The organism is Arenibacter nanhaiticus, assembly GCF_900141935.1.
GTDB classification, from domain to species: domain Bacteria; phylum Bacteroidota; class Bacteroidia; order Flavobacteriales; family Flavobacteriaceae; genus Arenibacter; species Arenibacter nanhaiticus.
On record NZ_FQYX01000001.1, the window covers coordinates 177496 to 235166 of the forward strand.

51 protein-coding genes (2 of these 51 only partly in view) are annotated in these 57671 nt (G+C 40.7%); 32 read left to right on the forward strand and 19 right to left on the reverse strand.

The genetic code is table 11. The features are described 5' to 3' along the window. The 3 genes in view from BUA16_RS00770 to hemA are tightly spaced (at most 28 nt apart) and all read right to left on the reverse strand, a layout consistent with a single transcriptional unit that may run on beyond the window. Window positions 1-353 carry the 5' portion of a uroporphyrinogen-III synthase gene (locus BUA16_RS00770; RefSeq protein ID WP_178338826.1) on the reverse strand. It extends 325 nt beyond the left edge of the window, so 353 of the gene's 678 nt are visible here — the first part of the coding sequence; its start codon is at window positions 351-353; the stop codon falls past the left edge of the window. A gap of 28 nt (window positions 354-381) precedes the next feature. Continuing rightward, window positions 382-1305, reverse strand: a complete 924-nt coding sequence (hemC, locus tag BUA16_RS00775; protein ID WP_072762733.1) for a hydroxymethylbilane synthase — start codon at window positions 1303-1305, stop codon at window positions 382-384. Continuing rightward, window positions 1302-2558, reverse strand: a complete 1257-nt coding sequence (gene hemA / locus BUA16_RS00780; RefSeq protein ID WP_072762734.1) for a glutamyl-tRNA reductase — start codon at window positions 2556-2558, stop codon at window positions 1302-1304. Before hemA ends, hemC begins: the two co-directional genes overlap by 4 nt. Window positions 2559-2762: 204 nt before the next feature. Here hemA and BUA16_RS00785 point away from each other — a divergent pair, with 204 nt between their 5' ends. The 9 genes from BUA16_RS00785 (at window position 2763) to BUA16_RS00825 (ending at window position 11260) form a co-directional block, all read left to right on the forward strand. After that, on the forward strand, window positions 2763-3653 hold the full coding sequence (locus BUA16_RS00785; RefSeq protein ID WP_072762735.1) for a helix-turn-helix transcriptional regulator: 891 nt from the start codon (window positions 2763-2765) through the stop codon (window positions 3651-3653). A 247-nt stretch (window positions 3654-3900) separates the two neighbouring features. Beyond that, a complete protein-coding gene (locus tag BUA16_RS00790; protein WP_072762736.1) occupies window positions 3901-4692 on the forward strand; it encodes a ThuA domain-containing protein in 792 nt (263 codons plus the stop codon). Between the two features lie 249 nt (window positions 4693-4941). Next, complete coding sequence (locus tag BUA16_RS00795) at window positions 4942-5631, forward strand: HupE/UreJ family protein (protein ID WP_072762737.1); 690 nt, start codon at window positions 4942-4944, stop codon at window positions 5629-5631. 6 nt (window positions 5632-5637) lie between these two features. Beyond that, the gene (locus BUA16_RS00800; protein ID WP_072762738.1) at window positions 5638-6285 is read left to right on the forward strand and encodes a hypothetical protein; all 648 of its coding nucleotides are present in this window, start codon (window positions 5638-5640) and stop codon (window positions 6283-6285) included. Between the two features lie 158 nt (window positions 6286-6443). After that, window positions 6444-6866, forward strand: coding sequence for a GNAT family N-acetyltransferase (locus BUA16_RS00805; RefSeq protein WP_072762739.1), 423 nt, complete (start codon window positions 6444-6446; stop codon window positions 6864-6866). Between the two features lie 139 nt (window positions 6867-7005). Further along, the gene (locus BUA16_RS00810) at window positions 7006-7950 is read left to right on the forward strand and encodes a tRNA dihydrouridine synthase (protein ID WP_072762740.1); all 945 of its coding nucleotides are present in this window, start codon (window positions 7006-7008) and stop codon (window positions 7948-7950) included. A 275-nt stretch (window positions 7951-8225) separates the two neighbouring features. Then, window positions 8226-8786 (forward strand): LemA family protein, encoded by a 561-nt coding sequence (locus BUA16_RS00815; protein WP_072762741.1) that lies wholly within the window; start codon window positions 8226-8228, stop codon window positions 8784-8786. A 90-nt stretch (window positions 8787-8876) separates the two neighbouring features. After that, window positions 8877-10697 (forward strand): DUF2207 domain-containing protein, encoded by a 1821-nt coding sequence (locus BUA16_RS00820; RefSeq protein ID WP_084668378.1) that lies wholly within the window; start codon window positions 8877-8879, stop codon window positions 10695-10697. Window positions 10698-10798: 101 nt separating this feature from the next. After that, window positions 10799-11260, forward strand: coding sequence for a hypothetical protein (locus BUA16_RS00825; protein ID WP_072762742.1), 462 nt, complete (start codon window positions 10799-10801; stop codon window positions 11258-11260). A gap of 92 nt (window positions 11261-11352) precedes the next feature. On the opposite strand, the gene BUA16_RS00830 is transcribed toward BUA16_RS00825, so the two are convergent. Together BUA16_RS00830 and BUA16_RS00835 are read right to left on the reverse strand one after the other, a co-directional pair. Further along, on the reverse strand, window positions 11353-12198 hold the full coding sequence (locus BUA16_RS00830; protein WP_072762743.1) for an N-acetylmuramoyl-L-alanine amidase-like domain-containing protein: 846 nt from the start codon (window positions 12196-12198) through the stop codon (window positions 11353-11355). Between the two features lie 36 nt (window positions 12199-12234). Further along, window positions 12235-15834 carry a TraB/GumN family protein gene (locus BUA16_RS00835; RefSeq protein ID WP_245795492.1) on the reverse strand — a complete coding sequence of 1200 codons (3600 nt, stop codon included), beginning with the start codon at window positions 15832-15834 and terminating at the stop codon, window positions 12235-12237. A 254-nt stretch (window positions 15835-16088) separates the two neighbouring features. On the opposite strand from BUA16_RS00835, the gene hemH reads away from it, so the two are divergent. From hemH to BUA16_RS00875, 9 genes are all read left to right on the forward strand, one after another. Beyond that, on the forward strand, window positions 16089-17120 hold the full coding sequence (gene hemH / locus BUA16_RS00840) for a ferrochelatase (RefSeq protein ID WP_072762744.1): 1032 nt from the start codon (window positions 16089-16091) through the stop codon (window positions 17118-17120). After that, the gene (locus BUA16_RS00845) at window positions 17120-18511 is read left to right on the forward strand and encodes an MATE family efflux transporter (RefSeq protein WP_072762745.1); all 1392 of its coding nucleotides are present in this window, start codon (window positions 17120-17122) and stop codon (window positions 18509-18511) included. The genes hemH and BUA16_RS00845 overlap by 1 nt, the downstream gene beginning before the upstream one ends. 429 nt (window positions 18512-18940) lie before the next feature. Continuing rightward, window positions 18941-19492, forward strand: a complete 552-nt coding sequence (locus tag BUA16_RS00850) for a CopD family protein (protein ID WP_072762746.1) — start codon at window positions 18941-18943, stop codon at window positions 19490-19492. 351 nt (window positions 19493-19843) lie between these two features. Beyond that, window positions 19844-21280 (forward strand): sensor histidine kinase, encoded by a 1437-nt coding sequence (locus BUA16_RS00855; protein ID WP_072762747.1) that lies wholly within the window; start codon window positions 19844-19846, stop codon window positions 21278-21280. Window positions 21281-21347: 67 nt separating this feature from the next. Continuing rightward, window positions 21348-22130 carry an enoyl-CoA hydratase/isomerase family protein gene (locus BUA16_RS00860; RefSeq protein ID WP_072762748.1) on the forward strand — a complete coding sequence of 261 codons (783 nt, stop codon included), beginning with the start codon at window positions 21348-21350 and terminating at the stop codon, window positions 22128-22130. A 22-nt stretch (window positions 22131-22152) separates the two neighbouring features. After that, window positions 22153-23271 (forward strand): hypothetical protein, encoded by a 1119-nt coding sequence (locus tag BUA16_RS00865; RefSeq protein WP_317045377.1) that lies wholly within the window; start codon window positions 22153-22155, stop codon window positions 23269-23271. Window positions 23272-23346: 75 nt separating this feature from the next. Further along, window positions 23347-23742: a hypothetical protein gene (locus BUA16_RS19115; protein ID WP_317045378.1), complete on the forward strand. Its 396-nt coding sequence runs from the start codon at window positions 23347-23349 to the stop codon at window positions 23740-23742. Window positions 23743-23865: 123 nt separating this feature from the next. Further along, window positions 23866-24957, forward strand: a complete 1092-nt coding sequence (locus BUA16_RS00870) for a PA0069 family radical SAM protein (RefSeq protein WP_072762749.1) — start codon at window positions 23866-23868, stop codon at window positions 24955-24957. 247 nt (window positions 24958-25204) lie between these two features. Further along, window positions 25205-25906 (forward strand): DsbA family oxidoreductase, encoded by a 702-nt coding sequence (locus tag BUA16_RS00875; RefSeq protein WP_072762750.1) that lies wholly within the window; start codon window positions 25205-25207, stop codon window positions 25904-25906. A 75-nt stretch (window positions 25907-25981) separates the two neighbouring features. Here BUA16_RS00875 and BUA16_RS00880 read toward each other — a convergent pair whose 3' ends face one another. The 4 genes from BUA16_RS00880 to BUA16_RS00895 all read right to left on the reverse strand — a co-directional run bounded on the left by BUA16_RS00880 (window position 25982) and on the right by BUA16_RS00895 (window position 29408). Further along, a complete protein-coding gene (locus tag BUA16_RS00880; protein ID WP_072762837.1) occupies window positions 25982-27406 on the reverse strand; it encodes a Gfo/Idh/MocA family protein in 1425 nt (474 codons plus the stop codon). Between the two features lie 92 nt (window positions 27407-27498). Next, window positions 27499-28155 (reverse strand): HD domain-containing protein, encoded by a 657-nt coding sequence (locus tag BUA16_RS00885; protein WP_072762751.1) that lies wholly within the window; start codon window positions 28153-28155, stop codon window positions 27499-27501. 19 nt (window positions 28156-28174) lie between these two features. Further along, window positions 28175-28915, reverse strand: coding sequence for a lysophospholipid acyltransferase family protein (locus BUA16_RS00890; protein WP_072762752.1), 741 nt, complete (start codon window positions 28913-28915; stop codon window positions 28175-28177). An 82-nt stretch (window positions 28916-28997) separates the two neighbouring features. Next, window positions 28998-29408 carry a BrxA/BrxB family bacilliredoxin gene (locus BUA16_RS00895; RefSeq protein WP_072762753.1) on the reverse strand — a complete coding sequence of 137 codons (411 nt, stop codon included), beginning with the start codon at window positions 29406-29408 and terminating at the stop codon, window positions 28998-29000. A gap of 138 nt (window positions 29409-29546) precedes the next feature. On the opposite strand from BUA16_RS00895, the gene BUA16_RS00900 reads away from it, so the two are divergent. Further along, complete coding sequence (locus BUA16_RS00900; protein ID WP_072762754.1) at window positions 29547-30296, forward strand: TerB family tellurite resistance protein; 750 nt, start codon at window positions 29547-29549, stop codon at window positions 30294-30296. Window positions 30297-30630: 334 nt separating this feature from the next. On the opposite strand, the gene BUA16_RS00905 is transcribed toward BUA16_RS00900, so the two are convergent. Continuing rightward, the gene (locus BUA16_RS00905; protein WP_072762755.1) at window positions 30631-31794 is read right to left on the reverse strand and encodes a PepSY-associated TM helix domain-containing protein; all 1164 of its coding nucleotides are present in this window, start codon (window positions 31792-31794) and stop codon (window positions 30631-30633) included. Between the two features lie 76 nt (window positions 31795-31870). After that, a complete protein-coding gene (locus tag BUA16_RS00910; protein ID WP_072762756.1) occupies window positions 31871-34255 on the reverse strand; it encodes a TonB-dependent receptor in 2385 nt (794 codons plus the stop codon). 216 nt (window positions 34256-34471) lie between these two features. On the opposite strand from BUA16_RS00910, the gene BUA16_RS00915 reads away from it, so the two are divergent. The 3 genes from BUA16_RS00915 (at window position 34472) to BUA16_RS00925 (ending at window position 37437) form a co-directional block, all read left to right on the forward strand. Beyond that, the gene (locus tag BUA16_RS00915) at window positions 34472-35056 is read left to right on the forward strand and encodes a HupE/UreJ family protein (RefSeq protein ID WP_072762757.1); all 585 of its coding nucleotides are present in this window, start codon (window positions 34472-34474) and stop codon (window positions 35054-35056) included. Window positions 35057-35263: 207 nt separating this feature from the next. After that, window positions 35264-35698 carry a deoxycytidylate deaminase gene (locus BUA16_RS00920; protein ID WP_072762758.1) on the forward strand — a complete coding sequence of 145 codons (435 nt, stop codon included), beginning with the start codon at window positions 35264-35266 and terminating at the stop codon, window positions 35696-35698. A gap of 128 nt (window positions 35699-35826) precedes the next feature. Next, on the forward strand, window positions 35827-37437 hold the full coding sequence (locus tag BUA16_RS00925) for a S41 family peptidase (RefSeq protein ID WP_072762759.1): 1611 nt from the start codon (window positions 35827-35829) through the stop codon (window positions 37435-37437). A 7-nt stretch (window positions 37438-37444) separates the two neighbouring features. On the opposite strand, the gene BUA16_RS00930 is transcribed toward BUA16_RS00925, so the two are convergent. Further along, window positions 37445-37648 (reverse strand): DUF7536 family protein, encoded by a 204-nt coding sequence (locus tag BUA16_RS00930; protein ID WP_072762760.1) that lies wholly within the window; start codon window positions 37646-37648, stop codon window positions 37445-37447. A gap of 60 nt (window positions 37649-37708) precedes the next feature. Next, on the reverse strand, window positions 37709-38287 hold the full coding sequence (locus BUA16_RS00935; protein WP_072762761.1) for a MarC family protein: 579 nt from the start codon (window positions 38285-38287) through the stop codon (window positions 37709-37711). 145 nt (window positions 38288-38432) lie between these two features. Between BUA16_RS00935 and BUA16_RS00940 the strand changes: the two genes are divergently transcribed. Beyond that, window positions 38433-39005, forward strand: a complete 573-nt coding sequence (locus tag BUA16_RS00940; RefSeq protein ID WP_072762762.1) for a DUF3109 family protein — start codon at window positions 38433-38435, stop codon at window positions 39003-39005. Here BUA16_RS00940 and BUA16_RS00945 read toward each other — a convergent pair. Then, window positions 38995-40995 (reverse strand): tetratricopeptide repeat-containing sensor histidine kinase, encoded by a 2001-nt coding sequence (locus tag BUA16_RS00945; protein ID WP_084668379.1) that lies wholly within the window; start codon window positions 40993-40995, stop codon window positions 38995-38997. The genes BUA16_RS00940 and BUA16_RS00945 overlap by 11 nt on opposite strands. A gap of 7 nt (window positions 40996-41002) precedes the next feature. Continuing rightward, on the reverse strand, window positions 41003-41737 hold the full coding sequence (locus tag BUA16_RS00950; protein ID WP_072762763.1) for a LytR/AlgR family response regulator transcription factor: 735 nt from the start codon (window positions 41735-41737) through the stop codon (window positions 41003-41005). A 279-nt stretch (window positions 41738-42016) separates the two neighbouring features. On the opposite strand from BUA16_RS00950, the gene BUA16_RS18550 reads away from it, so the two are divergent. The 3 genes from BUA16_RS18550 (at window position 42017) to BUA16_RS00960 (ending at window position 46417) form a co-directional block, all read left to right on the forward strand. After that, window positions 42017-42184, forward strand: a complete 168-nt coding sequence (locus BUA16_RS18550) for a hypothetical protein (protein ID WP_178338827.1) — start codon at window positions 42017-42019, stop codon at window positions 42182-42184. Window positions 42185-42842: 658 nt separating this feature from the next. After that, window positions 42843-43829 (forward strand): ribonucleotide-diphosphate reductase subunit beta, encoded by a 987-nt coding sequence (locus BUA16_RS00955; protein ID WP_072762764.1) that lies wholly within the window; start codon window positions 42843-42845, stop codon window positions 43827-43829. Window positions 43830-43969: 140 nt separating this feature from the next. Beyond that, window positions 43970-46417, forward strand: a complete 2448-nt coding sequence (locus tag BUA16_RS00960; protein WP_072762765.1) for a ribonucleoside-diphosphate reductase subunit alpha — start codon at window positions 43970-43972, stop codon at window positions 46415-46417. A 653-nt stretch (window positions 46418-47070) separates the two neighbouring features. Here the strand turns inward: BUA16_RS00960 and BUA16_RS00965 are convergent. The 3 genes from BUA16_RS00965 to BUA16_RS00975 are packed head-to-tail and all read right to left on the reverse strand — an operon-like array spanning window position 47071 to window position 50363. Then, complete coding sequence (locus BUA16_RS00965) at window positions 47071-47991, reverse strand: hydroxypyruvate isomerase family protein (RefSeq protein ID WP_072762766.1); 921 nt, start codon at window positions 47989-47991, stop codon at window positions 47071-47073. 12 nt (window positions 47992-48003) lie between these two features. Continuing rightward, window positions 48004-48651: a gluconate 2-dehydrogenase subunit 3 family protein gene (locus tag BUA16_RS00970; protein WP_072762767.1), complete on the reverse strand. Its 648-nt coding sequence runs from the start codon at window positions 48649-48651 to the stop codon at window positions 48004-48006. Beyond that, entirely contained in the window at window positions 48651-50363 is a 1713-nt protein-coding gene (locus BUA16_RS00975; protein ID WP_072762768.1) for a GMC oxidoreductase, read from the reverse strand. Before BUA16_RS00975 ends, BUA16_RS00970 begins: the two co-directional genes overlap by 1 nt. A 135-nt stretch (window positions 50364-50498) precedes the next feature. Between BUA16_RS00975 and BUA16_RS00980 the strand changes: the two genes are divergently transcribed. The 3 genes from BUA16_RS00980 (at window position 50499) to BUA16_RS00990 (ending at window position 54295) form a co-directional block, all read left to right on the forward strand. Continuing rightward, window positions 50499-51488: a sugar phosphate isomerase/epimerase family protein gene (locus tag BUA16_RS00980; protein WP_072762769.1), complete on the forward strand. Its 990-nt coding sequence runs from the start codon at window positions 50499-50501 to the stop codon at window positions 51486-51488. Between the two features lie 422 nt (window positions 51489-51910). After that, complete coding sequence (locus BUA16_RS00985; RefSeq protein ID WP_072762770.1) at window positions 51911-53140, forward strand: MFS transporter; 1230 nt, start codon at window positions 51911-51913, stop codon at window positions 53138-53140. Window positions 53141-53158: 18 nt separating this feature from the next. After that, window positions 53159-54295: a Gfo/Idh/MocA family protein gene (locus tag BUA16_RS00990; protein ID WP_072762771.1), complete on the forward strand. Its 1137-nt coding sequence runs from the start codon at window positions 53159-53161 to the stop codon at window positions 54293-54295. A 77-nt stretch (window positions 54296-54372) separates the two neighbouring features. Here the strand turns inward: BUA16_RS00990 and BUA16_RS00995 are convergent, their stop codons facing one another. Continuing rightward, complete coding sequence (locus BUA16_RS00995) at window positions 54373-54831, reverse strand: ASCH domain-containing protein (protein ID WP_072762772.1); 459 nt, start codon at window positions 54829-54831, stop codon at window positions 54373-54375. A 496-nt stretch (window positions 54832-55327) separates the two neighbouring features. On the opposite strand from BUA16_RS00995, the gene BUA16_RS01000 reads away from it, so the two are divergent. The 3 genes in view from BUA16_RS01000 to BUA16_RS01010 are tightly spaced (at most 26 nt apart) and all read left to right on the forward strand, a layout consistent with a single transcriptional unit that may run on beyond the window. Beyond that, on the forward strand, window positions 55328-56380 hold the full coding sequence (locus tag BUA16_RS01000) for a sugar phosphate isomerase/epimerase family protein (protein ID WP_072762773.1): 1053 nt from the start codon (window positions 55328-55330) through the stop codon (window positions 56378-56380). Window positions 56381-56401: 21 nt separating this feature from the next. Beyond that, window positions 56402-57160 (forward strand): 3-keto-disaccharide hydrolase, encoded by a 759-nt coding sequence (locus BUA16_RS01005; RefSeq protein ID WP_072762774.1) that lies wholly within the window; start codon window positions 56402-56404, stop codon window positions 57158-57160. 26 nt (window positions 57161-57186) lie between these two features. Continuing rightward, window positions 57187-57671 carry the 5' portion of a 3-keto-disaccharide hydrolase gene (locus BUA16_RS01010; protein ID WP_072762775.1) on the forward strand. The gene runs 331 nt beyond the window's last position, so the window shows 485 of its 816 coding nt (coding positions 1-485); it begins with the start codon at window positions 57187-57189; its stop codon lies beyond the right edge, outside the window.

The window sequence follows — 57671 nt, forward strand, 5'->3', positions numbered from 1 at the left end:
AAAAGCAGAAAGGACTCGCTCTTGTATTTTTCTACTAGTATTTGCGCCAGTTCTTTGCCATAGTGGGTCATTTCTACCACTTCAAGGCCATTTTCTTCTAGCAAGGCCTTGGTTTTTTCCCCTACACAGAAGGCCTTGGGTAAGGCGTTTTGGGAGTGGGGGGAAAGGGCGCGTTGCCCTAGATAGGCATTTACAGTATTTTGACTGGTAAATATTAAGTTGGGGCACTGTTGGTCTATGGTAAAATCCTTGAAGGTTATGGTTATGGCGTCGTAATCCACTACCGGTATTTGGGCGTGGCCAAGCAACTCCTTTTGGGATGCACTAAGCTTTTTGGTAGATAGTACAGACATAGACATAGGTAAAAAATTAGTGCTGAGGTTAAGCCTTTTCGTTGGCTAAATTCGTTTTTATATCGGCCATTAAAGCTTTTCCTCCGTTTTGTAAAATTTCGAGGGCCAGTGACTTTCCTAAGTCTTGGTACTCGGAAACGGGAATTGTTTTTTTAATTTCTAATTTTTGTTTGCCGTCTAGGGAAAGCAACAGTCCTTCAAAGGAAAGTTGGTCTTTGTCTATGATGGCCAAGGCTCCAATAGGGGCAGTACACCCACCTTCCAATACCTGTAAAAACTGACGTTCTACATGGGTACATATCGCTGTAGGCAGATGGTTTAGTTTGGCAACGGCTTCTTGTGAAAAGGGGTCATTTTGCATGCAAACAACCACCATAGCACCTTGCGCAGGGGCAGGAACCATCCAGTCTAGTTCCAAATATTTTTCTGGCAGGACATTGATACGTTCTAGGCCTGCTTTGGCAAAAATGGCTGCATTCCAGGAATTTTCCTGTAATTTTTGCAAGCGGGTGTTTACGTTGCCGCGGATATCTTCTACGGAATGTGTGGGGTATTTGTTAAGCCATTGGGCTTTTCTTCTAAGGCTTCCAGAAGCAATAGTGCCGGTTCCGTTTAAAAAATCGAGCTCCTTGTACACTAAAATGTCGCGGGTATTGGCACGTGGCAATACGGCGGTTTGTACAATGCCTTTGGGCAATAAGGTGGGTACGTCTTTCATGGAATGTACCGCAATATCGACCTGAGCGTTGATCATGGCAACATCTAGGGTTTTGGTGAAAATCCCGGTGATACCTAGTTCGTACAAGGGTTTGTCTAATAACAAGTCACCGGTAGATTTAACGGAAACGATCTCTGTTTTATATCCTAAGGCCTCTAGTTGTTGTTGTACGGTAGTGGCTTGCCAAAGAGCCAGTTGGCTATCTCTGGTGCCAATTCTTATTGTTTTACTCATTTAGATTCTGGTTCTAGTTGAAAAACTCTTTGGATAAGGTCTAAACTGGTATCGGAATCTACTTCGTTATCTTTTAAATGATTGGCGAACTGTTTCGTGATTTTTTGAATGATGCGGTCTGTGATGATATCGGCATGATCTGCATTAAAATCTGAAAGTTTTTTACTCTGAAAATCTAGCTCCTCATCTTTCATCGTCTTTAATTTTTTCTTTAAAGCCTTGATGATGGGGGCAAATTTCCTGGTTTCCAACCACTTGATGAATTCTTCTTTTACCTCGTTTATAATGAGCTCTGCATGGGGCACGAATTGTTTTCTGCGTTCCAGGGTGTCATCAGTCATTTGCGAAAGATGGTCTAAATGTACCAAGCTAACATTCTCTAGTTCCGTGACATCCTCAGACACGTTTTTGGGAATCGAGAGGTCAAGGATCAACAACGGTTTTTTGGTATGTATAAGTTCCTTGGAAATGGTAGGCGAATGTGCTCCGGTGGCTACAATTAGAACATCCGTATTTCGGATTTCGGCCTGTAGGTCCCCGTAATTTTTAACCACCAAATTAAACTTGCCCGCAATTTTCTCGGCCTTGTCCTTGGTACGGTTAATAAGGGTGATATGGGAGTTTTTGGTATGTTTTATAAGGTTTTCGCAAGTGTTTCTTCCAATTTTTCCGGTCCCGAACAATAAGATATTCTTTTCGGAAATATCCGGAACGTTTTTGGTGATGTATTGTACAGAGGCAAAAGCTACCGAGGTAGCTCCCGAAGAAATTTCAGTTTCATTTTTGATACGCTTGCTCGCTTGGATGACAGAATTGCACAGGCGCTCGATGAAATGATTGGTCAATTCTTGTTTTTTAGAGCGATAAAAACTCTGTTTTAATTGACTGATGATTTCAAAATCGCCCAATATTTGGCTATCGAGGCCAGTACCCATCCTAAATAGGTGGTTGATGGCTTCGTTATTCTTGTATACGTAGGCAACATCTTGAAATTCTTCTATAGAACCAAGGGTATTGTCACATAACAATTTTATAAGCTGAAAGGGGTGCTGGGCAAAACCGTGTAATTCTGTTCTGTTACAAGTAGAGGTTACCAATAGGCCGTCTAAGCCTATTATTTTGGCTTGTTCTAAAAGTAGGTTCATGGCATTTTCGTCTAAACTGAATTTGCCTCTTACCTCCGCGTCGGCCTTTTTGTAATTAAGGCCTATGGTATAGAACGAACTGTGTTTGGATAAATTATAATGTTTCATAAAAACTCTTCAGAGCAAGCACAAAAATAATGGCATCGTTTGGATAAAAGTAACGCTAGAAGAACAATTAGTGTCGTTTGTGGTTTTTTAACGATAATTTAGGGCCGAAGTCCCTAAAATAGGCTACTTTAGCAGTAGTCCGAGTACTTGTTCGGGCCTTAGTTTAGAACAGTTCTAAATAGTTTGAATTTATAAAAAGGCAAAATGGAAGCAGAAAATGTCGCTAAAGGTTCTTTTGAGGAGGTGTATATCGAAGACGGATTTTATGTGCTTAAAATACAGAACGACAGTATTGATAGTCAGAAGGTTACGCGCGATATTGATAGCTCCTTTATCCAATTTCATTTTTGTTTAAAGGGGAGTGCTAAATTTGTCTTTAATGAGGGGCGTTATGCCTTGGAGGTGACCGAGGAGAACAGCTTGCTATTGTATAATACGGAGGTAGATTTGCCCTTAAATTTGATATTACAGCCAAAATCTTGGTTGGTGTCTATTGTGATGACCATCCGGAAATTTCATTCCTTATTTTCCAAGGAGGCCGATTATATCCCTTTTTTAAGTGCCGATAACAAGGACAAAAAATACTATGCGCAAGAAAAGGTTTCACCTGCCATTGCCGTAATCCTTAGCCAGATGATGAATTACAATTTGCATCGCTCTATAAAAGAACTGTATATAAAAGGAAAGGTTTACGAGCTTATATCCCTTTATTTTAACAAGAACGAAGATGCCGATGTAGAGCAATGTCCTTTCTTGGTCGATGAGGATAATGTTAAGCGTATCCGAAAGGCCAAAGAAATTATGATTTCTAGAATGACCGAACCTCCGACCTTATTGGAGCTGTCCGAAGAAATAGGATTGAGTCTTAAAAAATTAAAAGAGGGGTTTAAACAAATATATGGCGATTCGGTATTTAGTTTTTTATTTGATTATAAGATGGAATACGCTCGTAAAATGCTAGAATCCGGAAAACACAATGTCAATGAAGTTGGACTGAAGGTGGGGTATAGTACCGCAAGTCACTTTATTTCGGCCTTTAAAAAGAAGTATGGGACAACCCCTAAAAAATATTTAATGTCCTTGGCTAATAGTTAATCTGTTGATTTGTAAAGATTTAGGTGTGTGTCGGAAAAAATTGCCTTTACAGGAAAACGGGGCTTTAATGTGAAGCAAACAAACGGATGCTATGATAAACAGATATCTTTCCCTATCAACGTTAATATGTTACAGAAAATCGAATTATAACGGCTTTTCCTGTTAACTACTGTAATTAAAGGGTCTTGTGACCTAAAAATAGTCGTAAAATTCCGATATTTAGCATTCACTATATAATAACGAACTTATGAGACGTCTATTCAGGAATTTGACTTTTTTAATAGCGGCTGCCATGTTTACTGGGTGCGGCGGTACCAAAATAGAACAGCAGGTAGTGCTCAACCCTAATTTACACACTTCTCCTCCATTAAACTTACCTAGATTGTCGGCTCCGCAGGTGTTGGTTTTTACCAAAACGGCCGGATTTAGGCACGGCTCTATTGAAAAAGGGGTGGCCACTCTTGTGGAGCTAGGGCTCGATAATAATTTTAAAGTAACCCAGACGGCAGATTCCTTGCAATTTAACCTTCCGAATTTAAAAAAATATAAATTGGTGATTTTTCTAAGCACTACCATGGATGTTTTGGGCGATGCTGAACAAAAAGCCTTTGAACGCTATATTCAGGGCGGCGGTAGTTTTATGGGGATCCATGCTGCTGCAGATACCGAATACGATTGGCCTTGGTACGGGAAATTGGTTGGCGCCTATTTTGTAAGTCACCCAAAACAGCAACATGCCACCATACAAGTGGTAGATAAAACCCATCCCTCTACGGCGCATTTAAATGACAATTGGTTGCATTTTGATGAATGGTATAATTATAAAAACATAAATCCGGACCTAAAGGTGCTAATGATGTTAGACGAAAGTAGTTACGAAGGTGGGGAAAATGGAGATTACCATCCCATAGCCTGGTACCATGAGTTCGACGGCGGCCGTTCCTTTTATACCGGCTTGGGGCATACCGAAGAAGCTTTTGACGACCCCGATTTTAGGGCCCATCTGCTGGGCGGTATAAATTATGGATTAAGGCGATAAGTCTTTCGATTATTACGGACCGCATTAAAAGTATCTAAGCTACCGCTGAAGTTTCCTAATTGGAAGTTTCAGCGGTAGTTTTTTTATTAAAACAAAGCCGTAATTTTCACATAATTATAAGAATAAAACCTTCTTTTTATTTCTACATTGCGGCGGTTTTAAAGGCAACATCAAGAACACTATCATCGCTGGCCGGAAAAAAATTGGAAGGATATAGAAAGGTCTTGTGTATGTGAAAAAATACTTATTATGAATTTTAAACGGATTTTGGTACCCATCCTTTTTGCGGTACTCTTTTTGTTTTCGGCTACGGCCTTGGCCCATGGGGTAGACGATGAAACACAATCTTTTTTAATGGGTATAAAAGGCATTGCCTTTGGGCCTTTTTTGTACATAGGTGCGAAGCACATGATTACCGGATACGACCATTTGCTCTTTTTGGTAGGGGTAATTTTCTTCCTTTACCGTACCAGAGATATATTTCTCTATGTAAGTATGTTTACCCTAGGGCATAGTGCTACCTTATTATTTGGGGTGATGGGCGAAATTAACTTAAACGCCTACTTGATAGACGCTGTGATAGCCTTATCGATTGTTTATAAGGGCTTTGATAACCTTGGCGGATTCAAGCAGTTTTTTGGGGTACAGCCCAATACAGTGTATGCGGTTTTAATTTTTGGGCTCTTCCACGGTTTTGGATTGGCAACCAAATTGCAGGAGTTTAATTTTGATCGGGAAGGACTATTGGTCAATCTCTTAGGTTTTAACTTAGGGGTAGAAATAGGGCAGTTTTTGGCCTTGGGCCTTGTGCTGTTACTTTTTGGGATATGGAGAAGATACGATAGCTATTACCGTTTTTCCGTACTGACCAATACACTACTTATGGCAGCAGGATTTTTACTTTTAGGATTTCAATTAACAGGATATTTTACAGCGTAATACACTATGGAAACAACGAAAAACACCCCTGCGGTAATGGACAGGAAACAATTGATTAAAGCCAGTATTTTGGCCTTTGTTATAGGAGGTCTTGTTTTAGTAACCACTGTTTTGCCGGCAGAATACGGTATGGATCCATTAGGGACAGGCAAGCTATTTGGCATCAGTAATATTTATGTTCAGGACCATGAGATAGCTTCTGCCATGCCTATGCCTGCAGTGGCAGCAATGACCGAAAAGATTACCATAGACGATTTGGGGTCCCCAGCGGAAATTGTGAAACCAATAGAGGCCAATAGCCCGGCACCCGAAACACAGTTTGCCCTGCAAAGCAATACGTTTGAAATTGTAGTTCCGGCAAGGAAAGGGATAGAATACAAGGTGAATATGCTAAAATATGGCAGCACCAAGTACGAATGGTCTACCGTAGACAACAGTATACTCTATACAGATTTTCACGGAGAAGTAAAGGAGGCGAATCCGCCTGCAGAGGTATTCTATGAAAGCTATACCATTGTGAATACGAACAATATGGCAGGAACTTTTACGGCTCCTTTTGAAGGCAAACAGGGTTGGTATTTTAAGAACGATAACAATCACGATGTTACGGTAGTCCTTAAGCTAATAGGACAGTACGAGGTATTTATGCCATAACAACCTTATTTTCCTGTCCCTATTGGTCTTTAGTAAGGGCTTAGTGCTGGGAGAAATATACGCCCCTTTTCAGGGACGTTTTTATTGTTTTTCGGGTCAGGAATAGGGATATATGCGGTAAAGCTGTAGTTTTATACAAAAATGTTTACGCGCAACCCATGGAAATATTTAGAGCTACGGAAATTACCGAAGATATAGTAACGGCCTTTGGCGAACTCATTCCCCAACTTTGTCCAAGCTGTAAGCCGCCTTCTAAAAAAGACTTGGACGAAATTGTACATTCGGAAAATACTGTTTTGTTCTTGGCAAGGGAAAAGGAAGTTATTGGAGCTTTAACCTTGGTGTTTTATAGGATTCCGACGGGAATAAAGGTATGGGTCGAGGATGTCGTGGTCGATGAAAGTATGAGGGGCAAGGGCATTGCCAAACAGCTCACCCAGCACGCCATCGATTTTGCGGCCAATAGGGGTGTATCACAAATAGACCTCACCTCTAGCCCCACAAGAATTGCCGCCAATAAACTCTATCAAAAATTAGGTTTCGAAAAAAGGGACACCAATGCTTATAGGATAAAGCTTTGATTGGAGAGGCGTAATTTACTTTCAAAATGTATCTCGGGCCTATTTTTACTCGTGGTAAGGGTATTTTAAGCTATTATCTATTTTTTGTTGCTGCCGAGCAGTAGGATTTTAACCTATCTTTGCTCCTCCAAAAAATAATATGTCGGTTACACTTTTATCATCTCCTTTACAGGGATTTACAGACTTCCGGTTCCGGAATGCTTTTCACCATTATTTTGGTGGAATAGATACCTTTTATGCTCCATATATCAGATTAAATGGAAAGTTGGTCATAAAATCTTCTTACAAACGCGATCTGCAACCAGAGAATAATACCTCCTTGCACCTTATTCCACAGGTAATGACCAACGATGCAGACGAATTTTTGTTTGTCGTGAAGTATATTCAGGAGTTGGGGTATAAGGAACTCAACTGGAATTTAGGATGTCCGTACCCTATGGTCACCAAACAAGGAATGGGATCTGGGCTGATCTGTAATCCGGCAAAAATAGACCATATCTTAGATCGGGCACATTCCGAGACCGATGTGGTCGTGTCCATGAAAATGCGCATGGGGTATGAGCACAGCGAAGAAATACTCGATGTATTTCCCATATTGGCCAAGTATCCTATAAAAAATATAGCCATACATGCCCGTACCGGCAAGCAGTTGTACAAGGGAGGGGTAGATCTGGATGCTTTTGAACGTTGTATGGCCCATACAGAGCAAAAGCTTTACTATAACGGTGATATTACTTCAGTGGAGAAATTTCGCGAAATGCAAGCGCGTTTTCCGTCTATAGACCATTGGATGATAGGTAGGGGGCTCATAGCAGATCCTTTTCTGCCAAGTATGATAAAAAATGATACGACGACCTATCCTGAGGACCGATGGAAGATATTCGCGGAATTTCACGAGACTATTTATAGGGAGTACGATGCAGCCTTATCAGGGCCTACACCTATACGGATGAAAATGTTGGGCTTTTGGGAGTACTTCTCCCAATCTTTCTCCAATCCACACAAAACTTATAAAAAGATAAAAAAGGCAGGGAATGCTAAAAATTATGAGGCTGCCGTCAATGAAATATTAAAGAACGAATAGTACTCCGGTCGTATGAATGCTCTGGAAGAATTGACATGTGGTATTTTTCCTATTATTATGTGGCTTTTTACGAAATAGAATTCGGTCAAAATATTTCAGTTTTTCTTGGGGGAAAATGGTTTGTTTCAAAGGTTGGTACACTCCGTATACTGGGTATGTAATAAGGCTATTGGTCGGAAAATTATAATTAATCAGCTTATTTATTGGTATTTAGGAGATAAAAAACGTTAAATTAGTAAAGTGTTCTTATGCTATTAATTTAAAATCGTCTCCCTATGACTAGCTTGTTAATCATTCTTGGAATTGTTGTGATAGTCGGAATTTTCCTTGGAAGTGTATTTAATCGTTTTGCAAAAAACAGAAATTTTGTCAATGATGGCTGGAGTAACATCGATGTGGCCTTAAAACGCCGATACGATTTAATACCCAACCTTGTTGAAACCGTTAAAGGGTATGCAAAACACGAAAAATCTACACTCGAGGCCGTTATCAATGCCCGTAATGCGGCCATGCAAGTGCCAAAAGGAGATATCAATTCTCAAATAAAGGCCGAAAACCAATTACAACAAAGTTTACGAAGCATTTTTGCCTTGGGGGAGGCCTATCCCGATTTAAAAGCCAATGCGAATTACTTGGATTTACAAAGTAAACTAAATGAGATTGAGGAGAATTTGGAACGCAGCCGTCGCTATTACAATGGTACGGTCAGGGAAAACAATACCTATGGCGAAAGCTTTCCTGGGGTTTTGTTTGCCGGGATGTTCAAATACCAACATTTTGACTTCTTTGAAGCTGATCAGGCAAGCAGACAGAATGTAAAAGTAGATTTTTCCTAACATTTTGCCACCGTAATTTGTTCCTCATTCGGTGCCCTATCCCCTTTTGGGGGTACTGCCTGTATTGTTAACCCCTAAAAATATTGGTAAATGAAGAAAATCCTTCTATGCTTTATTAGCTTACTTTCCCTTTTTCTGGTGTATTCCCAAGAGACCGAGACAGATATTTTCCCTAGTCAAGTCTTTGAGAGTTCCCAAGAGTTTACGGTGAATAATTATACAGTAGAGATCACCATCCATGAAGAAGGGTATTTTGATGTGGTCGAAAATTACGACGTAAATTTTGAGGTGGATAAACAGGGTATTTTCCGAAGGATACAGACCAAATACGACCTAATAACGGAGGATGGTATCACGGAGGTGCGAAAGATCAAGATCCGGAACATAAAGGTGCCCAATTATAAGTTCGATGCCCCTTTTAATTTTGTACAGAAGTTATCGGATGATTTGGAAATAAGGATAGGGGATAAGGATGTAACCCTAATTGGTCCTCAGCATTACGAAATCAGGTATAGGGTACATAATGCTTTTTTGTTCGAGGACGCCCAGATCCGGTTTTATTGGAATATAAAACCCGAGGGTTGGGATGCTAATTTCCGCCAAATTAATTTTAAGATCCACACTCCACCAAGTATCCCTTTAAGTAGTGAAAACTGCTTTGTATACAGTGGGGAAAGAGGAAATGAAGATCCAAGTACGGAGTTTAAAACCTATTTTGAGCCGGGCGTTTTTTCGGGGAGCAGTAAGGCCGGATTTATCTCTTACCCAGGGCAAAGTGTAACGGTTCTGATAAATTTACCGCTTCTTTCCATCGCAGAAGAAAAGCCGCTATGGCCGTTTTGGGATCAATACGGTTGGGTATTTCTTATAGGGCTTTTAGTGGTCGGATTTTATGGGCTTTGGTTAAAATTCGGGAAGGATGATGAGGTGGTTTCAGCCACCTCTTACTATCCTCCTAAAGATATGGATCCGGCTATGGCAGGTTTCCTTATCGATGATAAAAGTGATGTCTCTGATCTTATTTCCTTAATTCCCTACTGGGGTGCCCACGGATATATAAGGATGGAAGAAATCCCGAAAAAGGGATTGTTTGGAAAATCGGATACCAAGCTAATACGATTGAAGCCGTTAGCTGTTGGTAGACCAGCCTATGAACAGAAAATGTTTATCGGACTTTTTGGAAAGGCCTTCAGTATTGCCGAAGATGAATATATAAAAGAAGCCAGGGCGGCTAATGCTATGGAAGATGGCCAGGCGAGCAAGACAACTGCTATTCCTCCAGCGGAAGTAACTATGGGCAGTTTAAAAAATGTCTTTTACACTACTATGACCGCCGCTCAGGAAAGTTTAAAGGAGAAAGCCCAGCCCTATTATGTGGCCGAGTCCAAAAAGGTGCAGATCATCATCTATATAGGTCTGGTAGTCCTCGGTATTGGGCTAGCGGCAATTGGACTATTTAGGTGGGGTCCCTTGGCAATGGTAGCCATAGTCATCAGTTGTATCGTCCTTATTTTCATCAATAAATACATGATAAAAAAGAATGCCGTGGGCAATCAGGTATTTTCCGAACTAAAAGGGTTTAGACGATTTGTTAAGGTGGCGGAAGGACCTAAATTAAAAATGTTGATTCGGGACGATCCAGGATATTTCGAAAAAACCATGAGCTATGCCTTGGCCTTTGGGCTCTTTAAAAAATGGACCAGGAAATTCGATGCCCTACACATTCCGCCCCCTTCTTGGTATAGGTCTAGCGGTATGAAGCACGGGAGCATGCATGGGTTTTCAAAATCTTTCTCCTCTGCTATGAGCAATGCGCAATCTAATATGGTAAGCTCGCCCAAAAGCAGTAGTTCGTCCGGAGGAGGATCTTCTGGTGGCGGCTTTGGAGGCGGTGGCGGTGGTAGCTGGTAAGGATATAGCAATAAATTTTGCCGCCCTAATAATAACTAATCCCTAGAAAACCCAGGTATAATGCCTTGTTGAAAAAGGAGGTATATTAAAAATATAACCGCATGGAGCAGCCTAAAAAAAAGACGACTAAATCGTCTGAAGATCATTTATCAGGGAACCATACCAAGGAGGTAAGAAAAGGACAAAAATTGGCACGGCTTATTTTTTTCCTTATAGCAGGGATCAATATTTTGATCGCTACGGCTATGTTTTTGTATTCTAGGATTTTTTCCCTAGAAAATGCCTTGGAAGCCATCATGAGACAGTCCCTGTCCTATGTAGCTTTGGTTACTTTTATTACAGGAACCGTTTACGTTGGTTTGGGCCTATTTTTAAAAATATATCCCAAGTTCATCATTTGGACGGGAATTTTTGTCATCGTTTTAAAATTGGCCTATAGCTTATATCTTAACGCCTATAGTTTTACCATGGAACCTTTTTTGGATGTCGTTTTTCTAATCGGACTTTTGTATGCCCTAAGATCATATTACCATTTTCAAGCCCCTCTTAAATCGAAAAAATAGAATCAAGGGAACTTTAGTTTAGAGAGGTGATTGTTTAACTTCAAAAGGAGTTCATGTGCCCTAGTTCCTTTTTTAAGCATATAAAAGGAAATTTAAAGAATCACCCTAGCCACCATAATTCCGGTATTGTGCTTAATCTTTTTAAGGTATTCGGCCAAAGGTAAGGTAGAGACCTCTACCTTTTTAGAACCTGTAGAGGCATGTAATAAATGGATCCTGCCATCGGCCTCCCTAGTTGCAATTCCAGTATGGGTAATGTCCAGTCCCTTTATAGAAGTGGTCAGGGCAATGATATCTCCAGATTGGATAAGGTGTTCCTGGGATTCAATATTTTCTTGCGGTAGTACACAAATAGGCTTCCGATTCAAAAAGGCTTCAGAGGCCTTTATTTTATCATAATTTTCCGCATTTTTTAAAAATGGATATAACTCCCTGTGCGCACTCATAAAATCTATTTCCTTCCTAATGGATCGGCCGCCGATTTCGGCAGTCATATCTTGTATGATCCCTTTGTTAGCATTGTCGGCAATCCATTCCGAAAAATAGTGCAGCCGGGAGGCATACCCAGCTAGCTTACCGTCTTTATACCGAATGGTTTCTAAAAGTGAGACAAAGTCATTAAAAGCTTTCTTATCTTGTCCATGCATCAAACTAAAGGCCAACACGTTTTCTACAAAGGTGGTGCAATCCAAGCCCTGTAAATTTATGACCAGGGCCTCTGTTTCTCCTATTTCCAAGGTTTTGGCAACGTAGGGAGTCGCTAGGAAGGTTTTGCCTACGGCGACCATCACAGCGCCGATTTCATTTTCTTTAAGTTCCTGAATCGCTTCAATTTTGGTGGCAAAGGCATTCTTGTCTTCTAGGGAGCATATAATGTCCTGGGAGAAACCTAGATAAGGAAGTAGGGCTATCAAAAAGAATCGTTGCAATAGTTTCATTTGTAGATGTTTATTGTTTTTTAAGGGTCATATGCCTTAATGGACATAAGTGCCAAATTGAGTCGGTTTCAAAACCATGGCGCGCTGCCGGTCCTTTAAAATATACTGTTCGGTAGATAATTCTATGAGTTGTTTTTCGGTAAGAATATCTTCTATAGGAAAGCCATTGTTAAAATAATGGGGGGAGGCGCTTATTTCTTTGGAGTTTTTAAATACCAATAGGCTTAAAGACATAGGATTGTCGTAATTGTCCTTGTCGCGTACTTTATAATAATAGCCTGTGTATTCTTTGGATGGGTAGCGCAAGTTTTTTTTCAGGAGCAGCGTACTATAATCCTGCCCAACTGTTAAATTGTTCCGATGAAATATTAGAGCTTCGGCAATAGCTTCTTGTGTTCGATAGGCCTCTGGGAGTAGGTGTAATTTTCCAATAGCTTTTAGTTTGTTAAAAAGCAATAACCTGTTTTTTGGGTTTTTGGCCAAATTTTCGATAAGACCATCTGGTATAACAGTTGGATTGTGTATTAGTTTTTCGTCATTCTTTGCTACCAAGGCAATAAAGGAGCTTTGTATGTTAGGGTCCTTAATAAAAGGCAATCGGTTAAAGAAGGAGGCAGTTTCTGTTTCCTTTAAAAAAGGATATAGTAACACGGCATAATTTTCTAATATTTCATAGCTGTTGTCATGTAATTTTGGCGTTAGACCGGTATCGGGTCCTTGTTCCGAGGCCATCCCCAATTGCCGCTTCAGTTGAATTTTCGCATCGTTTAAAATCTGGTGACGGTACTTTTGATACTTTTTAGGTTTTATCAATCCCCTTGTCTTTAGCTTGGCCAAGAGCGAAAAAATGGGCGATTTATATTCCTCAATGGCACTGTAATCCAAGATTTCGGGAAACAGTTTTTTTGCCAAAGGCAAACTGTCCAAATAGGGTTGAAAGATATTGTGTATTTCTTGCTTGCTAGATACCAAAGGTAGGTCTGTAGACATCAGACGCAATAACAAGGCAAGGGATTTTTCGTCCGATTTTTTAGAAATAGCCTGTAGTATTTTTGTTTGCGCAATAGAATTGCTATACGATTTGGCATAATAGGATTCAAAAAAGTCGGTGGCATCAACACCCTCTAGTTGAGCCAGCTTTTCAATTAAAAAAGGCTCTAAGTACTTTTGGTTGTCCGGCAAGTAAAATTCCGAAATGTAATATTTTAAAGAATCCTGGTCTTTTTTATCGAATTTAATGAACGGATAACCATCGTATAATATACTATCGTTTTGCCTTATCGCCTTAAAAAAAGCATCGGTCTTATCTTGTAACAGCGACCATCCTATAAGGGTATCGCTAGGGGTAAAGTTGTCGTAAAACTCCCTGATAAACCGGCTAGGGGTGTTTTGGGTATCTATGGTAGTCTTCACCTCATATAGCAAGCCTCCCTTTACAATGTTTTTTATTTTGATACCCCTAGAACTAGCCGTATCGGTCAGCACCAAATTAAGCTCATAGGTGTTCTCGTTAAGGGTACGGTGCGTTTCTTTTTCGATTTTAAAAGTGTTTTGGGCGTATATTTTTTTTCGTAGCGCCCAAACCGAATCAATATTCGGAAACATTAAAAAGTCGTGCGATTTGTTCACCGTCACCAAAATTGCTTCGTTGTTCTTGTTTTGATAAATGGTTTTTTTAGAAAAGGCACTGTAGGGTTTCGGTTTGCTGTGCTTATGGTGATAGTGCTGACTGTTTTCTACAAATTTTGAAGGAGGTACTGGGCTTATGGTGCTAAAGAACATGGCCGTATCCTGTACGGTTTTAAACTGTTCGGTATAATTGACGGCTCTTGTTGTAAAGGAATTAAAAAACCGGTTGGCTTGGGTACTGTCTTGAGTGAGGACACCCAAAAGGAAATATTCATTGGTATTGATACTCGTTTGCAAGTACAATTTTTTAGAATCTTTCTTGTAAAAATTGGCCCAAGAGCGAAGGTTTTTTTCTGTTGGTTTATGATAGGTTGGATTCAATTCTAGATCTTCATAAAATCTTGTCTGAATCTGTTTCAGTTCAAAAGTATCTGACTCGATAAAATTAAAATCGTTCAGCGTAGCCTTTTTTAGGAAATAGTAGGAAGCAGTTTCGGGATCGTAACCTTCAATGTAGCGATTTCCCTTGCGTTTCATATTTGTGAATCTGTAGACAGAAGGCATTTCAATGGAGAAATCATTGGCCTCGGGAGATAATACCTCTCGGTGTTTTTTAATATCCCTAAACGCTATGCTATTGAAAATGGTATCGGAGTACTGAAGGACATAATCTTCTCTTCCGCTCATTTTAAAAATTACGATTTCCAAGGGGGTCAAATAGATTTGGTAGCGTTGATGGTTGCCGTTTTTCAATTGGTTTTTAATGTCCAATCCCGGATAAGTAGCCTTGTCAATGGCTACTTTTTCTATAATCTTGCCAGGGATGTTCTCGTATAAAAGTTTGTCGATGGACTCTAAGGAGTAGGTCTGGTCTTTTTTTAAAAAGGAATAAGTAGGAATGCGATTCACCAATACATAACTGCCATTGGCCAAGTCCGGAGCGATATAGGTGGTATTGCTGTTTTCGGCAATAGGATATAGTTTATTGGGAAGGGCTATGCTAAATAAACTATCATCGGTACTCTGGGGGAAATATTCATTCTCCAATATTTTTCGCTCAAGGGAATCTTTCAGGGATTTTCCACGGTTACTGGCCTTGGAAACCAATGGTTTTACACTGTATCCTTTATCTCTTAGGAGTTGAAGGACGCCGTTTTTACCGGGTAAATGTGCCGCGCCAATGCCTGCAAAAACCTTGGCCGTTTGTATCACAGAATCTAGCAACCGAATCATATTTTTATTTCGGATATAGAGCATGTTTTTTAAATAGTAGTCGGTATATATGGCCTGGTCAAGAGAATCTATGAGGTTTAAATTACGTGCTCGGTAGGCATCCTGTAAAAGGGACAGGACATCTTGGGTCTGCATCTTTTTTTGCAGCCATTCGTCTGGTTTTGGTTTCATGGCGTTTAGATTGGCCCTGCTGACCAAAGCCGAAGATTCCTCTAAGTTTTCAAGGGCTACAATAGGCTTGTTATATTTTTTGCCCGCCTGATAGATAAACATATCCAAATAGGTTTCCTCCTCGAAGTTTTCCGAATTGTCACTACTGCGATACAGTATGCTATTGACAATACGGTCATCAAACGACAAATAGGAAGCCAGAAGTTCCCGGCTGGGGTTTTTTATAGAAAAGGGCCGCGTGTAAAAACCTTTGCTCACAAACCCGTTCCCATATCCAAGGGTAGGGGGGGCTATTTTGGAACGATCCTCCAGCCAAGTGCCAGGGTCCGATTCCAAGGCTATAAGTTCGCTATTGGCCAGGGCTTCATAGAATATATCGTCGAGCCTAAAAGCTATTTTGCTGCTGACATGCATAGTGCCGTACAGATAGGAAGTTTTTTCCAGTCCGTTGCCAGATATTTCCCAAAGCAGGCTCCTTTCCTCTTGAGCAAAGAGCCCAGAGGTCATTAAAATAAAAAGAAAACCAAACCAAAAACGCATAGAAGATCTAAAATAGGAATTAAAAATGCGGCAAATAACCTTAGAAATAAAAACTTCCCGCATAATTAACATTTTTTTATTTTAGGGTCAAATATACAGTGTTTAAATGATTTACGGCTAGCTAGGGCTACGGATCCTAAGGCTGCAGATCGGCTTGTATGTAGGGTTTATAATAGCGGTAGAAAGTAAAGGAGAAGCCTTATTGTGGAGAATAGTGTTTCTCTATGGCCCTATTGCCAAAGTATTTGTCCGTTTTAAATCAAAGTTCCCATACAAGTGCTATTTTTGTCACAATTGAGAATATAAAAAGCTGATAAATGAAAGGAGTTTTGTTGGTAAATTTGGGGTCGCCAGATAGTCCCACTGCTAAAGATGTGAAACCATATTTGGACGAATTTTTAATGGATGAGCGAGTGATTGATGTGCCCAATTGGTTGCGAAACATCATCGTACGTGGAATTATTTTACAGACCAGACCTAAAAAATCTGCCGAAGCCTATCAAAAAATTTGGTGGGAAGAAGGCTCGCCCTTAGTGGTTATTTCTGAACGATTTACCGAGAAAGTACAAAAACAGACTAAAATTCCAGTGGCTTTGGGGATGCGATATGGAAGCATGACCATTAAAAAGGCCCTTCAGGAACTTATTGATAAAGGAGTAGACGAGGTGCTTCTGGTGCCTTTGTACCCACAATATGCTATGTCTTCGTACGAAACCGTGGTGGTAAAAACCATGCAAGTGCAAGCAGCGCATTTTCCAAATATTAAGCTAACCACCCTTCCTGCTTTTTATAAGAACGATGAGTATATAAAAGTGCTTTCGGAGAGTATCGCCGAAGGGCTTAAAGATTTCGATTACGATCATATATTGTTCTCGTACCACGGTATTCCAGAAAGACATATCCGTAAATCGGACCCAACAAAATTCCATTGTAAAATAGATGGCAAGTGTTGCCAGACCAATTCGGTGGCACATACTACTTGTTATAGACACCAATGTTTTGATACTACCGAGAAGGTAAAGGCCTATTTAGGTTTGCCAGATGATAAGATAAGCATTTCTTTTCAGTCTCGTTTGCCCAATGACCCTTGGTTAAAGCCTTTTACCGATTTCGAATTTGAACGTTTTGGTAAGGAGGGCAAGAAAGGTTTGGCAGTGATTACCCCGGCCTTTGTTGCCGATTGTTTAGAAACTTTGGAGGAAATTGCCATGGAAGGAAAAGAGCAGTTTCAGCAAGCCGGTGGTGGAGACTACAAGCATATTCCATGTTTGAACGACAGAGACGATTGGGTAGCGGTTGTGGCCAAATGGATCGAAGATTGGCACGATAACGAAAGCCTTCCCGCCTAATGGCCAGGGTATCGGCAGAACAGTTGGGCAACGAGCCTATAGGAAAATTACTTATTAAACAGGCCGTGCCTGCTTCGATAGGGATTTTGGTGATGTCGCTCAACGTGCTGGTCGATTCTATTTTTGTGGGCAATTGGATAGGATCCATTGCCATCGCAGCTATCAATGTGGTCTTGCCAGTGTCCTTTTTTATAGGGGCATTGGGAATGGCCATAGGAGTGGGGGGGGCTAGTATAATTTCGCGGGCCTTAGGGGCCAATAACACCAATAAGGCCTTAAAAACTTTTGGGAATCAGATAACCTTAACGCTTTTGGTGACCACCATAATGGTGGCCTTAGGACTGTATTTTGTCGATAGCCTTATCCCGGCTTTTGGCGGAAAAGGGGCTATTTTTGAACCTGCAAAAATCTATTATGTCATAGTCCTCTTCGGGGTGCCATTTCTGGCGCTGTGCATGATGGGGAATACGGTGATACGGGCAGAAGGAAAACCAAAGTTTGCCATGATTGCCATGATCATTCCCTCGGTAGGGAATTTGGTAATGGATTACCTCTTTATCTATGTGTTCGATTGGGGTATGGCAGGGGCAGCCTGGGCAACGACCATCGGTTATGTCCTTTGTTTTGCCTATGTGCTCTACTTTTTCCTTTCTAAATACTCCGAACTCAAATTAAATAGGACCCATCTGGGACTAGACATCCCCATTCTCAAGGAAATCGGATCCTTGGGATTCGTTACCTTGGCTAGACAAGCCGTGATCAGTTTAATCTATCTTTTAATGAACAATATCCTGTTCACTTTGGGCGGAGAAGCCTCCATTGCGGTGTACGCCATTATAGCCAGGATGTTGATGTTTGCCCTGTTCCCTGTTTTTGGTGTTACCCAAGGCTTTTTGCCCATTGCCGGCTTTAATTATGGGGCCAAAAAATACCAAAGGGTACGAGAATCTATCAATACCGCTATTTTCTATGCGGCAGTTTTGGCAACGGTGGTTTTTATGGGGCTTATGATCTTTCCCTTAGAAATTGCCTCCCTGTTTTTGAGCCAAAATCCGAATTTATCGGAGCATGAATTGGCGGTCAATGCCTATGTATTAGAACATACCCCATCGGCAATGAGGATGGTTTTTGCCGCAACCCCCATCATTGCGCTTCAATTAATCGGAGCGGCCTATTTTCAAGCAATAGGAAAGGCGGTGCCGGCACTATTATTGACCCTGACCAGACAAGGGTTCTTTTTTATACCGCTCATTTTAATTTTGCCGCCTTATCTGGGAGAAGTAGGGGTGTGGATCGCTTTCCCCATTGCCGATGTCTTGGCTACCATTGTCACAGGCTATTTTCTACGGAAAGAAGTGCGAACAAAATTGCTAGCCGCAAAAGAGCCCTGATCATCGCCTACAACAAATCGAATGTTTGATTGATTCCGATTCGATCATCGAAATTTTAAAATACCTAAAGCTGTAATCAGAATGATTTGGGCGTTCCCTCCTTCGTCGGGCGGGCCCTTGTCTATATCCCTTGCTTCGCTGCGGGGATGCCGCCGCGGTCCCTAACGCATCAATTGGTGCCAATGGTTCCCAAGGGAAAAGAATTTGTCGTCTTAGAAACTATGGGTTCCAGGCATGATAAACATTAAGGCGTGCTACAGTCGAACCTTGTTTGTTCCTCAATTTCTTCTATTAACACGATGGCTGTGACGGTCTCGGTCCTAAGTGCGAACTTCTATTCTCAAACAGCCATAAAACTGCGAGGCTAAAGGCTATGTTTATGGGATATTACTATATTTACACCCCATTTAGGCTTAATTTTAAATAAGCATGTCCGACTACTATAACTACATAAAATCGCTTCACCTCATATTTGTGGTGACCTGGTTTGCGGGTTTGTTTTATATACCCCGTATTTTTATCTATCATATCGAAGCTAGTGAGAAACCTTCCCCAGACAAGGAAATTCTTACCGATCAGTTGCAGTTAATGGCCAAACGCCTGTGGTATATCATTACCTGGCCCTCTGCGGTCCTTGCAACGGTTTTTGCCATATGGTTGCTCATAATTTTTCCGGCATGGCTACAACAGCCTTGGATGCACGTTAAACTGGGGTTTGTGGTGTTGTTAATCGCCTATCACCTAAAAAATCACCAGATATTTCATCAACTTCAGCGAAACGAGGTGAAATATACCTCTAATTTTATGCGATTATGGAATGAAGGAGCTACCCTGATCCTATTTTCAGTGGTGTTTTTGGTGATTTTAAAGAATGCCTTTAATTGGATTTTTGGCGTGGTGGGGATCATTGTCTTAGGGATGTTATTGATGCTGGGGATTAAAGTTTACAAACGGATTCGCGATAAAAACCCAAGGGCTTAACACCCGGTTGGTACGGATAACCCAAGGGGAAGGCAAGACAATAGGAGTTTTGGAAGTTAGCCTTGGACCAAGAAATTAAAACCTGCGCAATCATTGAAAAAATAAACGAAAACCAAAGTTCCTATGGTAACTTCTTTTCACGTCCTATACGTGGCCCAATAATTGTTATCTTTAAACGGCCTACTGTATTAAAGTCGATTTTATCGTTTTAATTGTGGCATATATGGTACGCATCACATTTTTTTAAAATGCAAATCCACATAGATTTTTAAAGGAACGATGCCCGTTTAACATAAAAATAGAATACAATTGTTTACGAATATATCCCTAAGATCCCGAATTTTTATTTCCATGATATTGTTGGTGCTGATAGCATCGGTATTGATTGCGGCCGTTACCATTTACCAATACAGGGAACAATCTAGGGATTACCACCAGGATAGAATGTTGCGGAAGGAAGAACAGATTAAACAAAGTATAGAGCTTACCCTTCAAAAGACCACCTATCCCGTGACTACCGAAAATTTAGAACTCATTTTTAAGGATGATATCTATGAGATAGCATCGGTGCAAAAAATGAATTTTAATATCTACGATTTACAGGGCGGGCTGATAAAAAGTTCTAGGCCGAAATTTGAGATCGATTCCCTGTCCCTTTGTTTGGATGCCGAAGTTTTAAACAATTTGCACCGGGCTTCCAAAAAACGGTACGTGGAGGAAAAATCGACTGCCGGATATAATTATCAGGCTTCCTATACCTATATTACCGATTATCAGTTTAAACCAATAGGTATACTAAACTTGCCTTATTTTGAGGACAATTCTTTTAATGATAAGGAATTAAAAGAGTTTCTAATTCGGTTGACAGGCGTGTATGTACTGATGTTGTTATTGGCTATTGGTTTGGCTTATTTTATCTCCAAATATATCACGAGGTCCCTACAAACGATCTCAGAAAAATTAAATCAGACCGAATTAAATAAGCGCAACGAGAAAATTATTGTCGACAATCCGAGTCAGGAAATAGGAAAACTTATTGTTGCCTACAATGAAATGATAGACGAATTGGAGATCAGTGCCGCAAAATTGGCCAAGGGCGAACGAGAACAGGCGTGGCGAGAAATGGCCAAACAGGTGGCCCATGAGATTAAAAACCCCTTGACTCCCATGCGATTGAGCGTTCAAAGCTTTGAACGCAGGTTTAACCCCAATGATCCAGATATCATCCAAAAGGTATCCGAATATTCCAAGACGCTCATTCAGCAAATAGACACCATGAGCAGCATAGCATCGGCTTTTTCTAATTTCGCCAATATGCCCGCACAGCAAAACGAAACCTTAAATGTGGTGCATATCGTAAAATTGGCCGTCGATATTTTTAATGAGAATTATATTCATTTTTCTGCCGAGGAAGACCGTATTATAGCCAAATTAGACCGAACCCAATTGATTAGAGTGGTGACGAATTTGGTAAAAAATGCCAATCAAGCCATAGCCGATGTCGAAGTTCCCAATATCCAAGTGTCAGTGGCCAGAGAAGGGGAGTTTGTAAAACTGACCATTGCAGATAACGGGGTCGGGATTTCCGAAAAAGTAAAAGAAAAGGTCTTTGAACCAAAGTTTACGACCAAAACTAGCGGAATGGGGCTAGGATTGGGAATGGTAAAAAATATTGTGGAAACCTATAAAGGAAGTATAGAATTTAGTTCGGAACCTTTACAAGGAACAGAATTTATTGTTAAATTCCCTATCGCAAAGGAAAATGACAGCACGGATAAGAAGGCTTAACATTAGCGTGGCCTCCAATGTGTGCTTCATGCCCTGATAAAAGAAACAACCAAATAACACCACTATCATGAAATTTGAAAATTTAGATATTCAAACCCAAGACCGAATCGCAATATTGACCATTAACCGGCCATCAAAATTAAATGCCCTTAACAAAGCGACGATCAAGGAGCTTCACAAGGCTTTTGAGATGTTGGATAGCGAAAAGGACGTACGGGTTATTATTCTGACCGGAAGTGGAGAGAAGGCCTTTGTTGCCGGTGCCGATATTGCCGAGTTTGCTACATTCTCTATGAAAAAGGGCGCTCGCTTGGCAGAAAAGGGACAGGAAATACTATTCGATTTTGTCGAAAACCTATCCACTCCCGTAATTGCAGCCATCAATGGCTTTGCCTTGGGTGGTGGACTAGAATTGGCGATGGCTTGTCATTTTAGAATTAGTAGTGATAATGCAAAAATGGGACTGCCCGAAGTTTCCTTAGGGGTTATTCCCGGTTATGGGGGTACCCAACGCTTGCCACAGCTCGTAGGTAAGGGCAGGGCCATGGAAATGATCCTGAGCGCGAGCATGATCGATGCAAAAAAAGCCCTGGAATATGGATTGGTCAATGAGGTGGTGGCACAGGAACAATTACTAGAAATGTGTAAAAAAATGGCCGCCAAAATCAGTAATAATTCTCCGGTGGCCATGAGGTATGCAATAAAATCGGTAAATGCTGGTTTTAAATATAATATCAATGGGTATAAAACAGAAATGGAAGCTTTTGGCATTTGTTTTGGCACTGCCGATTTTAAGGAGGGGACGACCGCCTTTTTAGAAAAAAGAAAAGCAGATTTTCCAGGGAAGTAATGCCTACTGGAAAATTATGCCCATGAAATTCAAGAACTGTGTTTTTGTCCTATTTATTTTCGCCTGCCTGTTTAAAATAAAGGCACAACAATTGCCCGTCAGTTACCAGCTTGGAGAACAATATCACGATCGGTATAAATATTCCAAGCTTTTGGCGATCTCCGAAGATGGCCATGGAGGGACCATTTTAGTACGATCTTACTACACCGGGATGGTCCTTAAACCAAAGGGATACTTTATAGAACATTACAACAAAGACCTGGAATTAATTGCGGAGTATAATTACAAGCTCAAGGGGCCTTATTTTGTGAATGCCTTTGTAAATAATGGACAGCTCCATATGTTGTTGTTAGAATACAATACAAAAAAGGAATCCTATGACTATGTGGTGCATAAAAGTGCTATCAATAATTTTGATTTTACCCAACAGACCATTCTCTCTATTCCCTCCAAAGAGGTCGCTATTCCCTTAGATCACAATTATTACGATCGTAAGTTTTCGTCCCTGTTTACATCTTCAGTTTTTTTTAATGAAGCTAAAACGGCATTTGTCATCAGTGCCCAATTTAAAGCGGAAAGAGAGGAAAAACACATCATTTATCTATTTGATACTAGCTTAAACAAGCTCATGGAACGCGATTTTTCTCGGGAAATAGAGGAGAAAATATATGGATTTGAGCATATGGTCATATCAGCCGATCACGAGCGTGTGTATTTGGTAGGGAAGGCTTTTTTTAGGAAAAAGCGGTTTCAAACTACAGACCGACGGTTTCAGTACGAATTGGTACAAATGTCCAAAAATGGCCTCAAAACACAGTTTTTTGATGCTGCAGGGAAGTTTTCAGAATCGCTTAAACCACTGCTCCTAGACGATAAGTTGCTATGTGTTGGTTTCTACGCCGACAGAAAGGATAACCGTTACAACGGCCTTGCCTATTTTGATATTGATCCCCATGAGCTGACTGTAAACACCAAAAAATACCATCCGTTTTCCCAACAGTTTATGGAAGATAAGTACGGAAGGTCGGAGAAATTGGAAGTGAAAAACCTGATTTTTAAGAACCTTAGTGTCAATTCAGAAAATGAGATCCTTTACAATGCCGAGGAGTATTTTGTGACCTCGGGGATGCAAGATGGGTGAGCCGGTATTCGGATCAAAATAGATAGGTATCATTACAACGATATTGTAAGTGCCAAATTAACGGCCAATGGCGATATGGTATGGGCACGAAACATTAATAAGGCCCAGGTAACCCAAGGCGATGGGGCATATGCCTCCTATAGCTCCTATGCCGAAGGAGATAATACCTATTTTGTTATTAGTACTGCGGCAGAAAATCCACAATTATTAACGGGACAAAGACTTGTTTTTAAACAAGGCCTAGGGAGAAATAGAAATGTATTTGCGATTTGTTTGGACAAAAAAGGACAGATCAGTTACGATAAAATTATTGACGATAAAGAGGCAAGACTACCGCTCATGGTCTCTATGCCCCTTATAAACAAAAGTGATGGTGTCTTGCTGTTCTATGCCAAGAGGGGTTCTAAAAAACAACTTGTTAAAGTGATCATAGGACCAGCAGTACAAACGGAGGTCGGTAGTCGAAGCTAATGCTTGCCACCTTAACTTCTGTAGAAGTTAACCAAGAGGTTCCATCAGCAATCTTTGTGTTAAAACAGCCATAGACATGAAAAACATAGGATATATTCCATAAATTTGGAAAAAATCCATGTTTTGAAGCAGGAAAATTATATAAAGGGCCGTGGTGCCCAACAAAATACCAAGAATAGGTTTTTTGAGTTCTCCAGTGAAGTAAGGGACGATTTTCTGGAATTCTGTCGTCTGGAAGGGGAGGAAGCGGATGCCAATAAAACCCAATACCTCCCAATTTTTCCAAGAACCATCGTAAATAAAATTTCAAATCCTGATGCAGGGATGCTGTATTCTATGAATCCCTATCAAGGATGTGAACACGGCTGTGTGTATTGTTTTGCCAGAAATACCCATGAGTTCTGGGGATACAGTGCCGGTCTCGATTTTGAGCGCAAAATATTGGTCAAGGAAGACGCGCCCAAATTATTGGAAGCTTTTTTAAAACGGAAAAGCTGGAGGGCGCAAACCATTGTCCTTTCGGGGAATACCGATTGTTATCAGCCTGCCGAAAAACAATATGGGATAACCAGGGCCTGCTTGGAGGTGTTTCTAAAATTTAGGCATCCCGTAGGTATAATTACCAAAAACGCCATGATCTTAAGGGATCTGGATATATTAAAGGAATTGGCCAAGCACCAATTAATAGGGGTACATCTATCCGTCACCTCCCTTTCCGAGGATACTAGGCGGATATTGGAACCTAGAACTGTTAGTATTAAAAAACGCTTGGAGACCATAGCGGTTTTATCAGAAAACAATATTCCCGTCAATGCCATGTTGGCCCCAATCATCCCCGGAATCAATAGTCATGAGGTACTGCCCTTGGCCAAGGCAGTATCAGAAAATGGCGCCTTGTCTTTTGGCTATACAGTGGTTCGGCTCAATGGTGCTATCGGACAGATATTTGAAGATTGGCTCAGGAAAACCATGCCCGATAAGGCAGAAAAGGTATTGCAACAGATTAGGGAGTGCCATGGCGGACAATTAAACGATAGCCGCATTGGAATCCGCACCAAGGGCGAGGGGGTCATAGCGCAACAGATCCGCGATATGGCACGCCTCGCCAAACACCAATATTTTAAGGATAAGAACCTGCCCAAACTAAATATGAACTTATACGAAGAAAACAAAATACACTGGCCCAATGCCCAAGGACAGCTGAAGTTATTTTAAAACCTAGGAGCAATAGATTAAATTTATACACCGCTTGTAAGGATTGGAGAGCTGAGGAGTCTAATACCGAGTATATGTGGTTGCTATCTGCTTTTGGCGGATAATACCGATTCTGTTTGAAGATAGCAGCGTGTTGCGAATCGCCACATTTAGAAGAAGGATTTACAATAGTTCGTTGGAAGGCACTGTTATAAATCCTTATGGAAGGAGGCGATTAAAATTTTGAACAACAATAAAAAATAAATAAATGGAAATTAGTATTTGGTCAGACATTAGGTGTCCCTTTTGTTATATTGGAAAAAGAAAATTTGAAGCGGCTTTAAAAGATTTCGCCCATAGCGATAAGATTCAGATAGCTTGGAAAAGTTTTGAACTAGACCCTAGTTTAGAGACCCAAACCGATATGAATGCCATTGAGCATTTTATCAGTTCCAAGGGAATTGAAAAAGAGCAGGCCATGCAAATGTTCGAGGGAGCCACCCAAATGGCCAAAGATGCAGGTATAGATTTTAATTTAGAGAAATCAGTACCCGCAAATTCATTAAAGGCACATAGGGTATTGCATTTCGCCAAAACCAAAGGTCCTGTAGATGCATTAAAAGAAGCCTTATTAAGCGCTCAATTGGTAGAGGGGAAAAATATTGATGATATCGAGTTTTTAGCAGTGTTGGGAGCCGATCACGGGTTGGATGCCGCAGAAGTGCGTACGATGTTGGCTTCGGACGATTTTACCTATGAGGTAAGACAAGATCAGATGGAAGCTAGAAATTTAGGGATTAGCGGGGTGCCATTTTTTGTATTGAACAATAAATATGGGGTTTCCGGAGCACAACCTACCGAGGTCTTTTTGGAAACTTTGGAAAATGCTTGGGCAGCTTATGAAAAAGAAAATTCGGGTTTAGATATCATAGAAGGGAAAACCTGCGATGTATCTGGGAATTGTGATTAAGACCATTATGCGGATTAAATTAAAAACCCCCTTGGTTCTTTACCAAGGGGGGGTTTTTAATGTTGTATAGATGGGTTAACTAAGCTCCCAGCCTTTACGGTAGGTGCCTTTTACCCATTCGTTGGCTTTTTCGTAGTTGGTTACCTTCATATTAGCACCATCCCAAAGGATCTTGCGTCTTCCTGGATAATCATAAGGATCCCAATCTCCTACTTTTTTACCTTCTTTCAGTACTTTGTACTGATAGGCTTTAATGGCTAAATTCCCCATAAGAACGGCTTCGGTAAGCGGACCGGACTTGGTAAAATCAGAGGAAGTTTTTATGCCGTTAAGACATCCGTCTACCCAGTTCTTCTGGTGGCCATTGAAACCGCCATCAATACGTTCCAGGTAAGGTTCCGGTGCCGAAATCATATTCATAAGATTCGATGGCAATAATCGGGCGTTTCTAGAATAGGTATCGGTAACCAAAATTCCTTTGGTACCATAGAAAATAGAACCACCGTCCCAACTTCCAATGGTTTCCCCATCTTTAAGCTCGTCCGGTAAATCGGGCATCAAACCACCATCATACCAGTTTAAGGCTATTTCCCCGTGTTTAGGGGTATTAAATTTAAGTCTAACTATAGATGAAGGAGGGCAAGAATCGCTGTAGTTAGCTTCTTTAAAATCGCCAATCCAACCGGTAGTACAACTCGCTTCGGCTTCTGTCGGGTAACCTAAATCCAGCACACTAAAAGGAGTCTCCATAATATGACATCCCATATCGCCTAAGGCTCCAGTTCCAAAGTCCCACCAACCTCTCCATTTAAAGGGCAGGTAGGCTTCGTTATAATCGCGCATGGCCGCAGGTCCTAACCATAGGTCCCAATCTAGTTGCTTGGGAACTCTTTGTTTTTCTGAAGGCTTTGGTAGTCCTTGTGGCCACACCGGGCGGTTGGTCCAACAGTCAACCTTGTACACATCTCCAATAATTCCAGATTCCACCCATTCTCTGGCAATTCTACTGCCATCGCTAGAAGCACCTTGGTTTCCCATTTGGGTAACCAGACCATGTTCCTTGGCAACCTGGGTCATGATACGGGCTTCGTTAATATTGTGGGTCAATGGCTTTTCTACATAGGCGTGTTTTTTGGCACGCATAAAAGGAAGCGCTATTGTGGCATGGGTATGGTCTGGAGTGGCTACCATAATGGCATCCATATCATTGAGGTGATTGTCGTAAACTTTTCTAAAATCCTTATATCGTTTTGCTTTAGGGTGCAAGGCCTGACTTTGTTTTACTTGCCTATCATCAACGTCGCAAAGACTTACAAACTTAACCCTATTGGTTTTGGTGAGTTCGCTAATAACCCCGGCACCACGGCCACCGATACCAAAAGCTCCAACATACAGCGTATCACTAGGTGGAACATGGGTTTTTCCCATTACAAAACTGGGAACAATAGAAAAAACAGCCGAGGTGGCTGCTACATTTTTAATAAACTTTCTTCGTTGCATTTCGGATTCATTTTTGGTAATAGGGTTTGAAGATACAAAAAAAACCAAAATGCAAGCGCCCTTAGATTAGGAATGTAGGTAAATTTCTATGGCTATATTTTACCATTCCATTCGTTGTAAAACTGCTCTAGAAAGTCGCGCATAAACTGATGCCTTTTTTCGGCTATCCGTTTTCCCGTTTCCGTATTCATCTTGTCTTTTAACAGCAAGAGCTTTTCGTAAAAATGGTTAATGGTCGGCGCTTGGGAATTTTTGTATTCTTCCTTGCTCATATTTAAGTTAGGAGCAATTTCGGGGTCGTACATCCCTCTGTTTTTAAAACCGCCATAATTAAAGGCACGCGCTACACCTATGGCGCCAATGGCATCTAAGCGATCGGCATCTTGCACAACGGCCAATTCATGGGAAAAGAAGCTGGGCTTGTTTCCCAAGCTCGATTTAAAGGAGATGTTTTCTATGACAAGGACAATATGGTCTACAGTTTTTTGGTCTATGGACAAGGTTTCCAAAAATTTCCGTGCCGTTCTAGGACCAATAGTTTCGTCCCCATTATGAAATTTAGGATCTGCAATATCGTGCAACAAAGCAGCCAAACCAACCACTAAGGTATCGACCTTCTCATCCTTTGCTAGGAGGAGGCTATTTTTAAATACCCGCTCTATATGGAACCAATCGTGCCCGCCTTCGGCACCTTTGAGCGTCTCTTTTACAAATACAATAGTTTGTTCTATATGGGAGGATGTACTCATGGGAAGGCTGGGTATTAGATTAATCATTTACAGGAAGAATCCCTTGGGTGATGGTTTGTTCTATTTTCCCGATAAGAACATCCAAGTCTCCGGAAATTTCCATGGGTGTATGTACATCTAGGGTAATATGGTTGCCAATTCCTTTAGGGAATTTCCCATATTTCAGCATTTTCCAAGAGTTGTTGATGCTAATCGGGATGATTAAGGCACCGGGTGCTTTTTTCATTAATACTTTTAATCCGGTAGTATGAAATTTTTTCGGTGCTCCGGTTTTGCTCCTAGTACCTTCCGGAAAAATAACGGCCGAACGATTGTGCTTGGCAATATAACTGCCCAGTTTTCCTATTTCCGTTAATGACTGGCGGCTGTCTTTTCTGTTGATCAGCACAGAGCCCCCATGTCTTAAATTATAGGATACGCTAGGGATGCCTTTTCCCAATTCTTTTTTGCTGACAAATTTAGGATGGTGTTTTCTTAAAAACCAGGTAATAGGCGGAATATCGTGCATGCTTTGGTGGTTCATGACAATAATGGTAGGCCTATCGGTAGGAATGGCATGCGGGTTGTTACAAGTATACCGAGTTCCCAGGATATGGGTACATCGCAGCAGGCAGAGGTTTAAAATGGCCACACTTTTTCTATGGGCGTCATAGCCAAAAAGATTAAAACAAATCCATTGAATGGGATGAAACAGTAATAGTGTAATCCCAAAAAACAGAAAATAGACTATGGTTAAAGGATAGGCGAGTATTTTTTGCATGGTACAAAAATAAAAAACCGCTCTTTTCAAAGCGGTTTATATCAAAATTCTTTTATACGCAAGGTAACAAAGAAGTTGTGAATTAACAAAATTCGTTATAAGCCTCCATGAGGTTATCGGCGATCATTTCTGCCGGACGTCCTTCAATATGGTGGCGCTCTATCATATGAACCAATTCACCGTCCTTAAACAAAGCCATACTTGGCGAAGATGGAGGGAAAGGCGCCATTAAACTTCTAGCGGCGTTTACGGCTTCGGTATCTACCCCGGCAAATACAGTTACCAAATTGCTTGGTTTTTTGTTGTTTTGCAAGCTCATTTTTGCAGCTGGTCTCGCATTGGCAGCAGCACATCCACAAACAGAGTTTACTACTACTAATGTTGTTCCTTCTTTATTGATAGCCGCTTCCACCGCATCGGCAGTATATAATTCTTCAAACCCGGCAGATGCCAAGTCTTGTCTCATTGGTTTTACTAATTCCGCAGGATACATAAGTATTTATTTTATTCGATTAATAATATAAGTTTTCAAAGATAACTAATTTGTAGCATTTTAGTAGGATACCTTAACTTTTCATTTGACCTTCAGTTCTTCCATTAAATTATATCTTTGCCAAAATTTTGTATTCAGATGATGAAATGGTTTGCCGCAGTATTGGGTTTTTTTGTATATAGGTTCCCAGGAGCTGTAATAGGCTTCCTTATTGGAAGTTTTATCGAAAATTTAAGTAAAGGCAGTAATAGTACAAGTGGGAGGGGAGGCTCTATTTTTGGGGAGGTAAAGCCGCAGAAGGTATCTCCGGAAGATTTTGAGTTACAACTGCTGTCGCTCTGTTCTATTGTTATCAAGGCCGATGGCTCGGTCAGTCCATCCGAAATGGCTTATGTACAGCAGTATTTTGTAGGTACTTATGGCAAGGAAAAAGCCAATGCTATTTTTAGGACGTTCAACGAAGTGGTTAAGAAAAATGAAATTTCTGCCCAAAAGGTATGTTCCTACCTTAACCAACGTACCCGTTACGAGGTAAGATTGCAATTGTTGCACTTTTTATTCGGAATTGCCCAGGCCGATGGCCAAGTGAGGGCATCGGAAATTGATAAGATCCGAGAAATAGCGACTTATTTTAGGGTTAGCATGATCGATTTTGAAAGTATTAAGGCCATGTTTATTAAATCTGCCGACAATGCCTATAAAATCTTGGAAATAGAGAAGTCTGCCACCGATAGTGAAGTTAAAAAAGCATACCGCGATATGGCTAAAAAGTATCACCCAGATAGGGTAAATACCGAAAATGAAGCTATTAAAAAAGGGGCCGAAGAAAAGTTTAAAGAAGTTCAGAAGGCCTATGAGACCATTCAAAAAGAACGGGGAAGTCTGTAAATAAGAACTTTACGACTCGTTTAAGATATAGGGGCCCATGCAGATGCGGCCCCTTTTTTTGCCTTTGTCCAAACTATGTTCTGGAAATATAGCGGGACATTAAAGTTGTTTTAATCGATGGTATAACCTGATTTTCTGGAGGCGTTACAATCCCTTACCACTGTGTATTCCATGGCACCTAATTCCGCGTTAGGGACCGCGGCGGCATCCCCGCAGCAGCGCAAGGGATATAGCCAAGGGCCCGCCCGACGAAGGAGGGAACGCCCAAAGTATTCAATGACGGCAAAATGTAATTATTCAGAGGTCCGTCCTAATCTAAACTGGCCACGGCCTATTAATTTTCTTTAATTTGTTTGTTCCGAGAATGCTGTTTTCCCTTTTTCTTTTTCAGCTTGTTCCACCAAATGAGGGTACCGCTAATGGGGAGACTGGTTCCGATAAGGCAGGCGATGAAATATAGGAACTTGGAGAAACCCCCAAAAATATCGCCCATATGCAAGGGCTTAATCATAGTGGCTATCTGTACATTCAAGGGTTTCTCGCTAAAGAGTTCCTTGTGAAGGGTATTGCCATAGAGGTCTACCATATAGCTGTCGGCAGCATGGGGCATCCAACTGTTACCATCGTATTTCTGCATGGTGTAATAAGGTGTTTTTTCCGAGGGGAAGGACAGGGTTAATTTGCCGCTATACGATAAGTTATTATGGGCTAAGGCGATGGCCTCGTCATAACTTATGGGGGTGCCCTCTTTGGCAAGGGTGTTTTCGGAAAAACTGAGATCCCTGTTCCCAAAGACCTTGGTGCCCAGAATATTTCCCAAACCTTCCCTGTAGCCTTCAAAAGACCAACAAAGTCCGGTTAAGCCCATGACCAATAAAAATATACAGGCATAAAAGCCCAAGGTGTTGTGCAGATCGTGGTTAATGCGTTTCCAATTGGCATCGGTTTTTATTTTAAAGCCGTGTTTTAAATTCTTCCATTTTAATTTTTTAGGAAACCACAATACCAGTCCACTTATGCTTAAGATTATAAAAATGATGGTGGCTATACCAACAATCGGTCTTCCCCATGGAATATCTAACAGCAGCCAACGGTGCAGTTTAAACATGGTCATCATAAATCCATCTGCCGGATTTTCCTTATTCTGAAGGATTTCGCCCGTATAAGGGTTCATTAAATAGGTGGTTCCTCTACGTTCTTTAGGATTTTTTTTTACCGTAAAGGCGTAGGGAGCCCCGGCGGTTTCTAGGATGCTAACCCTTGTGACCAAGCCGGCTGTGTGGGCCGTTAATTTGGCCGATAAAGCTGCTACTGTTTGTTTTTCGCCAACAGCTTCTATTTTTGGGTCTTCGGAAAAGAAGGCCTTGATTTCCTTTTCGTAGGTGAGTACCGTTCCGGTAAAACAAATTATAAAAAGTATGATACCACTGATAAGACCTAACCATAAATGGATGTCGTTGATAAGATTTCTAAGGCCGTACGATTTCTTTTTTGTCATGGGAATACGAGTTGAAAAGGGGAAGGTGCGGGGAGGAACCCGCACCTTAAATGATTAAAAATGTTTATATGATAGCTTAAAAGGAGTACGAAATAACCCCGGCAAAGTTTCTTGGATCTGTTTGGTTGATATACCTGGTGCGATACGCATTGTAGCCTATTTCATCAAACATATTATTCATAAGAACCCTAAAGTTCCAATGCTTGTTTAGTTGATACGAGGCTTGTGCGTTTACCAAGGTGTAGGCGGCTACATCAAATGGTTTTTGGTTGGGGACAATACCCTCATGGGTAATGGCTCCCGAACTCCAATCATTAATAGGTCTTTCTCCGGTGTAGTAAGCTCCGGCACCTAGGGACAGGCCGTTTAATTTTCCTTTAAACCCATAATTGGCATAGGCGTTAAAAGTATGTTTTGGGGTGTTTAGCGGTGAAGAACCATAGACATAGGCATTGTGTTCTTTGTATTGTGCGTCTATATAGGAATAGCCTGTAATAAGTTCAAGGTTTTCTAAGATCCTACCCGTAAGTTCTACCTCAATACCCTTGCGCTCGTCATTTCCACCTTTTTCATAGAAACCGGTTGCCACCCAGTTTTCGTCATAAACGGCTAGGTTAATATTCTTGTTGTTAATTTTAAAGAAGGTAAAATTAAATCGAAGACGGTTGTCGAACCAATTAGTTTTTATCCCAGCTTCCAATTGATCAAAACGCTCATTGCCCAATTCCCTTCCTTCTACGTCCAAGCGAGTAGCCGTTCTTGGGTAAGAACTATTGGTGTAGGAGGCAAATACATTTAGGTTGGTAACCGGATTCAATACAAGGCCAAACAGCGGGTTAAAGGCGTTGCTATTGGTAGTTTCGGTAGCGGTACTAGACTGGGTGGAGCTATAACGTACCCCTAAGAATGTTTTTAACCAAGAGTTGAAGGAAATAACGTCTTGGGCAACAAACCCAATAGATCTAGAAGAAGCCCCAGCTTCCTTGGCTGCACCGAAGGCTAAAGCTCCGGGTAAGCTGTTGTTTATTCCTGTAAATACGTTAATGGTGTCTACGGTAGAAACACTTTGGTTAAAGGTGTTAAAAGCGGTGGTCCTGTAATCAAATCCGACCTGAAAAGTGTGGCTGATGTTTCCTGTCTTTAATTTGTCGCCCACCAAGTCAAATTGTAGTACGCTATTGTCGTCGCTCCTTGTGGACACCGCATAGCCTCTTTTTCGTAGTTCGTATTGCGGGTTTCCGTCGGCATCGTTTATAACATTGCCCAAACTGGCACCCTTGTCATCCAAGTCCAAGCTCGATTTGTAAAAGGCGGCCTTTAAGCTTAGTTTATCGCTGAGGTTACGGCTGAATCTAACAGCGTAGCTGGCGTTTTGAGTGATGGCTTTATCGTTCTTATACCCTAGGAACTGCTCGTATGGCATGTCGTAAATGGCATTGATATCACTTTCATTTAAGTTTACCGTACCTAGATCTGGTGTTCTGCTATCATCCATATAGTCCATTTCAAAACTAAGCTTGGTCTTATCGTCTACCCGCCATTCCAAGGACGGATTGATATAGAACCTTTCGGAAGAAATTCCTTTTCTAAAGCCATCGGCACGTTCTAAGGCGCCGTTTATTCTAAAGGCCAGGTTTTTATGCTCGTCTAAAGGACCGTAGACATCAAAGGTTGTTCTTGCTTGGCCAAAGCTGCCAACTCGTAGGGCCGTATTGCCCCCAAATTGATAGACAGGTGTTTTGGTGACTATATTAATGACTCCGCCCGGACTTCCCAAATCGGTAGCAACACCCTGGGTAATGGCAGTGGCTCCTTTTAAAACCTGAATGTTGTCTACACCTTGCATGTCGGTTAAAATACCCACACCCCTAAAATCTGAATGTACTCTAACGCCATTTTTAAGGATAGGAATACCCCTAAACCCTCTAGAAGACATGCTTTCCCTTTTATTGCCGTAGGTGGCAAAAGTATAAACCCCGGGAACGTTTTTCGTGGCATCGGAAATGGTCAAATTACCTTGTTGCTCTATCAGTTTATCAGAAATGATGGAAATACTTTGTATTTGTTCGTAGGGCGCTAGGGGCAATCTGGTCAGCGCCTCTATCTTATCAGGATGTTCATAGCGGTTTCCAAAAACTTCTACCTGGTCTAATTGCATCCCGTCCTTAAGATGAACCTCTATAGCTATGGATTCATTTTCCTTCAGGATGATATTTTTAGTATAGGCTTGGTAGCCTACTGAACTTACTTTAAGGGTATATTCTCCCGGTTTTAGGTGGTTAATGGCGAAATTTCCGTTTTCATCCGCTGCCGTTCCTATAGCTGCCGATTCTAAGATTACGGAGGCATAGGAAACAGCATCCTGCCTTTCATTAAATACTTTTCCGGTAATTTTTCCTTCTTGTGCATACCCAAAATGAAGGCATAGGGCAATTAATAGGAATATTGACTTATTGTACATCTTATTTAGACTTAATTAAAATTATAGGCACAAATATAGAAGAAGTGTTTTTGTTTCTAAAACTTATTTAGACTAATTATAAATAAATTTCTTAGTGTGTTCTTTATGAATAATTTACACCGATGAAAATTCTAAAAATTTTCTTAAAGGGATGTAAAAAGAGAATGGTCGCTAAATAAAAATTGTATGTTTGGTACTGTTATTTAATTTTTTGACATGAACGATTTTTGGTTTTATATACAATTGGGTTTAGATCATGTGTTGGATTTTTCTGCCTATGATCACATTCTGTTTTTATCGGCATTGGCATTGCCCTTTACCTTTTTGCGTTGGAAACAACTGTTGTTACTGGCTACTGTATTTACTATTACCCATTGCCTGTCCTTGGGATTGTCTGCTTATGGAATTTTAACGGTAGATGTGGGGTTGATAGAATTTTTAATCCCCATCACCATTTTCTTAACAGCGGCCTATAATTTGATGCGTATTAAAATCGGTGCCGCACATGGCCGTTTCGACTTTTTGGTTGTGGCCACGTCTTTTTTTGGACTGGTTCACGGGTTTGGGTTTTCCAACTATTTTAAAATGTTGATGGCAGGGGAAGAGGATAAATTAACGCCACTATTAGGCTTTGCAACGGGAATAGAACTATCGCAAGTGTCCATTATACTGATGATCTTGGTCTTGGCCTATCTTGTACAGGCGTTGGGAAAGGTAAAACAAGCTTATTTTATCCTAACCGGATCTGTCCTGATATTGTTGCTGACCATTCCCATGTTGGTAGATACCTATCCTTGGTAAAACCAATGGAAATGCTGTATCTTAAATAGAAAAAAACAATTTTTTATAGCACTCTTGGGCGGGTTTTACTAAAAATTAGCCTAGCCGTTGGCCCTGAGGATAAAAAAGTTCGCTTACCTTTGTAAAGTGAACCCTAGTGACTTATATTATGGTCTATCGATCAGAAAACTACTGACCATACGTTAGGGATTATAGCATACGTAATAAATGAAAGAACTTAAACAAGAGAAGTACGATAAGGCCTATCTCCGTATGGCCAGCGAATGGGGAAAGCTCTCTTTTTGTAGCCGCAAACAGGTAGGAGCAATTATCGTAAAGGATAGGATGATCATTTCTGATGGTTATAACGGCACCCCCACCGGTTTTGAAAACGATTGTGAAGATGAGGAAGGGTACACAAAATGGTACGTTTTGCATGCAGAAGCCAATGCAATATCGAAAGTAGCATCGTCTACCCAATCCTGTGAAGGCGCTACCTTGTACATTACTTTATCTCCATGTAAAGAATGTAGTAAGCTCATCCACCAGTCTGGCATAAAACGTGTTGTATATCAAACATGGTACAAGGATCCTTCGGGCTTGGAGTTTTTGGAAAAAGCAGGCGTAGAATTGGTACATATGCCTTCTATAGTTACGGTGTAAAAATATGCTGAAAAAAAAAATTTTTGAGTACTGAACTGTAGGAGGCCACAGCATCCGAAAAGGCGTATAGAAATATCCGTATTCCTTGCTAGATGGCCGTACTTGGCCAATAATAAAAAAGTAAACAGATGAAAAAGAAAAGCTCATATCTATGGCCTACCATAATTGCCGCATCCATGGCTGTGGGCATATTTGTGGGAGGCAAGCTTAATTTTAACGATTCGCCGGAGAAACTGTTTACGACCAACTCCAAAAAAGATAAGCTCAACAGATTAATAGATTATATAGATTACGAGTATGTAGATGAGATCAATACGGATAGTATTGTAGATATTACCGTAAACAATATCCTAGAGAAATTAGACCCGCATTCCGTTTATATTCCCAAACAGGAAATGGATAAGGTGGCCGAGAACATGAAGGGCGACTTTGTAGGAATAGGGGTTAGTTTTTATATGTACAAGGATACTATTTCTATCATCAGGGCAATAGAAAACGGACCTAGTTTTTTAAAGGGATTAAAGGCGGGAGACCGTATCTTGATGGCGGATAAGGACACCTTATTTGGAGAGCGTATTCCCAATGATGTTATCATTGAAAAGCTTAAAGGGGAAAAAGGAAGTCCCGTAGAATTGCAGGTATACCGCAAGGAAGACAAACGATTCTTCAGGGTGAACGTAAAACGCGATGTTGTCCCCATAAAAAGTGTCGATGCCTATTATATGTTAAGTCCAGCCATGGGCTATATTAAAGTGAACAGGTTTGCAGAAACCACTTTTAAAGAATTTAAGACCGCTCTGGAAAAACTGCGGGCCCTAGGGGCTCAAAAACTGACCTTGGACCTTAGGGATAACCCCGGAGGGTACTTGGGGATTGCCGAGCAAATGGCCGATGAATTCTTATCGGAAGGCAAGCTTATTCTGTTTACCAAAAACAAGAAGGGAAAGGTCGATAAGGTTTTTGCAACCAAAAAGGGAGATTTTGAGGACAAGCCGGTGTATGTGTTGATCAATGAGCGCTCGGCATCGGCGAGCGAAATTATAGCCGGATCCTTGCAAGACAACGACCTAGGAACCATTGTAGGGCGTAGGTCTTTTGGAAAAGGCTTGGTGCAGCGCGAAATGGATTTGGGCGATGGCTCTGCTATTCGATTGACCGTGTCTAGGTATTATACCCCAACCGGACGATCGATCCAAAAATCATATGCCAACGGGAATAGGGATTATTATCAAAGATTTACCGAACGCTTTCACAGTGGAGAGCTTTTTTCCGTAGATAGTATTAAGTTGGCCGATTCCTTGAAGTTTAAAACCCCAAAAGGCAAAGTGGTTTACGGAGGCGGGGGGATTATTCCCGATGTTTTTGTGCCAATACAAAATTATGAGACCCTAGCCTGGGAAAATTTGGAAAATGGAGGTCTTTTTTCCCGCTTTATCTTTGAACATTTGGATGAAAATAGAGCCCAGTATGCAGCGTACTCCAAAGAAGCATTCATAAAAGACTTCAAAGTAGATGATGTGCTATTTGGGTTGTTCTCCCATTATTGTATTTCCAATAATTTGAACATGGACCTGTCTGCCTACCAAAAGAAAATAAAACTCTTTTTAAAGGCTTCTTTAGCAGAGCAATTGTTCGATGCCAATACCTATGCCGAAATTAAGAGCCAAGGCGATGCCATGTTGCAAAAGGTATTGGAGCTAGATAAGGAAGCTAGTACGCTGAGCGAACCTGAAAAATAGAAAAGGACTAATCCTCTTCTACCTTTTTTTGGATCTTCTTAGCGGTCGTATAAATTAATAAGAGTAGAATGGCACAAAAAGAAGCCGCTATGCCTATTAGAGCTATGGTACTGTCTCCTTGAAAAGGATTACTGAAATCTACTATGGTTACATTATAAGCTATGATAGCGATCGCTATTCCAATCAGGACAATGGTGACTACTTTGTTCATTTGAATTCTTTTTTATGCCTAAGTAATTATCTGTTTAATTCTTGTAGACGAAAAATACGGTTAAAATAATTGATTGATATTGGCGGTGAACAATTTTACGGCAATTGCCAATAAGATAACCCCAAATATTTTACGAATTACGTTAAGTCCGTTTTTTCCCAACAGTCTTTCTATCTTACTGGAAGACTTTAATACAAAGTATACAAAAATAACATTTATTACAATGGCTACAATAATATTCTCTACGTAGTATTCTGCCCGTAACGAAAGCAGGGTGGTTACGGTACCGGCACCCGCAATCAGGGGGAATGCAATAGGGACAATAGAGGCGGTTTCGGCCTCGTCGTCCTTGTAAAGGGTTACCCCTAAAACCATTTCGATCGCCAAAAAGAAAATAATAAATGCCCCGGCAACGGCGAAGGAGTTCACATCTATTCCGATAAGTTTTAATATTTCTTCTCCAACAAACAAAAAGGCAACCATTATAAAGGCAGAAACCACAGAAGCTTTTCCAGATTCTATATGGCCTACTTTGTTTCTTAGATTGATGATAATAGGGATGCTTCCAACAATATCGATGACAGCAAAAAGTACCATGCTTGCAGTGACTATTTCCCTTAAATTAAAATGTAAATCCATTGATTTTTAAAAAGATAGTGGTTCGATCAGCCGTATATCAGTGGGCTAAGATTAGGCAAATTTACGGTTTATTGGGAGCTTTTGAATCAATTAAAAGAAAAATTAATCCAACGAAAGAATTATCTTTGCAGCTTAAATCAGTATTATGTTCCAGTTAGGGAAAACAATAGTATCCGAAGAAATCATAGAAAATGATTTTGTGTGTAATTTAAATGCTTGCAAAGGGGCGTGTTGTGTCGATGGTGATGCCGGGGCACCCCTAGAAGATAAGGAGACCGAGATATTAGTGGATATCTACAGTAAGGTAAAACCGTTCTTACGCCCAGAAGGGATCGCTGAAATAGAAAAACAAGGTGCCTTTATCCGAGGCGAGGACGGGGAGTGGGAAACTCCTTTAGTGAACGGAAGCGAATGTGCTTATGTGACCTTTTCGGATAACGGTACCGCAAAATGTGGCTTGGAAGAAGCCTACGATCAAGGGGTTACCAATTGGAAAAAACCGGTGTCCTGCCATATGTACCCTGTTCGTGTTCGTGAATATACAGAGCTTACCGCTGTCAATTACCACAAATGGGAAATCTGCGACGCTGCATGTTCCTTGGGCGGCGAACTTAAGGTTCCTGTATATAAGTTTGTCAAAGAAGCCTTAATTAGAAAGTTCGGTAAAAAATGGTATGCCGATTTAGAAAAAATTGCCGAAGAGCATTCTAATGGGTAGGGATGTGTAGGACAACTTCGGTGCTCCAGGCCCTATCTGTACGGTAAAGGTCTAAAATTTCTACCTGAAAGGAATTTTGGTAGTCCTTGGAAAAATTAGCAAGGCGTTGCTTGGTGATATCGATCCCAATCGATTTTCGCTTTAGGGACTTGTTTTTTTTGATTTTTTCCGAAGCTTCACGGCCTACGCCATTGTCTTTTATGCTAATCTTTATAAAATCTTTGTTCTCTTGGGTTACCGACAGCGCTATATGCTTTTCGCCTTCCTTGGAAGAGAGGCCATGCCATAGGGCGTTTTCTAAAAATGGCTGAAGAATCAAAGAGGGTATCTTAATGGTATGGGGATCTAGGTTTGGATCTAAATGAACCTTGAAATGTATTTCGTTGGAAAATCGGATGTTCTCTATATTCATATAGAGGGCGATGGTGTCTAGTTCATCGGCCAAAGAAATTTCTTTTAGGGAAGACGATTCCAGAATTTTTCGGATCAATTTGGAAAATTTATTGAGGTAGTGTACCGCATTCTTTTTTTCGTTGTTGATGATGTATAGTTTAATGGAATTTAGGGTATTGAATAGGAAGTGGGGGTTCATTTGGCTGCGAAGCATACTTCGCTCCAAGGTTAAAATTTGTTTATCGTTCTTTAATTGTTTCTGACGGTATAAGATATACAGTATAAACATCAATAAAGCCAAAACAATAATACTAATGATCAGGGTGTTTTTGTTCCTGCGCAGCCTTAGGTTTATTATTTCGTTTTCTTTGGCCAAGGAGGTTATTTCATTCTCCTTTTTTTCAGTCTCGTATTTTATGATCAGATCGTTTGTATAGCGTTGGTTCACCTCGTTGTTTATTTCCTTGTGCAGACTGTCTGCTTTCACATAAAATTCCAAGGCCTTTTTGTAATTGCCCTTATTCTTGTACAATTCTGAAAGAAAATTATTGGCTTCGGACGCAAAAAAAGGAAAATGGAAATCGTTGGCAAGTTGCAAGCCTGCGAAAAGGTGGGTTTCTGCCTTTTTAAGTTGGTTTAGTTTCATAAGGGCCGATCCCATATTGATGTGAATAGCGGTGATAATATGTTTGTCGCCCAATGCTTCGGCGGCTTGTAAATTTGGGGTCAGCAGTGCTAATGCCTCACTTAATTTCTGTTGTTTAATAAAGATCCTTGCAATGCTATTGTTGCATATGATCTTGCCTTTGATATTTTCTATTTCTTGGTTGTAACCAAGGGAAGATCGATAATGTTCCAACGCTTCTATAAACAGCCCTTTGTTTTCGAGGCATTCGCCTATGTTTTGGTGGCTGATGGCCAGTCCTAGTGAATTGTGGAGTTGGAGTTCTAATTCCATCGATTTTTTGTATTGGGCAATGGCTATGTCGTATTGTCCCAGGGTTTGGTATAGGTTGCCAATCCCATTTAAAGATACATTTCTGCTTCTTTTGATGCTATTGGAAGGGTGTGGTACGGCCTCGGCCAAGTTTAGGGCTTCCTGATGATATTCCAGGGCGGTTTTAATGGCGTCTATTCTGCGATAAACCACCCCCAACATGTTAAGGCTAAATATTTTAAACTCTACATTTTTGGCGTCCATGGCAGCTTTTAAGGCCTTTTCATGGTATTCAAGGGCCTTGTTGAACCTAGAAATATTGCGGTATTTTCTCCCTATTTGGTTAAGGGCATAGGACTGGCCTACATAGTATTTTTCTTGGGCAGCAATGCGGTTCACATACCGCATATAAGTGGTGTCATTTCTTTTTGGTTTTAAAATGGCATCTATTTCTTCATAGGATTGAGGAGCCACTGTAACCAGGGTGGAGGTAAGTTTTTTAAAAGCATCTGGAATTTCTTGGGCATATAGGTGTGGCCATGGGAATAGGGCAAAACATAATAGAAAACTGCCCCTTAGAAAACTGCCCCTTAGAATACGCGCCCCAAAATATCGCCTGTACCATTCTTGTAAGCTTATAAAACGGGGGCGATTTATCATGAATAATTTAAATTAAATCTAGAAAATCGGATTTCTTTTGTCTGGAAACCGGAATTTTATGGTTCGACTCCAATACCAAATACCCGTCTGTTTTAAAAAACTCCTTTATTTTATGAAGGTTGATGATAAAAGAATTGTGAACCCTGAAAAAAATGCTTTTAGGGAGAATTTCATTGACCTCCTTTAGTTTCTTGGTAAGCACAATTTTCTGGCCGTCGGTTAAAAACAAGGTACTGTAATTACCATCAGATTCGGCAAACAGGATCTCATCACTTTGTAAAAACAACAATTTTCCGTCGGTGTTGATAGTGATTTTCTTTTGGTTGGTTTCGGCATTAATTTTCAATATCATTTTTTCCAACTTTTTGCTGTTGTAGGCTCGTTGGTTGAATTTCTTGATTTTTGTGATCGTTTCTTTTAAATCGTCCGTATCTATTGGTTTTAACAGGTAATCTAAAGCTTCGTTCTTTAGGGCTTTTATAGCGTATTGGTTGTAAGCAGTAGTGATAATTACCGGGAAGTCTTTATGGTGTAGTTTTTGGATGAACTGAAATCCGTCCATGGTAGGCATTTCTATGTCTAGAAACAAACAGTCGGGTCTGTGTTTCTCTAAATATAAAAGCGCCTGAAATGGGTCAGTAAAGGTAGCTACTACTTTTATTTCCTTATTAAAATTGGTCAATTCCCAAGAAAGACTTTGCAGGGCCTTTATCTCGTCGTCTACTAACACTGCTTCTAACATAGTATAAGAAATATAGATAAAAATAGAAACATTGTGTAGGAGTGGCTTGTAAATATGACCAATGGAATAAAAAGGCGGTTAAAAGGTAATTATTGATCATAAATGCACAGTTTTACAGCTGTTTAGGCGTTGTTTTGTAAGGAAAAACCAATTACACAAGAATTATTACCGATTATACAATTGTTATTCAGCAGTTTGAAGGAATGCTATACTTTTAATCTCGCCCCGAATTTTTCTTACAGAACTGACGAGATCATTAATGCTTTAAAATGTAAGATTATGAGAAAATGTTTTGTTTATTTTATTGTTTTATTGATAGTATTATTTGTATCGGTGTGGATAGAAAGAAAAGACACCTCAACAAGGGAAGGGGAGTTGGTAGAACATAAACTCAATTTGGAGGTCAATGATTCCTTAAATCCGATTCATAAGACTAGGGAGAATTAAAACAAGCAGCATTCAGGAATAAGATTTCAGATGTTTTTAAAGGGAGCCATTGGGAATGTTGCAAACGAATAGAGGAATAAAAAACGTATAAATGAAATGAAAATTAAACTGCCAAAGTAAGTATGATACTTAAGATGTGTTGAAAAAGAACATGATGTTGCAATGCAACTAACCACTAGATGAAAATTTGATATTTGAAAATTCAACCAACTCGTTGGTGTCGGATCGTTCAGTATGTTAGGTTTCGGGGGAACTACCTAATATGTGTACATCCGACTCTAGGAATTGAAAATTTCAGCACCTCAAAGGAAAGGGTACTCTTTGGCAGTATTTTTTTAAACCATTTTAATCAAATTGATGGCCCTTACAAGGGGGCTTAAATTAAACCAAGAAGTATATTCAACTATACTTCTTGGTTTATTTTTTTTGCCCTAAATCTAAAATACTGTTAAAACCATTTTTTTTAAAAAAAGCTAATAGCCGCTGAGCCTAACAAACATCAAGGGAGCCTTAGATGTAAACATTTTCTGTTAAAAACTTATTGCCCTAATTGCAAAATAAGCTTTAGTTATTGCCGGTATTTTACAATCTTTGCGGGTTCCTAGTGAGGGTAGGATAACACCCTGGTTTTAAGAATATTTTAATTCAAAAAAGATATATGTCAGTAGCTATCGAACCTATTCTGCAAGAAAATGTCAACAGATTCGTGATTTTTCCAATTAAACATCACGATCTATGGGAATGGTACAAAAAGTGTGAGGCCAGTTTTTGGACGGCTGAAGAAATAGATCTTCATACGGACCTACACGATTGGAACAATAAATTAAATAGCGATGAACGTTATTTCATAAAGCACATATTGGCTTTCTTCGCGGCTTCTGACGGAATTGTAAATGAAAATTTGGCCGAGAACTTTGTGAGCGAAGTTCAGTATGCAGAAGCCAAATTTTTCTACGGTTTCCAAATCATGATGGAAAATATTCATTCGGAAACCTATTCCTTGCTCATAGATACCTATGTAAAGGACGAGAAGGAAAAAGACCTGTTGTTTAACGCCATCGAAAATTTCCCGGCCATCAAGAAAAAGGCCGACTGGGCATTGAAATGGATCGAATCGCCAAGTTTTGCCGAACGCTTAATAGCGTTCGCTGCTGTAGAAGGTATTTTCTTCTCTGGAGCTTTTTGTTCTATTTTCTGGCTTAAGAAAAGGGGCCTAATGCCAGGACTGACCTTCTCTAACGAGCTAATCTCTAGGGACGAAGGAATGCATTGCGATTTTGCAGTACACCTTCACAACCATCACCTGATCAATAAAGTGCCAAAATCTCGTATTACCGATATCTTGGTGGATGCCTTAAATATAGAAAGAGAGTTTATTACCGAATCGCTTCCAGCAAGCCTTATCGGAATGAACTCAAAATTAATGACGCAGTATTTAGAGTTCGTAACCGACCGTTTATTGGTAGAGCTAGGATGTGATAAAGTGTACAATTCTACCAATCCGTTCGACTTTATGGATATGATTTCCCTACAAGGGAAAACCAATTTCTTTGAGAAAAGAGTGGCAGAATACCAAAAAGCAGGAGTTGTGAAAAAAGACAATGATGAGGATGCTCAAAAAATAAGCTTCGACGCCGATTTTTAGTATTTAACTTCAACGATCATAGTGCTAAATCCCCTTTGGGTTATAAGGGGATTTTTATGCCGATAACATTAAGTGTTAATAAAATTAACATAATGTAGTGAGTAGCCCAAAGCAAGGTATCATTTAAAAAATTGTAGCAAATGTACGTAGTAAAAAGAGATGGTAGAAAAGAGCTGATGATGTTCGATAAGATCACGGCTAGAGTAAGAAAATTATGTTATGGCCTTAATGACCTAGTAGACCCTTTAAAGGTTGCCATGAGGGTTATTGAAGGTCTATATGATGGGGTTACCACTTCGGAACTGGATAATTTGGCAGCCGAGATTGCGGCAACCATGACCACTTCCCATCCTGATTATGCAAAATTGGCCGCCCGTATTTCAGTGTCCAACTTACATAAGAACACTAAAAAATCCTTCTCTGATACAATGAAGGATCTTTACGAATATGTAAACCCAAGAACAGGGAAAAAAGCCCCCTTGTTATCCGATGAAGTGTACCAAGTAATCATGGAGAATTCCGAGAAATTAGATTCTACCATCATTTATAACCGAGATTTTGGCTACGATTATTTCGGATTTAAAACCTTGGAGCGCTCTTATTTGTTAAAATTAAGCGGCAAGATCGCAGAACGTCCACAGCATATGTTAATGCGTGTTGCTATTGGGATTCACCTAAACGATTTAGACGCGGCTATAGAGACCTATGAGCTGATGTCCAAAAAGTATTTTACCCATGCGACCCCAACATTGTTCAATTCTGGGACGCCAAAACCACAAATGTCTTCCTGCTTTTTATTGGCTATGAAAGACGATAGTATCGATGGTATTTATGATACTTTAAAACAAACAGCCAAAATTTCACAGTCGGCCGGAGGAATAGGATTATCTATCCACAATGTACGTGCTACCGGGTCTTATATTGCCGGCACTAACGGTACCTCTAACGGTATTGTACCAATGTTACAGGTGTTTAACGATACCGCCCGATATGTAGATCAAGGTGGCGGAAAACGAAAAGGAAGCTTTGCTATTTATGTAGAGCCATGGCATGCCGATATCTTTGAGTTTTTAGATTTAAAGAAAAACCACGGGAAGGAAGAAATGCGTGCCCGCGATCTTTTTTATGCCATGTGGATTCCGGATTTGTTCATGAAAAGGGTAGAAAACAACGATACTTGGACCCTTATGTGTCCAAATGAATGCCCAAGCCTTTTCGAAATTCACGGAGAAGAATTTGAAGCATTGTACCTAAAATACGAAGCCGAAAACAAAGGCCGTAAAACGGTAAAGGCCCGCGATCTTTGGGAGAAGATATTAGAATCTCAAATTGAAACCGGAACACCATATATGCTGTACAAGGATGCAGCAAACCGCAAGAGCAACCAAAAGAACCTAGGAACCATTCGCTCGTCTAACTTATGTACGGAGATTATGGAATATACCTCCCCGGATGAGGTGGCCGTATGTAACTTGGCTTCCATTGCCTTGCCAATGTTTGTGAAGAACGGAGAGTTCGATCACAAAGAACTCTATAAGGTAACCAAACGCGTAACCCGTAACTTAAACCGCGTTATCGATAGAAACTACTATCCGGTAAAAGAAGCCGAAAACTCTAACCTGCGCCATAGACCTATTGGTCTTGGGGTACAAGGATTGGCCGACGCTTTCATCATGTTGCGATTGCCTTTTACAAGCGATGCCGCCAAGGCATTGAACCAGGAAATCTTTGAGACCATGTACTTTGCGGCAGTTACTGCTTCCATGGAGATGGCCAAAGAAGAAGGTACCTATTCAACTTATGAAAACTCTCCAATCTCGAAAGGCGAATTTCAACATAACCTTTGGGGAATAAACGATGAGGAGCTGTCCGGAAGATGGGATTGGGCCAAATTGCGTAAAGAAGTCGTTAAAAATGGCGTTAGAAACTCCCTATTGGTGGCCCCAATGCCAACCGCTTCTACGTCTCAAATCTTAGGAAATAACGAATGTTTTGAGCCCTATACTTCCAATATTTATACCCGTAGGGTGTTGTCTGGTGAGTTTATCGTTGTCAACAAGCATCTGTTGGAAGATTTAGTAGAACTAGGACTTTGGAACGAGAATTTAAAGCAAGAATTAATGCGCGCCAATGGTTCTATCCAGCATATCGACGGTATACCTCAAGATATTAAGGAACTGTACAAGACGGTCTGGGAATTGAGTATGAAAGATATTATAGACATGTCTAGACAGCGTGGTTATTTCATCGACCAAAGTCAGTCCCTAAACCTGTTTATGGAGAATGCGAATTATTCCAAGCTTACCTCCATGCACTTTTATGCTTGGAAAAGCGGACTTAAGACTGGGATGTATTATTTAAGGACCAAAGCTGCTGCCGATGCCATTAAGTTTACGGTAGATAACAGTAAAAAGTCCGAACCGGTAGTTGCGGCGGCACCAGTAGCCCAAGCAGTGCCTGTACAGGCGCCAACGGCAAAAACTACAGATATGGAGGTGCAGCCATTGACGGCCGCCGAAATGAAAGAGTTAATTGCCAAGGCCAAAGAAGGTCAGGCAGACGACGATTGCCTAATGTGCGGATCTTAAATTCTCGCATTTAGCCATCATATAATATAAACCTCGAGGATTTTTCTTCGAGGTTTTTTTGTGCCGAATAGGCTGAAAAGAACAAATAAACGCTTGGAAAAAGTACGATTGTTTAGTGTGGGGCGTTCCCCTAAAGGGTCGCTCTTTCCGCTATATCTTTTTTAAACGGCCCCTGGCCCCTAAAAAAGGATGCCGCTGCAATAGCTAACGCGAATTCAGTGAACAATGATCAATTGGAGGATAGAAAAGAGAGAAGAGAAAAAAAGACTGTATAAATGTAAGGGAGTATTCGGAGAGTGAAGGTTAATTTCAATTCATAGGACCGAAGGACCAAAACATCGATTTGCATTTTGTCGTGAGGGACAGGGATTCAATGAATGCTGATCTGGGAAGTTCAAGTGAACAGTAAACAGTACCTCCCCGGCCTAATTTCGGGACTACCTATCAAAATGACTATTGCTAAATGTTATAGAAATACATTCTTGTTCAAAAGAGAAAAGGAATGGTCAGCAACCCCACTGCCCATGTGCTGCAAAAGCTTGGTGCAAGCCGCAACGGGCTAGGGGACAAGACAAAAAAAGCGCCCCATTTTCCTTTTAATTCGGAATATGGAGCGCAATTATATTATTTATAAAGGTTGGTCGAGACTATTTCTACATAAAATTATCAACTTCTTTATAGGCATTTATTACAGCCAATTCGCCTTCTTTATGAGGTCTAGAATTGCCGTGTTCCATCCCTAGAATACCGTTAAAGCCTTTGTCTTTTATAAACTTAAAGACATTGCGGTAGTTTATCTCTCCCGTGGTAGGTTCTTTACGCCCGGGATTATCGCCTATTTGTATATAGGCAATTTCGTCCCAACTGGCTTCCATATTCGGAATGAGGTTGCCTTCCTGAATCTGTTGGTGGTAGATATCGAACAAGATCTTACAGGCAGGAGAATCTACCGCCTTACAAATCTCATAGGCCTGTGGCGAATCTGTGAGGAAAAGTCCTGGGTGATCCCTAAAGTTTAAGGGTTCTAAAACCATGGTCAAGCCATGGGGTTCCAAAATGGCCGAGGCCTGTTTTAAACTTTCAATGACATTGGCCTGCTGGTAACCAGGCTGTAGCCGTAAATCTACATGGCCGGGTACAACGGTCATCCATTTCGCATTGACGCGTTTGGCAACTTCTACCGATTGGCGGATATAGTCCAGAAATTCGGCTCGTTTGTCCTTGTTTCCAGAGGCCAGGTTAGGTTCTTTCCAATAGATTTCATGGGCCACAAATACGCCCATTTCTATCCCTCTATCCTGCATGGTCTTTGCCATTTTCTCTTGTAGGGAAACGGCACGTCCGCGCATCCCATTGTCTTCAAAGGCCGTAAAACCTTGGTCGGCCATAAAGTTCAATTGATCTATGGGGTCCTTACCGGCATGTTGTTGAAACATGCCCAAATGTGGGGCATATTTTAAATTAAAGCTGTGTTTCGCCTTTCTGAGCTCTGGCATGCCATAGGCCATAGACCCTGTAAGACCTATGGCGCCGCTAGAAAGGGCGGTTTTCTGAATAAAATCGCGTCTTTTCAATGTCTTTTCCTATTAAATTGACCAGGCTTTGCCCTGGGTTAACTCATTTAAATCGCCACAGCTAATATATTCACCGGGGACCGGCAAATAGGCAAGCACATTTTCGCCAACATATTCCGAGGATTTATAGGCCCAAATAGTCAAACCTCTATGGTTATTGGCAAAAGCAAACCTAGATAGTTCATCGTCTAGTTCGGCAGCCTTACCTTCTTTAATCGCTTCCGTATAGGAGGAGATCAGTTCCATATTATTAATCTCTTCTTCCTTGGTTATTTTTAGGGCTTTGGCCAAAATCGGTTCTAGATCGGCAGGCTCTAGTTCGGCCATGGTTTCCTTTTTAGAATCTACCAGGGCTTTTTCCAAAAACTTGCCCATGCTCATTTTAAAAATAGCTTGTTGCTCCGGTTCCATCACCTCCTGGGCAAAACGGTCTATAAAGATATGTACGTTTACCTCGGTGGCGGAAGGGGTATCGGTTTTGGGCAATATGATATCTACCAAGTGGGCAAGAGCATTTCCTGCGTCTTGGCTAAGGAAGGTCGGTGTCCATGTAATGGCCTTCTCTTGTTTACAACTTTGTACCAGGCTTAATAGGGTTGGGGTTGCTACAACATACCCTAGGGTCAAGCCCATGTTTCTGAGTGCTTTTCTTCTATCCATTATAAGGTTCCTTTTTTAAGTTCTTTTGCGGCGTGGTTGGCAGCTCTTGCGGTAAAGGCCATGTAAGTAAGGGAAGGGTTTACACAACTGGCAGAAGTCATAAAAGCCCCATCGGTTACATATACATTTGGTACGGCGTGTACTTGGTTATAGCCGTTAAGTACAGATGTTTTAGGATCTCTACCCATTCGCGCGGTACCCATTTCATGGATCCCCAATCCAAGGGCACCCGGATTGTCATAGGCCTTTACGTCCCTCATTCCTGCCTTGGTAAGCATGTCTACGGCATTCTGTTTCATGTCTTCGCGCATCTTCCATTCGTTTTCCTTGAACTCCGCGTCAAAGGTTACTGTAGGCAAGCCCCAGTCGTCCAATTTGTCGTAGTCTAAGGTCATTCTGTTTTCTTGGTATGGCAACACTTCTCCAAAGCCCATCATTCCAAAGGTCCATCCCCCCGGCTTTAAGATCGCCTCTTTTAAGTCCTTGCCATACGATAGTTCTGCGACAGACTCTTCCCAATCACCTCTGCTGGCTCCCCCCTGATAGCCAAAACCACGGAGGTAATCCTTTGTATCCGAATCGCCGCCTAAATTTTTAAACCTGGGAATATAGATCCCATTGGGTTTTCTTCCTTTGTAGTACTTGTCTTCAAAGCCATCAAATTTCCCCGAAGCTCCAACACCTAAATGGTGGTCCATAATGTTTCTTCCCAATTGGTCAGAATCGTTGCCCAATCCGTTAGGAAAACGATCAGATTTGGACTGCATTAAGATAGAGGTAGAGGCAATGGCAGAAGCACATAAGAAAATAACTTTAGCTTTAAACTCAAAGGTTTCTTTGGTTACACGGTCTATTACCTTCACCCCTGTTGCCTTTTTAGTATTTGGATCGTAAATAACCTCGGTCACAATAGAATCTGGTCTAAGGGTCATGTTGCCGGTCCGTTCCGCAGCGGGCAGGGTAGAAGAAAGGCTGCTGAAGTAAGCTCCAAAAGGACAACCGCGCATACAGCGGTTTCTGTACTGGCACTTGCTTCTTCCTTCAAATTCCTTGTTGCCGGTGATATGGGCAACACGGCCCGCGGTAACGACTCTCCCGTCAAAATTTTCAGCAACTTTTTCCCGGAAATGCTGTTCCACACAGTTCAGTTCCATCATCGGCAAAAATTGGCCATCGGGCAATTGTGGCAATCCTAAGTTTTCGCCACAAACCCCTATATAGGATTCTACCTTGTCGTACCAAGGAGCAATGTCCTTATAACGAACAGGCCAGTCTACGGCAATGCCTTCTTTTTTATTGGCCTCAAAATCCATCTCGCTCCAGCGGTAGCTATGGCGCCCCCACTGTAGGGAACGGCCCCCGAGGTGGTACCCTCTCATCCAGTCAAAACGCTTGGTTTCGTTATAGGGGTGTTCTAGGTCGTTGACAAACCACTGGTTGTGTTGGGCTTTTACGGTATATCCCGTCCTTGCTTGTTTTAGTTGTTTTGCTTTTTCTTCTCTAGACAACTCGCCATTATTAGGAAAATCCCAGTCGTCCATATTCGCTGTCGTATAATCATTGATGTGGGTCACCATTCTTCCTCGTTCCAAAACCAAGGTTTTTAAGCCGTTTTCACATAATTCTTTGGCGGCCCAACCTCCGCTGATGCCCGTGCCCACTACGATTGCGTCGTAGCTCTCCTGCTCTTCGTTATAATAAAATTTGCTCATCTAGAAAATTGTTTAGTTAATAAATTTATTAAATATAGAATTAATTATCTACATTTAAACCTTATATTTCTTGATAATACAACACTATAACGTTGTAGTTGCTCATAATCGTTAAATTAATTATTACACAAAAAAATGAATCGTAAAAGTTTAAAAGTCAACGGATTTAAGGCGCTTTTGGCCTTGTTGTTAATCGGAGGAGTTTCTTGTAAAGAGGCCCCAAAAGAACAGTCTAAGGAAGTTGCTGCTGAAAAAATAGCAGACAATGCCGAAACACCTTTTTTTAAATTGTCTTTGGCCCAATGGTCCATGCATAGAATGATTTCAAGTGGCGAGGTTGATCCTTACTCCTTTGCAGAAAAAGCTAAGGAATGGGGCTTTACCGGATTGGAATATGTTAGCGGATTGTACTATAAGGAGTTAAAAGCGGCTAATTTTTCTGAGGAAGCTATGGCGGCCTTTGTAGAAAAAAGTAATGCCGAAAGTAAAAAGCACGGAATGCAAAACGTTTTGATCATGATCGATGGTCAAGGAGATCTTGCTACGCCTAATGCTGCCAAAAGAAAAGAAGCGGTAGAAAACCATTACAAATGGGTCGATGCGGCTGCTGCTATGGGATGTCATTCTATTAGAGTGAACCTTGCAGGAACAAACAAACCAGAAGAGTGGATTGCAAGTTCTGTAGATGGTCTAACGCAGTTGGCTACGTATGCCAAAGAGAAAAACATCAACATTTTGGTAGAAAACCATGGAGGTCTTTCTTCTGATGCTTCAAAATTGGCCGAAGTAATGAGCAAAGTAAATATGGATAACTGTGGTACGCTACCAGATTTCGGGAATTTCTGTGTAGAAAGAGACCAAACAGGTTGTACCAAAGAATATGATTACTACAAGGGTGTAAGCGAGTTAATGCCTTATGCTAAAGCAGTAAGTGCAAAATCGCATGATTTCGATGCCGAAGGTAACGAGGTGAAATTAGATTATGCTAAACTTCTTAAGGTCGTAAAAGACGCTGGGTATACTGGGTATATTGGAGTTGAATACGAAGGAGGAAGATTGAGTGAAGAAGAAGGTATTATAGCTACTAGAGATTTATTGGTAAAGGCCGCTAAAACTCTTAAATAAGCCTTCAGATTTTGAAGCGATATTTTTAAATCGGTTTTTTGACCCCAATTAATATTGGGGTCAAAAAACCGATTCATCTTTATAAGGACAAACAACTGGGCTAAGGTCAATGTCCTTATAAAGAACACCCAAAAGGTTATTAATTGCTATGCAAAGCGAATTAGGAGGCAAGTACAGGATTCCAATGATTTATTTATCAAAATGAAATCAATATTTTTGGAATTATGATAGATGTTGATACTTTTGATCCTAGTTCGAAAGATGCATATTGAGTTATTGATATATCCAGAATCTTAAAAGGAGATATATTAATTTTGGGGAGACATCCTTCAACGAGTGGTAGGATCCAAATAAAAAAAGTAGTAGATACACTTTTTTTATTTGGACATATTTTTAAAAACGATAAACATATCTAGAAAAGCATGAAACTAAAGATTAAAATGCAATTGTCATTTATGATGTTCCTCGAGTTTTTTATTTGGGGAGGATGGTTTGTAACCTTGGGAACATTTTTAGACAAAAACCTAAGTGCCAATGGCGGAGAAATAGGGATGGCCTTCTCTACCCAATCTTGGGGAGCCATTATAGCTCCTTTTATTATTGGATTGATAGCAGACCGTTATTTTAATGCAGAGCGCATATTAGGAGTCTTGCATCTTCTGGGAGCAGTACTAATGTATCAAATGTATACCGCCGTCGATTTTGAAAGCTTTTATCCCTATGTATTGGGGTATATGATTTTATATATGCCAACCTTGGCCTTGGTAAACTCCATTTCCTTTAACCAAATGAAAAATCCAGCCAAGGAATTTTCATTTATTAGGGTGTTCGGAACCATTGGATGGATCATAGCCGGACTGATCATTAGTTATGTTTTTCTTTGGGATTCTGAAGCATCTAGAGAGGCCGGAATGTTAAAAAACACATTCTTAATGGTGTCTATTGCTTCTTTATTGTTGGGTCTATTTAGTTTTACACTTCCTAAGACTCCTCCGGTAGTAGCAAAAGACGAAAAGGTTTCTATAGGTAGTATTCTAGGGCTAGACGCCTTAAAGCTGTTAAAGGACAGAAACTTTTTAATCTTCTTTATATCTTCTATCCTTATCTGTATTCCATTGGCATTTTATTACCAAAATGCAAATCCGTTCTTATCGGAAATAGGGGTGGATAACCCAACAGGGAAAATGACTATAGGACAGGGGTCAGAAGTGTTGTTTATGTTATTATTGCCATTCTTTTTTAAGAGATTTGGTTTTAAAAAGACCCTGATCGCAGGTATGTTGGCCTGGACGGTAAGATACCTTCTATTTGCCTATGGAAATGAAGGGGATTTGGCCTTTATGCTTATCTTGGGGATTGCATTGCACGGAATTTGTTACGATTTCTTCTTTGTTTCTGGTCAGATATATACCGATTCCAAGGCAGGGGAAAAATATAAGAGTGCAGCTCAAGGGTTAATCACCTTGGCGACCTATGGGGTAGGAATGTTGATAGGGTTCTGGATCGCAGGAAAAGTCTCCGATATTTATTTGGTGAGTCCAGGGGTTCACGATTGGGAAAATATTTGGATCTTCCCGGCTGTTTTTGCTTTCGGGGTGATGATTCTGTTCACCATATTTTTCAAAAATGTTGAAGTAGAGTATAAAGAGTAATTTAGAAAGAATAAGATTATGAGTAAAAAAATTAAATTAGGTATTTTAGGAGGAGGAGGAGACTCCCTGATCGGAGTGCTACATAGAGTGGCTTCCTTTATTAATGATAATTATCAAATTGTAGGAGCTGTTTTTAATCCGAATTTCGAGGATAATATGGCTTTTGCAAAACAAATAGACATCCCTACCGATCGTATTTATAAGGATTTTGACACCTTGATCGAAGAGGAGTTGAAGTTGCCAAAAGAAGATCGTATTCAGGTCTGTTCTGTACTAACACCCAACTTTTTGCACTTCCCAATGGTGAAAAAGTTATTGGAAAACGGGTTTAATGTTATCTGCGAAAAACCGATGACGACCACCTATGAGGAAGCCAAAATATTACAGGCTACCATGGAAAAGTCTAAGACGGTATTTGCCCTTACCCATACCTATACGGGCTACCCAATGGTACGTCAAATGAGGGAGATGGTGAAGGCCGGCGCAATAGGAAAGGTTCACAAGGTCGATGCTAGTTACTACCAAGGCTGGATAAATCCTATTATTCACGACAAAGAGAAACGTGCTTCTACTTGGAGGTTAGATCCTAAAAAAGCCGGAATCAGTTGTTGTATTGCCGATATTGGGGTACATGCCTTTAATATGATTGAGTATACTACCGGGTTAAGAATAAAATCTATCCTGGCCGATTTTAATTATGTGTACGATGACAACCCAATGGATGTTGACGGAACGGTATTGGTACGTATGGACAAACACGTAAAAGGGTTGATAAGGTCTAGCCAGATTGCTACCGGAGAAGAAAACGGTCTTTCCATTGCTATTTATGGCGATAAAGGCGGATTGCGATGGGAACAAGAAAGCCCTAACCAATTATTCGTCCTAAGTGACGATAAGCCTTTGCAAGTATACAAGCCAGGGCATGGTTATAATTCAGAATTGTCTTTGGGAGGGACCAAATTGCCTCCAGGGCATCCTGAAGGAATCTTTGATGCTATGGCCAATATCTATTTGGGCGTAGCCAGAGCTGTTCGTGGAGAAGCTTATAACGATGGTGAATTCCCTACCATGCTGGACGGTGTCCGAGGAATGGATTTCATAGAAAGCACAGTGGCTTCCAATAAACAAGGAAATGTGTGGGTAGACCTACACTAAAAGCTATACCGCTTAATTTTTAAATAAATAAGGCCGTCTGTACAGACGGCCTTATTGCATATTGGACCTATAGAGCGTTAAAATACTTTTTCGAACTCTTGGCAAACGACAATCATACTCTCCTTCGGGACTTTATTAAAGGGTTTCAATTCTTCAGAAAATCGCTCCCAAGTGGCCTTTTTCCATGCTTCTAAACTGTGATCGTCTATGGCTTCTTTTAAGGCGTAGTCCTTAGTGATGCTATAAAAAGGTTTTAACTGTACCGCAGTAGTCCTTACAATACATTGAGCCTTTCCTTCCCAATTAGTTATCACCATAAAGGATCCGATTTTTGGCAAAGACTCCTTACGGTGTTGTAGCCCTAGAAGGGAATAGGTGGTCGCTTTTTTAATTTGGTCAAGGACAAGGGCGGTACTCCTATTGGCTTCTAATTCAGTATTGCAAAAGTGTAATACTTTTGGGGGGTCTACAAAAGCGTATTGCAGGTGGGCGTCCAAAAAATCGCCCCACATATGTCTGGCCGAACTGTTTTCCATTAAGAAGATTTACATTAATTAATAATTTCTTATGTTATTTGATCCATACCATTAGCTGTTTTTTTATTTAAATTTAAGCTATCATGGTATTTCGAACTTATAAGCGGCAATGACTCTTAACTTCTATGTTCTCAATAAACAAGCAGTGGAAAAACGATGGTTTCGAGGCCGATCCGATGGTTGTTCCCGTATTCCTGTTGCTTATTCATTAGGTTATATTCTTATATTTCTATAGTAATTCCTATATTTATAACGTCTCTCCATTTGGGGGTATTTTGAAAGCTATTGATTTTAAATATAAGGTTTATTTTTTGATCTTATCAAGACAGATTTTCACATGTTCTATTCATAATACTAATGATTTAATTTTTTTGGATAGATTTCAATAATAGTGTACATATAAAATGGGATTAATTCTATAACAATATGGTCTAGGCCATGGGATGTAGTACCCCTATAGCAATACAAACGTTAATTATAACAATAAATTATATAGATGAAAACAATTAAGGGGCCTGCGGTTTTTTTAGCACAATTTGTAGACGATAAAGCACCGTTTAATTCTTTGGATGGCATTTGTAAATGGGCATCCGACTTAGGGTATAAAGGTATACAAATACCTACATGGGTCGACTATCTTATAGATTTGGACAAGGCGGCAGAAAGCCAGACGTATTGTGACGAACTAAAGGGAAAGGTAAATTCGTATGGTTTGGAAATCACGGAACTTTCTACCCACCTTCAAGGTCAATTGGTCGCGGTACACCCTGCATATGATCTAATGTTCGATAATTTTGCGCCAGATGCGGTAAAGAACAATCCAAAGGCACGTACGGAGTGGGCGGTAGAAGTGGTAAAAAAGGCAGCAACGGCCAGTAGGAGGTTGGGGATTACTGCCCACGCAACCTTTTCTGGGTCTTTGCTATGGCATACCATGCACCCTTGGCCACAACGTCCTGCAGGTTTGGTAGAAATGGGCTTCGAGGAATTGGCAAAGAGATGGTTGCCGATCTTGGATCACTTCGATAAGGAAGGTGTTGATGTCTGTTATGAAATACACCCAGGAGAAGACCTTCATGACGGGGATACCTTTGAGCGCTTTTTAGCAGCGACAGGAAACCACAAAAGGGTGAATATTTTGTACGATCCAAGTCACTTTGTATTGCAACAATTAGATTACATCACCTATATAGACCACTACCACGAATTCATTAAGTCGTTCCACGTAAAAGATTCCGAATTTAATCCAACTGGGAAAAAAGGTGCTTTTGGTGGCTATAACGACTGGAGCGATCGCGCTGGGAGATACCGCTCTTTAGGAGATGGTCAAATAGATTTTAAGACCATATTCTCTAAATTGACACAATACGGATGTGATGTTTGGGCCGTAATGGAATGGGAGTGCTGTATTAAGAGTCCGGAACAAGGCGCTAGGGAAGGGGCCAAGTTTATTCAGGACCATATTATCGAAGCAACACAAAAAACCTTTGACGATTTTGCCGGAGGGGAAATAGATAAAAATGTATTAAAGAAAATACTTGGACTTTAATTAACCTCTAACATAAGCGACATGAAAAATTTATGGATAACAGCTTTCGTAGCGATATTGACAATAGGCTGCAAAGAAAAGACAACGAACGCTCCTAAGGAGCAGCCCATGGAGAACGCCAATACAGAAATGTCAACAAAGCCCGATCAAGGAGAGTGGAAGGTTCTCTTTGATGGGACTAATTTTGACGCCTGGAAAGGGTATGGGCAAGAGGGTGTAGAAGATGCCTGGAAGATAGAAGAGGGGGCCATGGTTTTTTATCCTCCCAAGGAGCGTAAAGAAGGCGCCAATTACAACCTGGTATCCAAGGAAGAGTTTCGCAATTTTGTGTTGTCCATAGATTGGAAAATATCCGAAGGAGGTAACAGTGGTGTTTTTTGGGGTGTTAGGGAAATACCTAGCCTTTCCGAAGCCTACCAGTCCGGTCCGGAGATTCAGGTGCTGGATAACGAAAAACATCCAGATGCCAAAAACGGGACTACCCACCAAGCAGGTGCGCTTTACGATATGATAGCCCCTAGTAAGGACGTAACAAACCCGGTAGGAGAGTGGAATACCTTTGTGATAACGGTAAACCACAATGCCAACCAGGGAAGCGTGGTGCTTAACGGTGAAGTTATCGTAGAATTCCCGGTAAATGGGGAGCCATGGAATGAAATGGTAGAGAAATCTAAATTCAAAGGCTGGGAGCATTTCGGGAAATATGCCACCGGAAAAATAGGGCTACAAGACCATGGGGATATAGTTTCTTTTAAAAATATTAAAATAAAAAGTCTATAAACTGTATTGACCTCTAATAAAAAATAATGAAACAAATCTATTTTATTGCCTGTGCCTTAGTCGTTTTTTCTTGTAAGGAAAAGGAGTATAAAGCAGCTGGCAACGCCAAGGAATTGGCCGAAGCTGTCCATACCGATAAAGAGCATAAGGGCGAAGAACCCACGACTCCTGAAGGGACTGAATTTTATGAGCCGGTTCCGCCGAAGGTGCAGCCAGGAGCCAAAATTAACGAAGCCCCAAGCGATGCTATTGTACTTTTTAATGGGGAAAGCCTAGATCAGTGGGTAAGTGCCAAAGATGGTAGCTCGGCCAAGTGGCACCTAAATAAGGACGGAAGTATGACCGTGAACGATAAATCCGGCGATATACAGACGAAACAAGAATTTGGTAGCGTACAATTGCATGTCGAATGGAAATCTCCGGCAGACATTCAAGGTGAAAAGCAAAGTAGGGCCAATAGCGGGGTGTTTTTACAAGGCTTGTACGAAGTACAGATATTAGACAACAACAA

Coding starts and splice junctions, on each gene's coding strand:
- BUA16_RS00855 (WP_072762747.1), top strand. CDS start 19,844: ATGATATTGTTGGTGCTGATAGCATCGGTATTGATTGCGGCCGTTACC.
- BUA16_RS00910 (WP_072762756.1), bottom strand. CDS start 34,255: ATGTACAATAAGTCAATATTCCTATTAATTGCCCTATGCCTTCATTTT.
- BUA16_RS00885 (WP_072762751.1), bottom strand. CDS start 28,155: ATGAGTACATCCTCCCATATAGAACAAACTATTGTATTTGTAAAAGAG.
- BUA16_RS00790 (WP_072762736.1), top strand. CDS start 3,901: ATGAGACGTCTATTCAGGAATTTGACTTTTTTAATAGCGGCTGCCATG.
- BUA16_RS00825 (WP_072762742.1), top strand. CDS start 10,799: ATGGAGCAGCCTAAAAAAAAGACGACTAAATCGTCTGAAGATCATTTA.
- BUA16_RS19115 (WP_317045378.1), top strand. CDS start 23,347: ATGGTATGGGCACGAAACATTAATAAGGCCCAGGTAACCCAAGGCGAT.
- BUA16_RS00860 (WP_072762748.1), top strand. CDS start 21,348: ATGAAATTTGAAAATTTAGATATTCAAACCCAAGACCGAATCGCAATA.
- BUA16_RS00960 (WP_072762765.1), top strand. CDS start 43,970: ATGTACGTAGTAAAAAGAGATGGTAGAAAAGAGCTGATGATGTTCGAT.
- hemC (WP_072762733.1), bottom strand. CDS start 1,305: ATGAGTAAAACAATAAGAATTGGCACCAGAGATAGCCAACTGGCTCTT.
- BUA16_RS00895 (WP_072762753.1), bottom strand. CDS start 29,408: ATGTATCCTGCGGAATTAGTAAAACCAATGAGACAAGACTTGGCATCT.
- hemA (WP_072762734.1), bottom strand. CDS start 2,558: ATGAAACATTATAATTTATCCAAACACAGTTCGTTCTATACCATAGGC.
- BUA16_RS00835 (WP_245795492.1), bottom strand. CDS start 15,834: ATGCGGGAAGTTTTTATTTCTAAGGTTATTTGCCGCATTTTTAATTCC.
- BUA16_RS00880 (WP_072762837.1), bottom strand. CDS start 27,406: ATGCAACGAAGAAAGTTTATTAAAAATGTAGCAGCCACCTCGGCTGTT.
- hemH (WP_072762744.1), top strand. CDS start 16,089: ATGAAAGGAGTTTTGTTGGTAAATTTGGGGTCGCCAGATAGTCCCACT.
- BUA16_RS00920 (WP_072762758.1), top strand. CDS start 35,264: ATGAAAGAACTTAAACAAGAGAAGTACGATAAGGCCTATCTCCGTATG.
- BUA16_RS01005 (WP_072762774.1), top strand. CDS start 56,402: ATGAAAAATTTATGGATAACAGCTTTCGTAGCGATATTGACAATAGGC.
- BUA16_RS00940 (WP_072762762.1), top strand. CDS start 38,433: ATGTTCCAGTTAGGGAAAACAATAGTATCCGAAGAAATCATAGAAAAT.
- BUA16_RS00810 (WP_072762740.1), top strand. CDS start 7,006: ATGTCGGTTACACTTTTATCATCTCCTTTACAGGGATTTACAGACTTC.
- BUA16_RS00950 (WP_072762763.1), bottom strand. CDS start 41,737: ATGTTAGAAGCAGTGTTAGTAGACGACGAGATAAAGGCCCTGCAAAGT.
- BUA16_RS00985 (WP_072762770.1), top strand. CDS start 51,911: ATGAAACTAAAGATTAAAATGCAATTGTCATTTATGATGTTCCTCGAG.
- BUA16_RS00865 (WP_317045377.1), top strand. CDS start 22,153: ATGAAATTCAAGAACTGTGTTTTTGTCCTATTTATTTTCGCCTGCCTG.
- BUA16_RS00900 (WP_072762754.1), top strand. CDS start 29,547: ATGATGAAATGGTTTGCCGCAGTATTGGGTTTTTTTGTATATAGGTTC.
- BUA16_RS00955 (WP_072762764.1), top strand. CDS start 42,843: ATGTCAGTAGCTATCGAACCTATTCTGCAAGAAAATGTCAACAGATTC.
- BUA16_RS00850 (WP_072762746.1), top strand. CDS start 18,941: ATGTCCGACTACTATAACTACATAAAATCGCTTCACCTCATATTTGTG.
- BUA16_RS00980 (WP_072762769.1), top strand. CDS start 50,499: ATGAATCGTAAAAGTTTAAAAGTCAACGGATTTAAGGCGCTTTTGGCC.
- BUA16_RS00915 (WP_072762757.1), top strand. CDS start 34,472: ATGAACGATTTTTGGTTTTATATACAATTGGGTTTAGATCATGTGTTG.
- BUA16_RS01000 (WP_072762773.1), top strand. CDS start 55,328: ATGAAAACAATTAAGGGGCCTGCGGTTTTTTTAGCACAATTTGTAGAC.
- BUA16_RS00975 (WP_072762768.1), bottom strand. CDS start 50,363: ATGAGCAAATTTTATTATAACGAAGAGCAGGAGAGCTACGACGCAATC.
- BUA16_RS00990 (WP_072762771.1), top strand. CDS start 53,159: ATGAGTAAAAAAATTAAATTAGGTATTTTAGGAGGAGGAGGAGACTCC.
- BUA16_RS18550 (WP_178338827.1), top strand. CDS start 42,017: ATGAGAAAATGTTTTGTTTATTTTATTGTTTTATTGATAGTATTATTT.
- BUA16_RS00830 (WP_072762743.1), bottom strand. CDS start 12,198: ATGAAACTATTGCAACGATTCTTTTTGATAGCCCTACTTCCTTATCTA.
- BUA16_RS00890 (WP_072762752.1), bottom strand. CDS start 28,915: ATGCAAAAAATACTCGCCTATCCTTTAACCATAGTCTATTTTCTGTTT.
- BUA16_RS00875 (WP_072762750.1), top strand. CDS start 25,205: ATGGAAATTAGTATTTGGTCAGACATTAGGTGTCCCTTTTGTTATATT.
- BUA16_RS00815 (WP_072762741.1), top strand. CDS start 8,226: ATGACTAGCTTGTTAATCATTCTTGGAATTGTTGTGATAGTCGGAATT.
- BUA16_RS00945 (WP_084668379.1), bottom strand. CDS start 40,995: ATGATAAATCGCCCCCGTTTTATAAGCTTACAAGAATGGTACAGGCGA.
- BUA16_RS00935 (WP_072762761.1), bottom strand. CDS start 38,287: ATGGATTTACATTTTAATTTAAGGGAAATAGTCACTGCAAGCATGGTA.
- BUA16_RS00845 (WP_072762745.1), top strand. CDS start 17,120: ATGGCCAGGGTATCGGCAGAACAGTTGGGCAACGAGCCTATAGGAAAA.
- BUA16_RS00805 (WP_072762739.1), top strand. CDS start 6,444: ATGGAAATATTTAGAGCTACGGAAATTACCGAAGATATAGTAACGGCC.
- BUA16_RS00785 (WP_072762735.1), top strand. CDS start 2,763: ATGGAAGCAGAAAATGTCGCTAAAGGTTCTTTTGAGGAGGTGTATATC.
- BUA16_RS00905 (WP_072762755.1), bottom strand. CDS start 31,794: ATGACAAAAAAGAAATCGTACGGCCTTAGAAATCTTATCAACGACATC.
- BUA16_RS00925 (WP_072762759.1), top strand. CDS start 35,827: ATGAAAAAGAAAAGCTCATATCTATGGCCTACCATAATTGCCGCATCC.
- BUA16_RS00795 (WP_072762737.1), top strand. CDS start 4,942: ATGAATTTTAAACGGATTTTGGTACCCATCCTTTTTGCGGTACTCTTT.
- BUA16_RS00930 (WP_072762760.1), bottom strand. CDS start 37,648: ATGAACAAAGTAGTCACCATTGTCCTGATTGGAATAGCGATCGCTATC.
- BUA16_RS00995 (WP_072762772.1), bottom strand. CDS start 54,831: ATGGAAAACAGTTCGGCCAGACATATGTGGGGCGATTTTTTGGACGCC.
- BUA16_RS00970 (WP_072762767.1), bottom strand. CDS start 48,651: ATGGATAGAAGAAAAGCACTCAGAAACATGGGCTTGACCCTAGGGTAT.
- BUA16_RS00800 (WP_072762738.1), top strand. CDS start 5,638: ATGGAAACAACGAAAAACACCCCTGCGGTAATGGACAGGAAACAATTG.
- BUA16_RS00820 (WP_084668378.1), top strand. CDS start 8,877: ATGAAGAAAATCCTTCTATGCTTTATTAGCTTACTTTCCCTTTTTCTG.